Genomic DNA, 55,905 nt, shown 5'->3' on the forward strand with positions numbered 1-55,905 from the left:
CGGGGCGGGCGAGGATCCTCCGGCGGCCTCTGACACGATGGCCGGGCGGCGAAGGGAGAAGCCACATGGCCGAAGAGCTCACGGCGCTCGACGTGCGGCACGACGAGGAGAAGAAGCGGTACGAGGCATGGTCCGGCGAGACGCTCGCCGGGGTCGCTTACTACCGCGAGCGGGCCGACCGGACGATCTTCACCCACACCGAGGTCGAGGCGGCCTTCGAGGGCAAGGGCGTCGGCAAGGCCCTGGCCGCCGCCGCACTCGACGACACCGTACGCCGCGGCCGTGTGATCGTTCCGCTGTGCCCGTTCATCGCCGCCTACCTGCGCAAGCATCCTGAGTACGACGAGCACGTCCGCTGGCCCGAGGGCAACGGATGAGCGATCTGGATGCCCGGCCGGCGATCATCCAGGCACGGCCGGCGGCCGGTGACGGCGCGGTGCTGGAGCTCTACGAGTCCCGGCAGGTGCCGCTCGGGGGCGTCCGCGGCATGCGGGTGGACCGGCTGCTGCCGCACCGGTCGCTGCCCACCGTCGGCGGCTGGTGCTTCCTCGACCGGTTCGGCCCGCAGCGCACCGACATGCGGGTGCTGCCCCACCCGCACACCGGCCTGCAGACGGTCACCTGGCCCCTGCGAGGCGAGATCCGGCACCGCGACAGCCTGGGCAACGACGTGCTTCTGCGGCCGGGGCAGCTGAACCTCATGACCGCGGGCCACGGCGTGTCGCACTCGGAGTTCTCCGTCGGGGACGCGCCGCTGCTGGACGCCCTCCAGCTCTGGCTGGCGCTGCCCGCCGGCCGTGCGGCCGGCGACGCGGGGTTCGAGCAGCACACCGAGCTGCCCGTCCATGAGGACGGCGGGCTGCGCGCGACCGTCTTCGCCGGCGGGCTCGGCGACACGGTGTCGCCCGCCACCGTGTACACCCCGCTGGCCGGCGCCGACCTGGAACTCGCCCCCGGGACCGCCGCGAGCGTGCCGCTGCGCCCCGACTTCGAACACGCCCTGCTGGTCCTGTCCGGCGAACTGGAGGTCGCCGGCACGCGGCTCGCCGCGGGGCCGCTGCTGTACCTCGGCACCGGACGCGACGAGGTGACCGTGTCGGCCGCCGCCGAGGCGCGTGCCGTCCTGCTCGGCGGCGAGCCGTTCCCCGACGAGCTGGTGATGTGGTGGAACTTCGTCGGGCGCAGCCACGAGGAGATCGCCGCGGCCCGCGCCGGCTGGGAGGAGGGCGACCGGTTCGGCACGGTCCCCGGGCACGGCGGCGAGCGCATCCCCGCGCCCGCGCTGCCCGGCGTACGCCTGCGGCCCCGGAGCCGTCGCTCCCGTTGACCTCGATCGCGGCCGGCGTCTCCGCCTCGCCGCGGAGGAAAATGGGTTGAAACGGATGATCACTTTGCGGCGTCATAGTCACGGCACACCGCGAGATTCGGAGAGGAGATGGTGATGCCGTACACGATGCGAGGCGGTCACGTCCCGATCCGGATCTGGACCGATCCCGCCGAGGTCGAGCCGGGCGCGCTCGACCAGCTCCGCAACGTCGCGAACCTGCCCTGGGTGCACGGCGTGGCGGTCATGCCGGACGTGCACTACGGCAAGGGCGCGACGGTCGGCTCGGTCATCGCGATGCGCGACGCGGTGGCCCCGGCGGCGGTCGGGGTGGACATCGGCTGCGGGATGACCGCGGTCAAGTCCAGCCTCACCGTCGAGGACCTGCCCGACGACCTGAGCCGCCTGCGGGCCAAGATCGAGAAGGCCGTGCCGGTCGGGCGCGGCGCGCACAGGACGGCCGTGGACCCCTCGGCCGTGCCGGGGCTGAAGGAACGCGGCTGGTACGAGTTCTGGCAGGCCTACGACGAGCTGGCGCCGGTCGCCCGGTCCCGCCGGGGCCGCGCGACGTCCCAGCTGGGCACGCTCGGGTCGGGCAACCACTTCCTGGAGGTGTGCGCGGACGACGAGGGCGCGGTGTGGGTCGTGCTCCACTCGGGGTCGCGCAACATCGGCAAGGAGCTGGCCGAACACCACATCGAGGCCGCGATGCGGCTGCCGCACAACCAGGACCTGCCGGACCGCGACCTGGCGGTGTTCCTTAGCGGGACGCGCAAGATGGAGGAGTACCGCCGGGACCTGTTCTGGGCGCAGGACTACGCGCGGCGCAACCGCGCCGTGATGATGGCGCTGACCCAGAACGTCATCACGCGTTACTTCGCCGGCAAGCGGGTCCGCTGGGACGACGTCATCTCCTGCCACCACAACTACGTGGCGGAGGAGACCTACGACGGTGTCGAGCTGCTCGTCACCCGCAAGGGCGCGATCCGCGCGGGAGACGGCGATCTGGGCATCATCCCGGGCTCGATGGCGACGGGCACCTACATCGTCCGCGGTCTGGGCAACGAGAAGGCCTTCAACTCCGCGTCGCACGGCGCGGGCCGCAGGATGAGCCGTAACCGGGCCAAGAAGTCCTTCACGGTCGACGACCTGATCGAGCAGACGCGGGGCGTCGAGTGCCGCAAGGATTCGGGTGTCATCGACGAGATCCCCGGCGCGTACAAGGACATCGAGTCGGTGATCGAGGCGCAGACCGACCTCGTGGAGGTCGTGGCCCACCTGCGCCAGCTCGTCTGCGTCAAGGGCTGACCTGGGAGGCAGAGCATATGACTCAGGTGATCGTTGTCAACGGCGGTTCCAGCTCGGGGAAGTCCGGGATCGTTCGGTGTCTGCAGGCGGTCCTGCCGGATCCATGGCTGGCCCTCGGCACGGACACCCTGGTCGCGGCGATGCCGGCGTCCATGCGGGCGTCGGACGGCGGGATCGAGTTCGCTCCGGACGGAGGAGTGGTCGTCGGTCCGGAGTTCCGAACGCTGGAAGCGGCATGGATCGCGGGAGTCGCCGCGATGGCCCGTGCGGGCGCCCGGGTCATCGTCGATGAGGTCTTCCTCGGCGGAGCGTACTCACAGCAGCGATGGCAGAAGGCCTTGGGCGACCTGCGGGTGCTGTGGGTCGGCGTCAGGTGCGACGCCGCGGTGGCCGCAGGCCGTGAGGTCGCACGAGGCGATCGGACCATCGGGATGGCCGCGGCCCAGGCGGAAGTGGTCCACCGGGGGGTGACCTATGACCTGGAGGTGGACACCACGCATGCGGAGGCGATGGAGTGCGCGCGGACCATCGCCGCACATGCCAAGTGATCGACGGCCCGGCCGAGCCTGACCGGAGCTCGTGATTCCCGCTGATCACGAAGATCGTGCACCGCGTCTGACTCATGAGCTGATCGGCGGCGCCCCGCCCCGGGGCGCCGCCGCCGTCGTTCAACCGCCGACGTGGCGTGTGGCGAACGCGGTGACGTCGGCCAGGACCTCGTCCTTGTTCGTCTCGTTGAAGACCTCGTGCCGGGCGCCGGGGTAAAGGATCTCGGTCAGGTCCTCGCCGCGGATCTGCTCGATGCCGATGCGTGTCTCGCGCAGCGGTACCAGCTCGTCGGCCTCTCCGTGCACCCACAGGGTCGGCAGGGCACCGAGCCGCCCGCCGTACGCGATCGCCGACAGGCAGCGGTCGAACGCCGTCACCGTCGTGGGTTTGAACGGGCCGTGCCACACGAGCGGGTCGGCGGCGTACGCCGCGCCGACCGCCGGGTCACGGGACAGCGTCGCCGTGTCGATCGGGTCGTCGGGGATCTCCTCCACGCCGCGCAGCGCCGTGATCGGCCCCCACGGTCCCAGGACCGGCCCGGACAGCACGAGGGCGGCCAGCCCGTCGCCGTGGTGCTGCGCGTAGCGGGCCGCGATCATGCCGCCCATGGAGTGCCCGATCAGCACGACGGGCAGCCCGGGGTGGCGCTCGCGCGCGTGTTCCTCGACGGTGTGCAGGTCGGCGACGACCTCCTCGAAGTCGTGGACCAGGACCCGCTCGCCGTCCGACTTGCCGTGGCCGAGATGGTCCGGCCCGTACACCACCGCGCCGTGCCGCAGCAGCGTGTCCGCGACATACTCGTACCGCCCGATGTGCTCCCCGTAGCCGTGCGCCAGGAGCGCCACCCACCGCGGGGAGTCGGCGGGCCACTCGCGGGCGGTGATGCGTTCGCGTGCACCGGTGAAGTCCCATTCCATGTCCGCCATGATCGTTGTCCCGGCCGGGGAACACCAGACCCGCGATCGTGGTTCCGGTACGGCATAGGCTGGGGGAATCGGCGGCTATTCAAGGGGGAACGTTCCTTGCTGGTGGACGGCTACGGCCGGGTCGCGACCGACCTGCGGGTCTCGCTCACCGACCGCTGTAATCTCCGTTGCACTTACTGCATGCCCCCCGAGGGCCTCGAATGGCTGCCCAGGCCCGAGCTCCTCACCGACGACGAGGTGGTCCGCCTCGTCCGCATCGGCGTGGAGCGGCTCGGCATCACCGAGGTCCGCTACACCGGTGGCGAACCACTCCTGCGGCGGGGCCTGGTCGACATCGTCGCGCGGACGTCCGCCCTGGGCGCGGAGATCTCGCTGACCACCAACGGCATCGGGCTGACCCGGCTGGCCGCCCCGCTCGCCGAGGCCGGCCTCCACCGCGTCAACGTCTCCCTCGACACCCTCGACCGCGACACCTTCAAACGGCTCGCCCACCGCGACCGGCTGCCGGACGTGCTCGACGGGATGGCCGCGGCCGCGCGCGCCGGCCTGTGCCCGGTCAAGGTCAACGCCGTGCTCATGCGCGACGTCAACGACGCGGACGCCGTGCCGCTGCTGCGGTTCTGCCTCGAACAGGGCTACGAGCTGCGCTTCATCGAGCAGATGCCCCTCGACGCCCAGCACGGCTGGCGGCGCGAGGGCATGATCACGGCCGATGAGATCCTCGAGCGCCTCTCGGCCGCCTTCGACCTGACGCCCGAGCCCGGCGAGGCACGCGGCAGCGCGCCCGCCGAGCGGTTCCTCATCGACGGCGGCCCGGCGACGGTCGGCGTCATCGGCTCGGTGACCCGCCCGTTCTGCGGGGCGTGCGACCGGGTGCGCCTCACCGCGGACGGCCAGATCCGCAACTGCCTGTTCGCCCGCGAGGAGTCCGACCTGCGCGACGCGATGCGCGCCGGCGCCTCCGACGAAGAGCTGGAGTCGCGCTGGCGCGCCGCGGTGGCGGCGAAGCGGCCCGGCCACGGCATCGATGATCCGAGTTTCCTGCAGCCGGCGCGTCCGATGTCCGCCATCGGCGGGTAGAAAGGATCCCGTGACCGAGCGAAGCGAGGGAACCGGCAAGCACAGCACCTTGGGTCGCGGCGCCGACGAAGGAGGTGCCGTGACCGAGCGCAGCGAGGGAACCGGTGAGCACAGGACCTTGGTCGCGGGGCCGATGAGGGAGGTGCCGTGACCGAGAGGCCGCACGAACATCGGGTCGAGATCACGGTCCCGCCGGATCATGAGGTCGGAGCGCACGCGAGTTTCGCCTCCGTCTGGCGTACCCAGGACTCCTTCGTGATCGACTTCTCCACCGAGGTGCGCCCGTCCGAGGTGGCCGAGGACCCCGACAGCGGCACCCGTTACCTCCACGTGCCGGCGCGCGTGGTCGCCCGCGTCCGCATCCCGCCCAGCCAGGTCTGGGAACTGATGAAGTCACTGGAGCAGAACCTCAGCGCGTACGAGCGGGAGAACGCCAAGAGCGCCCATGACGATCAGTGAGCCGGAGCCGTTCGACGCCGTGGTGCTCGCCGGTGGGGGAGCGCGGCGGCTCTCCGGAGCCGACAAACCCGGCGTGGTGGTCGGGGGACGCCCGCTGGTCGCGTGGGTCGGGGCGGCGGTGGCCTGCGCGGAGCGGATCGTCCTGGTCGGCCCGGCCCGGCCCGAGCTGCCGGAGGCGATCGTCGTCCGCGAGGATCCTCCGGGCGGCGGACCGGTCCCCGCGCTGCGCGCCGGGCTGACGCGGGTACGGGCGCCGTGGACGGCCGTCCTCGCCGCCGACCTGCCCTTCCTGCGGCCCGCGCACGTGGCCGGGCTGCGGCGGGAGGCGGCCGGCCGTACCGGGGCCGTGCTGGTCGACGCGGACGGCCGGCCGCAGTGGCTCGCCGGCGTCTGGCGGACCGCGGACCTGGCCGCGGCCCTCGCCGGCTACCGCGAGGCGTCGCTGCGCGGTCTGATGGATCCCCTGACGCCCCGTCTCGTACGGGCGCCCGAGGGTGAGTCGCCCTGGTATGACTGCGACACACCGTCGGACATCGCGACGGCGTCCCGGATGATCGGAGAGAACCGTGCTTGACGATTGGATCCGAGCGGCGTGCGCCGAGCTCGGGCTCGACCCGGCCGACATGCATCGCGACCTGATCCTCGACGTGGCCCGCGACGTCGCCCACGGCGTCGCGCGACCCGCCGCCCCGCTGACCGCCTACCTCATGGGCCTCGCCGTCGGCCGCGGCACTCCCGTACGCGACGCCGCCGCCCGGCTCACAGAGATGGCCGAGAGCTGGCCGGGCAATCCCGACTAGTTCCAATGCCGTTCGGTTAGCGGTTTGGGTTGTTGAGCAAGCCGGTGGTCGCGATCTGGATGGTTGTTTTGTGGGTGCGGTGGTCGAGGTCGCGGCCTACGGCGCGGTACTTGGAGTTGATGGCTCGTTTCTTCACGCGTGGTCGGGTGCGGTCGCGGCGGGCTGGTAGGAGCGTGTTGAGTATGGCGGTTCCGATGCGGCCGATGAGGTCGATGTGGGTGTTGTTGATGATGTTGGTTGCCTGGATGATCTGGTCGCGGGCGGCGTTGAGCGCGATGGTGAAGCAGGTCCGGTCGGGGTCGATGTCGGGCCGGTGCAAGACCGCGTCGGTCATCGCGGTCCGTAGTACCTGGTAGGTGGTCAAAAGTGCCCAGGTCTCCTGGGCGATGGCGGCGGGGTGCCGGCCGCGTAGGACCCGACCGCCCAGGAGGGTTGATTTCAGTTCGCAGTAGCTCGTTTCGATCTCCCAGCGCTCGTGGTAGAGCCTGACCAGCGTGATCGCTGGTGCCTCGTCGGGATCGAGCAGGCTGGTGATGAGCCGATGGTCGGCGTGTGTGACGGTGCCCTCGGCGGTGGTGACGGTGATGGTGGCCTCGATGACGCGGACGGTGACCTGGCCTATACGGGACAGGAACGTCTGGTCAGATAGCCGGCGCAGGGCGGGGAGCTTTAGCGCGGTGGAGTGGGTGCTGGCGCGGATCAAGAAGTCCGCGCCGACGCCCGCGACCGTGGTGATGAACCCGGTGGCGGAGAAGCCGCGATCACCGAGCAACAGCATCCCTGGCCGCAGCGCACCGGCCTTGGCCAGGTCTTGGGCGTAGGTCAGCTCGCCGGTCCGATCGCTGCCGAAGACCGCGTCCAGGAGTGTGCGGGTCCCGCAGGCGACCAGGGTGACCAGACGCAGCGTCGGGTATCCGGCCGGCCCGTTGGGCCCGGCCTTGGCCTTGGGGAAGACCGCAAGGTTCGCAGGGGTGTCGGGGAGTGGGATCTGGGTGCCGTCGATCGCGACGACCAGTCTGCCCGCGAACCGCGCAGCCTGGGTTGCGGTCACGGCTGGGGGTCCTTTGAGCAAGTCGAACAGCGCTTTGAGCGGTGCCGGCCCGACCCGTCTCATCGCCGCGGTGATCGAGGAAGGCGCCGGGACGGGCAGACATCCCGGCAGCGAGGTGGTCAGCCTGGCCCACACCTGCGCCCAGCCCATCGAGGTGAACAACGCCCCCGCAAGCAGCAGGTAGACCACCACCCGCGACGGTAGCCGCCGCACCCGGCGCTGCAGACCACCGGCCTCGGCAAGGGCCTCGTCAACGAGGTCGAACGGAACGACCTGGGTCAACTCGCCCAGGTGCCCCACAGCGAACACGCCAGGAGCATGACAGATGACAGAATCGGACACGGCAGCCCTTGTGGAGGAACACGAGTCTTGGCGGACCCGGGAACCTCTACAAGGGCTGCACCCATGACACCAGCCGAAACGCCGCCCCTTGCGCCGATGGCCAGACTCCTAACCGAACGGCATTGCGACTAGTTCGGGCGCCGGGTGTAATCCCGCGGTGACGTGGTAGAGGGGCTGAGACAGGAACCACGATCCGGAGGCGGGCATGGCCGACTTTCTGACCGATATCGATACGCTCCGTAAGCGGGCGAGGGATGAGATCGAGAAGGGCGCGGTCACCGACGCGTACGGTGCCGACCTCCAGCGGGTCATCGAGGTGTGCAACGAGGCGCTGGCCACCGAGATCGTCTGCGTGCTGCGCTACAAGCGGCACTACTACACGGCGAGCGGCATCCACTCCGAGCCGGTGGCGGCCGAGTTCCTCGAGCACGCGGCCGACGAGCAGCGGCACGCCGACCTGCTGGCCGAGCGGATCACCCAGCTGGGCGGGTCCCCGGACTTCGACCCCGCACGGCTGTCGGCGCGGTCCCACACCCAGTACGACGGGAGCGAGAACCTCGTCGACATGATCAAGGAGGATCTGATCGCCGAGCGCATCGCGATCGCCTCCTACACCGAGATCGCCCAGTGGATCGGCGACGGCGACCCCACGACACGCCGTCTCTTCGAGGAGCTGCTGGCCGACGAGGAGGAGCACGCGGACGATCTGAAGTCCCTCCTCGAACGCCTCCCGAAGGACCTGGAGAACCAGCGGTCGTAGGGGCCACCCGGCATGGGCCGCCGCTCCCTTGGGGACGGCGGCCCCGGCGTCTCGGGGCCCGGTCGATCAGCGGGCGAGGACGAGGACGACCGTGAGCGTGAGGGCGAGCGGCAGGGCCGGGGCGGCCGGCCGGGCCCAGACGAGCAGAACGGCGTCGAGCCCGGCACCCGCGAGGGCGGCGGCCAGCACGGCGAACCTCCGCCGCATGGTCGCGGGCACGCCGCTCGTGGCGAGTTCCGTGGTGAGCGTGGTGAGGGTGCCGGTGAGGTAGGTCGTCGCGGCGCCGGTCAGGGGCAGGGTGTTGACGCCCGCGCTCTGCGCGCCCATGGCGAACGCGGCGAGCGCGAGCATCCCGCTCTGCGCGACCGGCCCGGGCCGCCCTCCGGTCGCCAGCCAGCCGCCCAGCACGGCCGCCTGCGCGACGGGCACCACGGTGAGCACCGCGCGCACCCGCGCCGGCCACTCCGCCGTCACGGGCCGTCGCGGCGTGGACGGCCGCCCGGCACGGCGCCCGGACGGCCCGGCGGACGGCACGTGCCGCCGTCGCGCGGCACGGCCGAGGTAGGTGTCGCCGGACGGGCGTCCACGTCCGTACCGGCGAGCGCCCCCGGCGGCCCGGCGCGTACGGGCGCGGCGGACCCGGTTCCGGCCGTACGAGCCGGTCGGTGCGAGTTCCCGGCCCCGTCGGCAGGAGGCCCGGGGGCGGTCCCCGATGTGGCGCGCACGGAGCCAGAGGGAGGCGGCGAGGACTCCCGCGACGTACGCCGTGATGGCGGCCACGGCCGCGACGGCCGCGTCGAGGCGCGCGTGCACGACCGAGACGCCGAGCAGGACGAGGTTTCCGGTCATGACGCTCGCGAACACCGCGCCGAGACCGGCGAAGCTGAAGGCGTCCACCGCGCCGGAGCCGAGCGCCAGCAGGACGACGGCCGCCGTGAGCCGGCGCGTCCGCGGTGTCCGCCGCTCGGTCACGGCGCCCCCCGACACCTTCGACGGCCCTGTCCAGCGCGGGTTATCCCCGGCGCGTGGCCTCACGACACGCGGGCCGCGGTGCCGTCCGTCCACCGCCGCCGGTCGTCCGGTCCGGGGTCAGCCCAGCTCGTCGACGGGCACGGTCTCGCGGAGGAAGCCCCGGCGGGACAGGAAGTCGCTCAGGTGCTCGCGGTGCTCGTCGCAGGCGAGCCAGACCTTGCGCCGGTCCGGTTCGTGGATCTTCGGGTTGTTCCAGCGCAGGGCCCAGCGTGCGTCGGCACGGCAGCCCTTGGCCGAGCACACGAGCGGCTCATCGGTCGTCACCGCCCCAGTCTGACGGATCTTCGCATCCGCGGGACGCCGAGGTCCGGAGCGACCGCCATCCGACCGGCCGGGCGTCCACGTCACCGGACGGGCTCATCGGTGTCGGCCGCCGGCCAGGGCGCCGGGCGGGTGCTCCCGTCATGTCACCGGGCGGGCTCACCGGTGTCGAGCAACGGCCGCAGACCGTCGACGGTCAGGGCGAAGGTCGCCGCGCCGCTCTCCCGCCCGACCGTCAGCACGCCCACGACCTCGCCGAGCGCGTTCAGCAGCGGCCCGCCGCTGCCGGCGGGGCCGATCCGCAGCCCGGTCCGGAAGAGCCGCAACCCTTGCTCGGGGAAGGACTCGAACCCGTCGACGACGCCGTCGAGCAGGGCGGGCGGACCGTCGCCGGCCGGTCCGGGAGCCCAGACGCGGTCGCCGATGCGTACGAGCTCGCCGTGCCCGAGCCGGAGCGGGCTCGGGGCGACCGGCTCGTCCAGGTGCAGTACCGCCACGTCCAGGTGGGGCGAGCCGGGCAGCCCGATGCGCCGGACCGTGCTCGGGCCGGCCTCCGTGCCGACCCGGACCCGCGCCGGCTCGGCGAGACCGTGCTCGGCCGCCGGGTCGTCGAGCCAGTGCCGGTTCGTGACCACCAGCCGGTCACCGAGCAGGAATCCGCTGCCCGTGACGGTGCCGGCGCCGCCGGCTCGCGTCACCGTGACGCGCACGAACGCCCGTCCGGCACGGGCGAGGAACGCGTCGGTCCCGTCGCCGTCCAGCACGGCGCATCCCAGCCGCCCGGCCGCCGCGAGCAGCGCCGCGCGGTAGCCGCCGGCGTCGCCCACCTCCGCCAGGCAGCGCAGCCTCCGCTCGACGTCCTCGGGGTCCTCCGGCGGGTGGGGCAGCTCCTCCAGCGCCGCGAGGGCACGTGCGTAGGCGCCGGTGTCGTGCAGGTTCCGGAAGCGGTGCAGCGGATCGGTCTCGGTGCCGGCCACCTTCTTCAGGACGGCGTTCCAGCGCGTCACCCGCGCGACGTGCTCGGCCAGCCGGTCGAGTCCCTCGCGCAGCCGGCGCTCCAGGTGCCGTGCCTCGTCCAGGTCGCCGTCCGCGGCCGGCCGCCGCAGATGGTCGCGTGCCGCCGCGGCCAGGTCGCGCAGCGGGCCGCCGGCCAGCATCAGCTCGGTGCCGGCGTCGTTGGAGTCGTTGAAGATCTCCAGCATCACCCGCTGGGTCGCCTCGTCCAGGGGCGCGGACTGCGGCCGGTACGCGGCGAGCCGGCTCTGGAACTCCCGCCACAGCGCGTCGGGGTCGGCGAGCTCGGCCTCGTCGGCGAGCTCGGACAGCGCCCGGCGGACCTGTTCGGCCTCGATCTGCCGCTCGCGCCGCCGGGTCATCGCGTCGAGCTCCCTGGGCGACAGCAGCGTCGTGTCGGAGATCCGGATCGAGTTCGAGTTGCCCGTGTTCGTGTCCCGCGCCGTGACCTCCAGCACGCAGCTCTCGTCGATGGCGAACGTCACTTCGATCTCCGGGGTGCCCTTCGGCGTCGGCGGGATCCCGACGAGACGGAACTCGCCCACCTTCGCCTCGGCGGACAGGCTCCCGTTGAAGATCTCGACCTCGACCTCGGTCTGGTTGTCCCGCGTCGTCGTGTAGGTCTGTGCCGCCCGGGTGGGGATGGTCGTGTTGGCCGCGATCACTTCGGAGAACTCCGGGCGGTCGTCGTCGCCCCTGGCCTTGATGCCCATCGGCAGCGGGGTCACGTCGAGGAGCAGCAGGTCGCCGAGCTTCCCGTCGAGCACCGCGGCCTGGAGCGCCGCGCCGCAGGCCACGGCCGAACGCGGATCCTGGATCACCGTCCTCTGCCGGCCGAACACCTGCTCGACCAGCGCGCGTACCGGCGGCGACAGCATGGGCCCGCCGACCAGCACCAGGTGGTCCGGGGCTCCGTTGCTCTCCGCCGCGAACGTCGCGCACAGGTCGCGCAGGGTCTCCAGCGGCCGTTCCAGCAGCCGGGTCAGCTCCTCCCGGCTCAGCTCCACGGTCACGTCGCGGCCGTCCACGAAGTGCATGAGCGAGTAGTGCGCCTGCTCCTGACCCGACAGGGCGATCTTGAGGTACTCGGCGGCGACCTCCAGCCGCCGGCGCGCGAGGCCGGACGCCGGCACCGTGACGCCCTGCCCCTTCAGCTTCTCCGCCAGGTCGCGGCTGATGACGCCGTCGAAGTCGTTGCCGCCGTAGGCGTTGTCGCCCATGGTCCGGCGCACCCCGTGGACACCGTCGGCGACCTCCAGGAGGCTCACGTCCAGGGTGCCGGCGCCGAGATCGACCACGGCCACGGTGCCGTCGAGACGGCGTTCGCGGGCCGCCATCATGCAGGCGGCGGTCGGCTCGTGGATGAGCCGTACCGGCTCCACGCCCGCGATCTCGCACGCGTGCCGCGTGGCGTGCTTCTGGTTGTTACGGAAGTACGCGGGGATCGTCAGGATCGCGCGTGGGCGGGCCAGCCGAAGGTCGTGGTTTTCCCGCAGCCAGTCCAGCCAGGCGTCGCGCACCTCGCCCAGCTCGGCCCTTGCCAGGTCGGCGACGCGTTCGCGCACGCGTTCGGCGAGCAGGTCCTCCACCATGCCGCGGGCGTGGTGGATCAGGCGCGCCGCCACCTCCTCCGGCCGGTACGTGCGGTCGCGGATGCGGAAGACCGCCTTGCCGCCCATCTTGCGCTTGGCGGAGCCGATGTGGCCGAGCAGACGGCCCGCGAAGATCTCCTCGCCCGCCAGCCCGATCAGTTCGTTGCCGTCCTCGTCCAGGCTCAGGGTCGACGGGAACTGTTCGTGGCCCTTCCACGGGCACAGCACCGGGCGGCCGAGCTCGGTGTCGTAGATGGCGGCCGCGCTGGTCGTGGTGCCCAGGTCCAGTCCCCAGATCCGGGCGAAGCGGCGGTCGATGTCGGCACGGGCCCGGTCCACCCACCCCGCCGCCCGTTCCTCGAACGGGCGGCGTCCGCGCAGGTCGAGGGCGTCCAGTGCGGCGGAGACCTCGGCGTGCAGGCCCGGGGACAGCACGCCCGCGTCGCGGACCTCACGCAGTTCGGCGGCGATCCGCCCGCCGGGCCCGGCGCGGCCGACCGCCCGGAGGCAGCGACGGGCCAGTTCCTCCAGGTCCCCGGTACGGCGGAGGCACTCGGCCAGCCGGGGGTCCTCGATCGCGTCCTCGCCCAGCCACTCCGACAGGCAGGCGGCGGCCGCCGCGAAGTCACCGGCGCGCATGAACAGCGCCGTGGCGGCGTCCGGCCGCCCGTCCTCCCGGTGCAGCCGGGCCGCCCCGACCAGGTCGCCGCCCGCCTCACGCGCCTCCGCGCGGGCGGCGCGGCTCTCGGGGGTGTCCTCGTCGCGCAGCACCCGGTCCGCCTCACCGAAGCGCTGCGCCCGCCGGTAGAGCCGGTAGGCCCGGTAGAGGTCGCCGGTCTCCTCGGCAAGGCGCGCGGCCTCGCCGTCCTCACCGGCGTGCTCCTCGAAGCGGCTCCACTCCGTCAGCACGGCGGAGTCGTCGCCGTCCGCCCGCACCGCCGCGCGGAAGTGCCGGCGCCCGGCGGCCAGGATCGCGGTCCGCAGCCCGGCCAGCTCCTCGCGGCGGTCGGCCACCGCCTCCGTGACCTCCGCGGCCCGGTCCAGATGGCCGATGAGCTCCTGGACCTGGCGCGCCGCGGCGAGGAACTCGTGCTCGTCCACCCGCTCGTCGAGCTCACGGCGGCACGCCCCGGCCAGCCGCGCCAGGTCGTCCGGGCGATCCGCGGGACAGGTGGCCAGGGCCTCGGCGGTCCTGCCGAGCCGTTCGAGGCACGCGCTCGCCCGGTCCGCCCGGCCGGCGTCCTGGAACACCGGCAGCGCGTCGGCGTACCGGCCGGCCGCGAACAGCAGGTCCGCCAGGTGCACGGAAAGCGTCCGGGCCGCCGCCTCGTCGCCGAGCGACAGCGCCAGCTCACGCCCGGCCTCGATGTCGGCGGGACGTTTCGACGCCAAACAGCACTCCAGTGCCTTCGCCCGCCGGGCGCTCGTGTCGGCGAGGCGTACGGCCTCCGCGCCGTGCCCGAGGAAGCAGTGCACCTCGAACGACTCCGGCAGCAGGCCTTCCGGCACCTGAGCCAGATAGGCCGACCACAGCGGCGCGTCGCGGTCCAGCGGGACGCGGGTCAGGTGCCCGCGCAACGCCCGCCCGAGCGTCGCGGCCTCCAGCAGGCCCAGATCCTGCCAGCGCTGCAGGTGCGCGACCAGCCGGTCGGCGTCGCCCTCGCGACCGAGCACGCCGGCCAGCCGGTCGAGCGCCTCGGCCCGCAGGTCATCGATCCGCAGTCGCGTCGCCAGCTCGAACACGGTGCTCAGGGTGTCGCGGTCCTCGCGCCGCGCCAGTTCGCGGAGCGCCTGGCGGTCCTCCGGCTCGAACGCCGTGACGTACAGGTCGCCGGGAACGCGAGCGTCGTAGGACGTGAACAGGGCGACCGCGAGAGCCGGATCGGTGTCGAGCGCCAGTCCCACGGCGCGTGCGTACGCCCGCGCGCCCTTGGCGGTCACCGCTCCGCGGAACTCCTTTTCGACGCGTTCGACCGCGCGGCGGAGACGGCGCGGCGCCCCGGCGAGGGACTCGCCTGAAATCGGCATCCTCGGGTCCTTCCTCCTGCTGGACGCCATTATGGCGACAAGCGAATCCACCCGGCGGCCGATCATGCGCCGTGGTGCGGTCATCCGGCTCGTCCGCACCCGACTTTCGACGTCTCCCCACCGTCGGGTGGAGGACGAAACATAGCCGGGTGGCGGCTCATATCAACCGAAGGATGGATCCGTCCGGGGTGCCACGGCGATTACCGTGATCAGCCTTACGTACCGCCATCAACACGCACTGCCATCAACCAACGCGGGATCTGGGAAATGATCGAGGCAAAGAACCTCACCAAGCGTTACGGCGACAAGATCGCCGTCAATGACCTGTCCTTCAGAGTCGAACCCGGCCGGGTGACCGGCTTCCTCGGCCCGAACGGCGCCGGCAAGTCGACCACCATGCGTCTCATCCTCGGGTTGGACCGTCCTCACGGGGGCGACGCGACGATCAACGGTAAGCACTACCGTGACCTGCCCCGCCCGCTGCAGACGGTCGGGGCTCTGCTGGAGGCCCGCGCCGTCCACACGGGCCGCAGCGCGTACAACCACCTGCTCGCCCTGGCGCAGACGCAGGGCGTCGGCAAGAAGCGGATCGACGAGGTCATCCACCTGGTGGGCCTGACCGACGTGGCGCACCGGCGCGCGGGCGGGTTCTCGCTGGGCATGGGGCAGCGGCTGGGCATCGCCGCGGCGCTGCTGGCCGACCCGTCCGTGCTCATCCTGGACGAGCCGGTCAACGGCCTCGACCCGGAGGGCATCGTCTGGATCCGTACGCTGATGAAGCGGCTCGCCGCCGAGGGCCGCACCGTCTTCGTGTCGAGCCACCTGATGAACGAGATGGCGGTCACCGCCGACCACCTCATCGTCATCGGCCGGGGCCGGCTCATCGCCGACTGCTCCACCGAGGAGTTCATCGAGCGCAGCACCGAGGAGGTCGTCGTCGTCCGCGCTCCCGACATCGAGGGCATCGCGGCGGCGGTCGAGCGCGAGGGCGGCAAGACGACCCGTGGCGAGGACGGCCTGCTGTCCGTCACCCACATGCAGGCCGCTCGTGTCGGCGAGCTCGCCGCGGCCGGCGGTTTCGTGCTGCACGAGCTCACGCCCAGGCGCGGGTCGCTCGAGGAGGCGTTCATGGAGCTCACGCGGGAGAGCGTGGAGTACGGAGGCGCGACGGCCGCGCCGCCGGTCCCGCAGCCCGTACCCGAGCCGCAGGCCATGCCGGAGCCGCAGGGAGAGACGCGATGACGACCGCCGCCCACGCCGTGGGGACCAACCCCGAGATCCGTAAGCCGGGTTTCGGCCGTCTGCTGCTCTCGGAGTGGACCAAGATCCGTTCGGTGCGGTCGACCGTGTGGTCGCTCGTGCTGCTCGTGCTCCTCGATCTGGGCTTCACCGCCCTGCTCTGCGGCCTGACTGCGGCACAGTGGAGCAAGACCGACGCCTCCGCGCAGCTGGCGATCAAGGCCGATCCCACGAGCACGATCCTCGGCAGCGGATTCTTTCTCAGCCAGCTGACTGTCTGCGTCCTGGGAGTCATGGTGATCGGCTCGGAGTACTCCACCGGGATGATCCGGGCGAGCCTCCTCGCGGTGCCGCGCAGGGTGCCGATGCTCGCGGCCAAGGCCGTCGTGTTCACCGTGTTGATCTTCGTGCTGGGCACGGCGGTCTCGTTCGGGTCGTTCTTCATCGGCCAGCCGATCCTGCACAGCAAGGCACCGGTCTCGCTCGGCGACCCGGGCGTGCTGCGCGCCGTGATCGGCGGTGGGCTCTACCTGGCCATGCTCGGCCTGTTCGCGCTCGCGCTGGGCGCCATCATCCGCCACACGGCGGCCGGCATCACCGGCGTCATCGGGTTCGTCCTCGTGCTCGCCCCGCTGGCCGCGCTACTGCCGGGAAGCCTTGGCAAGCACGTCCACGCCTACCTGCCCTCCGAGGCGGGTCAGCTCATCGCGAAGGCGCACCAGGCCGACCACGACCTTCTCACGCCCTGGCAGGGCTACGGGGTCTTCGCGATCTGGACCGTGGCGCTGCTGGTGATCGCGGCGGTGCAGCTGCGGAGCCGCGACGCCTGACGGACCGCCCCGGAACCCCGCGCATGGGGTGCCGGGGCGGTCCTCGACCGGCACAAGACGCCATCGCGGGCCCGGCCGACCGGCCGGGCCCGCGATGTTCTCGCATGTCGTGAGAGGTTTTCTTGAGTGATTCAAGAAATGGCAACGCCGGGAGGATACGGGGGCAATCCTCCCGGCGTCGCAATCATCGGTGTTCCGACGGGGGCCCGGAACACCGGCACGGGCGCCCCGACGGGGGACCAGAGCGCCGGTACAAATCGTACACCGAACCCCCCCTGAGTTAGTCAAGACATTGTCACGAGCCGATTTGATCCCGAGGACCGGAAATCCGCTTTTGGTCCTTGGACTCCGGTTCATATGGGGCAAATCGGGCAGCGCTGTCCGGCTCGCGGCCGCCGTTGGCGAAGATCACCGCGACGTACGGGAGGACCACCGCGCCGACCAGCGCGACCACCGCCAGCCAGCGTCCCGCGCCGTGCAGGGTCACGGCGAACACGATGCTCAGGACGAAGCAGAGGGCACGGATGCCCATCGTGAGCAGGTAGCGGCGCTCGCGGTATCCGATGTCCTCCGACATCGGCCGCCGGGCGTCAGTGACCGTGTAGACGGCGTCGTGCCCACGCCGCCGGAAGATGCCCTTCACACCTCCCACGTTATTCGCCCCCTGCGCCGGAATGGCAGCGGCCCCGGCCCGCATCGCCCCCGGCCTGCCGGGGGCCATGTGACAGGCGGGGAGACGGGCGCCCGGGTCAGGTGCCCGCGGTGGGGGAGGCGCACAGGCCGCGGCCGATGGCGGCGGTGGTCGTCACGCCGGCCAGGCCCATCGCGTGTGCCAGTTCCTCCGAGAGACTCGTCAGGCCGTCCGCCACCGCGTCCTCACCGCCGGTCGCGAGGTGCCACAGCACCGGCCGTCCGACGAACACCGCCCGTGCGCCGAGCGCCAGCGCGCGCAGTACGTCGGTCCCCGTACGGATCCCTCCGTCGGCATAGACCTCGACGCGGTCGCCCACCGCGTCGGCCACCTCCGGCAGCGCCACGGCGGTCGCCACCGCCCCGTCCAGCTGCCGCCCGCCGTGGTTGGACACCCACACCCCGGCCGCTCCGGCGGCGGCGCAGTCACGCGCGTCGTCGCCGCGCAGCACACCCTTCACCACCACGGGCAGCCCGGAGATCTCGGCCAGCCACGCGATGTCGTCGTAGGTGACGTCGGCGGCCTGCTCGGCCAGGGCCCGGTCGAAGCCGTCACCGAGGTTCACCCCGAAGATCTCATCGGGGATCAGGGCCGGATCGCGGTCGCGCCGCCGGCGGCCCAGGTACGGCGTGTCGCCCGTCAGCGCCAGCGCGGACGCGCCCGCGGCGGCGCGCCGTACGAGATCGGCGGTGAGGCCGCGGTCGCGCAGGACGTACACCTGGAACCACCACGGGCCCGCCTCGGCCGCCACCTCCTCGATCCGCCGCGAACTGCGCGAGGACACCGTCAGCAGCGCGCCGGCCCGCCGGGCCCCACGCGCCGTGGCGACCTCCCCGCCGGGATGGGCGAGGACCTGGTACCCCATCGGCGCCACGCACACCGGAGCGGGCAGCTCGCGGCCGAGCACCCGCACGCGGGTGTCGACGGAGGAGACGTCGCGCAGCACGTGCGGGCGCAGCGCGACGCGCCGCCAGGCGGCCGTGTTGGCCGCGAGGGTGCTCTCATCGCCCGAGCCGCCCGCGAAGAAGTCGAACACGGCCGGATCCAGCGCCCGCCGCGCGCGGTCCTGGAGGTCGCGGTAGCCGGAGTGAGGGACGGACACCGGTCACCGGCGCCCACGGGACGCCGCATGGCCACGAGGACACGCGGGAAGAAGCACGATCACGCGATCATTATCACGGCACGGGAGGCGCCATGACCGAGGGGATCGAGGACACGCCCCTGTGGTCACTCCCCCCGGCGGAGGAGGAATCATGACCGAGCGCACCTATCGGGTGACCGAGATCGTCGGGACCTCGCCGGAGAGCGTGGACGCGGCCGTCCGCAACGCCATCCGGCGTGCCGGCCAGACGCTGCGTCACCTGGACTGGTTCGAGGTGACGGAGGTACGAGGCCAGATCGTCGACGGCGAGGTCGCGCACTACCAGGTGGGACTCAAGGTCGGCTTCCGGCTCGAGGACGCCTGACCCGTACGCGGGCGGAAGACAGGGCACACCCGGAGACGCCGCGCCCCGGCGATCCGCTATCGGGGCGCGGCGTGCGGGTGAGGCTCAGTTCGCCTTGCTCACCGTCGACATGTTGAAGTCGGCCACGCGCAGGGGCGGCATCGCCGTGCGGGTGAAGTAGTCCGACCACTCGCGGCTCAGGGCGCGTTCGGTACGGCCCGCCTCGGCGACCCGGGACAGCAGGCCGACCGGGCTCTCGTTGAAGCGGAAGTTGTTCACCTCGCCGACGACCTCGCCGTCCTCCACGAGGTAGACGCCGTCGCGCGTGAGGCCGGTCAGCAGCAGCGACTGCGGGTCGACCTCCCGGATGTACCACAGGCAGGTGAGCAGCAGCCCGCGGCGGGTGCTCGCGACCATGTCGTCCAGCGACGCCGTGGAGCCGGGGACCTCCATGAGGAGGTTGTCGACGCCGGGCGTGAGAGGCAGGCCGGTCAGCTCGGCGGACTGACGTGTCTGCAGCAGCGCGGCCAGCCTTCCCTCGGAGATCCAGTCGACCGGGTTCAGCGCCAGGCCGTTGTCGAAGACCGAGGACTCGCGGCCGGAGGCGTGCGCGACCACGAACGGCGTGCACTCCAGACCCGGCGCCGACGGGTCGCTGTAGAGGCGCACCGGCAGGTCCGACAGCGTGTCGCCGACCCGTGTCCCGCCGCCGGGGCGGCTGAAGACGGTACGGCCGTCCTGCGCGTCGCGGGCGCCCGCCGACCAGTACATGTACGTCATCAGGTCCGAGACCGGCCCCGGAGGCAGCAGCGTCTCGTAGCGCCCCGCCGGCAGCTCGACCCGGCGCTCGCCCCACTTCAGCCGCGCGCTCAGGCCGGCGGCCATGCCCGCCACGTCCACGTCGCGGAAGTCCGCGGTGCCCGTGCCCGCCCACGCCGACCGCGCCATGTCCGAGGTCTTGGCGTTCAGCTCGACCTTGCCCGTCGGCTCGTCGAAGCGCAGCCGCAGCCCCGCGGACGTGCCCAGGAAGGTGGAGCTCATCTCGTGCGTGGCGAAGCCGTACAGCAGCCGCTCGTCGTCCTGGGCCGCGGCGAACGCCTCGCCGAGCGCCGGCGCGAACCCCTCGAACACCCCGACCGAGGTCTCGGCCGGCGGGTCGTCCCACGCGCCGCCCGAGCCCGCCCGCGCGGCGTCGATCAACGGAGCGGCGTCCTCCGCCGGGCCGCTCTCCTCGGCCGAGCGCTCCGCCGCGCGTACGAGGTCCTCGACCTGGTCCGGCGTGACGCCGGCCCGCGAGACCATGCCGGTCGACTCGCCCGCGATCGCGATGACCGTGAGCCGGCGGGACCGGGTGACGCCGTTCGTGGTGAGCGTGTTGCCGGCCCAGCGCAGGTTGGCGCCGCTGGACTCGTCGGCGATCACGATGCAGCCGTCGGTGCGGGAGAACCCCAGCGCCCGCTCGACGGTCTCCTGAGGAGTGCTCACTGGCCGGCCTCCTTGACCGCGTTGAGGATGTTGACGCCGCGGAACAGGGCGGACGGCGCGCCGTGGCTCACCGGCGCGACCTGGCCCGGCTGGCCCTTGCCGCAGTTGAACGCCCCGCCGAGGACGTAGGTCTGCGGACCGCCCACGGCCTCCATGGAGTTCCAGAAGTCGGTGGTCACCGCCTGGTACGCCGCGTCGCGGAGCTGGCCCGCCAGCCGGCCGTTCTCGATCCGGTAGAACCGCTGGCCGGTGAACTGGAAGTTGTAGCGCTGCATGTCGATCGACCAGCTCTTGTCGCCGACGATATAGATGCCGCGGTCGACCCCGGAGATCAGCTCCTCGGTGGAGGGCCCGTCCGGCGCCGGCCGCAGCGAGACGTTCGCCATGCGCTGCAGCGGCATGCTGGAGGGGGAGTCGGCGAACGCGCAGCCGTTCGAGCGCTCCCGCCCGGTCAGGTGCGCGATGCGCCGGTCGGTCTGGTAGCCGACGAACCGCCCGTCGCGGACGATGTCCCAGCTCTGCGTCTCGACGCCCTCGTCGTCGTAGCCGATGGTCGACAGGCCGTGCTCGGCCGTACGGTCGCCCACGATGTTCATCACCTTGGAGCCGTACTGCAGGCTGCCGAGCTTGTCCGGCGTCGCGAACGAGGTGCCCGCGTACGCCGCCTCGTAGCCCAGCGCGCGGTCCAGCTCGGTGGCGTGCCCGATCGACTCGTGGATGGTCAGCCACAGGTTGGACGGGTCGATGACGAGGTCGTACACGCCCGCCTCGACCGACGGCGCGGCCAGCTTCTCGGCGAGGTACTCCGGGATGCGGGCCAGCTCGTCGTCCCAGTCCCAGGCCGTACCGGTGAGGTATTCGTAGCCGCGCCCGGCGGGCGGGGCCAGGCTGCGCATCGTGTCGAAGCCGCTCTCGTGGAGGCCGACGGCGGTCACCACGGGCGCGAGGCGCACGCGCTGCTGGGTGGTCACCGTGCCCGCGGCGTCGGCGTAGAACTTGTTCTCCTTCACCTGGAGCAGTGAGGCGTCGGAGTGGGCGACCCGGTCGTCGTCGAGCAGCCGGCGGCTCCAGTCGGTCAGCAGCGCCACCTTGTCGGCGATCGGCACGGTGAACGGGTCGACCTCGTAGGAGGAGACCCAGACCCGCTCGCCGTGCACCGGCTCGGGGGCGAGCTCGATGCGCTCGCGGTTGATGGCCGCGGCGACCTTGGCGACCTCCACCGCCTGCTCGGCCACGCGGACCGCCGCGTCCGGTGTCAGGTCGATGCCCGCGGCGAAGCCCCAGGTGCCGTCCTTGACGACGCGCACGGCGAAACCGAGGTCGTCGGCGTCGGCCGCGGTCTCCAGGCGGGCGTCGGACAGGCGCAACGTCTGGCGCCGGATGCGTTCGAGACGGAAGTCGGCGTGCTCGGCGCCGAGATCGCGGGCACGCGAGAGCGCGGCGTCGGCGAGCGCGCGCAACGGTAGGGCGGTGAACTCCTGATCGATCTGTCGCACTGCTGCAACCTATCGCGTCCTACAAAGAGGGGCAGGTCACCCTTGGCGGTGCCGTGCTCGTGCTACCCGTGGGTAGCGGAATAGGCTCGCCAGGATCCCGACTGGAGGTTTTCCGAATGACTCGCTCAGTCCTCGTCACCGGTGGCAACCGGGGAATCGGGCTGGCCATCGCTCACGAGCTCAAGGGCTCGGGAGACGCCGTCGCCGTGACCTACCGTTCCGGCGAGCCGCCCGAAGACCTGTTCGGCGTGCGCTGCGACATCACCAGCGCCGAGGACGTCGACGCGGCGTTCGGCAAGGTCGAGGCGGAGCAGGGACCCGTCGAGGTGCTGGTGGCCAACGCCGGCATCACCCGCGACAACCTGCTCGCGCTGATGAGCGAGGAGGAGTTCTCCTCCGTGCTCGACACCAACCTGACCGGGGCGTACCGCGTCGCCAAGCGCGCGGTGCGCGGAATGATGCGCAAGCGCAGGGGCCGCATCATCCTGGTCTCGTCGGTGGTCGGGCTGCTCGGCTCCGGAGGCCAGACGAACTACGCCGCCTCCAAGGCCGGGCTGATCGGCTTCGCCCGGTCCCTCGCCCGCGAACTGGGCTCGCGCGGCATCACCGTCAACGTCGTCGCACCCGGATTCGTCGCCACCGACATGACGGCGGCCCTGGGCGAGGACCGGCAGGCCGAGATCAAGAAGCAGATTCCGCTGGGCCGGATCGCCGAGCCGTCGGAGATCGCCAAGGCGGTACGGTTCCTGGCCGGCGACGACGCCGCCTACATCACCGGGGCGGTCATCCCGGTCGACGGCGGCCTTGGAATGGGGCACTGAATGGGCATTCTCGACGGTAAGCGCATCCTCGTCACGGGCGTCCTGACCGACGCCTCCATCGGCTTCCACATCGCGCGCCTGGCACAGCAGGAGGGCGCGACGGTCGTGCTGACCGGCTTCGGCCGCATGTCTCTCGTCGAGCGCATCGCCAAGCGCCTCCCCGAGCCCGCGCCGGTGATCGAGCTCGACGTCACCAACGACGAGCACCTCGCCGGCCTGGCCGGCCAGGTGAGCGCGCACGTCGACGGCCTCGACGGCGTCGCGCACTCGATCGCCTTCGCGCCGCAGACCGCGATGGGCGGCAACTTCATGAACACCGCGTGGGGCGACGTGGCCACCGCGGTGCAGATCTCGGCGTACTCCCTCAAGTCGCTCACCGCCGCCTGCCTGCCGCTGATGAAGACCGGCGGCTCGGTGGTCGGCCTCGACTTCGACGCCGGTCAGGCCTGGCCGGTCTACGACTGGATGGGCGTGGCGAAGGCCGGCCTGGAGTCGACCTCGCGCTACCTCGCCAAGTACCTGGGCCCGGACAACGTACGGGTCAACCTCGTGGCGGCGGGCCCGCTCAAGACGATGGCGGCCAAGAGCATCCCGGGCTTCGAGGAGTTCACCGACGTCTGGCCGGAGCGCGCGCCGCTCGGCTGGGACGTCGCCGACCCCGAGCCCACCGCCAAGGCGTGCGTGGCGCTGCTGTCGGACTGGTTCCCGGCGACGACCGGAGAGATCGTGCACGTCGACGGCGGAGTCCACGCCGTCGGCTGAGTGACCGCCCGGACCTCTGGCGCGCCGCCGTCGGAGTGGTCGTCCGGGATGGCCGGACAGATGCCGCACGCCGGCGGCTTCCACGCCGCCGGCCGGGCGAGCGCCCGGACTCCCGCCCGCCGCGCTGCGGGGCGGGGTCCGGGCGGTCGTCTGCTGGGCGCCGGCGTGCCGGGCCGGTTCCGCATCCGTTCGGGTCGCGTCAGCCGCGGCGTGTCGCCGGGCCGCCCGCCCGCCGGCGCCGGCAGCCTTCCTCCGCCACCGCGCGGCGGAACAGCAGGCTGAGGTTCAGTGCGGCCAGCGCACCGATGAGGCCGGACGCCGTCGCCACCAGCAAGGGCGGCAACGGCTCACCGTCCGGCGCCGACTCCGCGACCAGCAGGGCCGGTTCCGCGGCCAGGCGCTCGGCCTGCGGATTCGCCGTCGACCCTGGCGCCACGGCCGGATCCCGGTCGGGTACGTCGGGCAGCGCGGCCGCCGCCGAAGATTTTGGCGCGGACACGCCCGGACGCACATTGGCGGGCGGTGGGGGTACGTGCGGGATCGGGCCGGCGGTCGGTGCGGACACGCCCGGGTTCGTGTCGGCGGGCGGTGTGGGTTGGTCCGGGACCGGGTCGGCGGGCGGCGCGGGTATGTCCGGGCTTGTGTCGGTGGGCGGTCTGGACACGTCCGGGTTCGGCTCGGCGGGCGGCGTGGGCGCGGCCGGGCTCGCGTTGGCGGGCGGTGTGGGCAGGTTCATCAGGTGGCTCACCGTGCCGTGGTGATGCGAGCGCGGCGCGGGCCTGTTCGCGGACTTCGGCTTGTGCTTGTGCTTGTGCTTGTGCTCGGCGGCCGGTTCGGGGGAGTGCCTGCTCGACGGTCCCGCGGACGACTTGGGCGGCTTCGCCGCTATGCCCTTGCCCGCGCCGAGCAGGCCGCACAGCCGTTTGCCGAGCCTGCACGCGCCCACGCTCGCGGTGGCCGTCCCGGTCGCCGCGGACGCCGGCGAGGCCTCCGCGGCGAAGAAGACGAGCGCGCCGGCCGACAACGTCGCCGACGCCACCACGATGCGCCGCCGGTCTCGTCTCAGCGCCATATCGCTCCCCTTCGACGGGATCTGGTGAACGTCATGTCTCATCAGGATCCCAGGTGAGGCCTTACTTACTGCTCACTTACAGGTGAGTCAAGGCGCTGGTGTCGGCCTGGCGACCGACGACGACCCGGCAGGGCGCCGAACAGGACGACGGCGGGGCACGGGCCCTACAGGTCGGCGAGGTTCTCGCGGAGCAGGTCGGCGAGTCTCGTACGGCGCGCCGGCTCCTCGCGCTCGCGTACGGCGCGGGCCAGCTCGGGACCGGCCGCGTGCACGACCGACAGGTGGCGGCGTGCCCGGGTGAAGGCGCCGACGACCAGCGGCCGGGTCAGCGCGCCCGCGGCCTCGCCGGGCAGGACGGCGACGACGGCGGGCCACCGGGTGCCCTGCGCGCGGTGGACGGTCACCGCCCAGCCGTGCCGCAGCGACACGCCGGGCACCGACGCGGTACCGCCGGGGAAGGAGACCTCCACGGCGTCCTCGTCCGGCTTCGCCGCGACGACGGTGCCGAACTCGCCCGCGGCCGCCTGGGGCAGGTCCGTGACCGCCACCACACGGTCGCCGGCGTCGTACGGGCCCGGGCCGGGGTTGAGACGTGCCTTGAGCGCCTGGTTGAGGGCGTCCGCCCCCGCCTCGCCGCGGCGGGCGGGCGTGACCACCAGGACGTCCTCGGCCGGGATGCCGAGCGCGCGGGGGATCGAGTCGGTGACGAGCTGCACGGCGCGGTGGGCCGCCTCCCGCGCCTCCCCGGCCGGCACGATGACCACCTCGCGGTCGGCCGGGTCCACCGGCACGAGAGCCCCCTCACGGGCCGCGGCGGCCACCCGCCCGATCGCCCCGCCCGGCGAGGCGGGCAGCGCCACGACCGGCAGGGCGCCGCAGGCGATCGCGTCGCCGAGCACGCGGCCCGCGGCGAGCGGCGACGGCGCCGCCGGGTCGGCGGTGAGCACAAGGTGGGTGCCGTCCATGCACGCGTCGACCAGAGCCGCCGCGCGTTCGACGTCGAGGGTGTTCGCCTCGGCGACGACGACGATGTCGGCCTCGATCGGATGCTCGACGCCGCGCGCGTACCCGTCCGGGCCGGGTTCCAGCAGCCGGTGGACCCCCGAACGAGAACCGGCCGCGCCGCTCGCGTCGCCGGCGGCCCGGTCGGTCGCCGCGGTGACGACGACGCCGGGACGGCCCGCGAGCGCCCGTACGACCTCCTCGACGGCCTCGGGCGGCCCGGTGAGCACGCTGACGCCGTGCTCGAACACCTCCGCCGGCACGCCGTCGGCGGGCGGCAGCGGGTCGGCCATCGCGGTCAGCCGGGCGAGGCCCTCCGCGACCGCCTCCTCGGCCGCCGCGAGCGAGGCCAGGCCGAGCAGTTCGGTCTCCGACGCCTCGTCCATGACCGCGACGATCTCCCCGGCGCCGATGGCGGCGCGAACCGCCTCGACGGCGTCGCCGGGATCGTAGGTCTCCAGGGCGGACAGCAGCGACTTGGCCGGCGTCACGGTGTGACCGTCACCCGCCGCGCGCAGCAGCAGGTGGACGGCAAGCGCGCCGACGCGGCGCGGGTCGTGCGGCGCGGCCTCGGCGCCGAGGAGCCTGCGGGCGAAGAAGTCGGCCTGCTCGGGTCGTACGCCGGGCACGGCGAGCAGCCGCCAGGGGTTGTCCCGCAGCTCCCGTGCGGCGCCCGGTCCGAGGCACGCCGCCGCCTGGTGCGCGAGCCGCGCCGGAACCTCGGCCGACGCGAACAGCTCGAGCAGGTCCGCGGGTGGAGTGGAGGATGTCTCAGTCATCGACGGTCACCCTACGATGTCAGGCGCCCCGGCCGCTGCCGACCATGCCGCTCCGTACCGGAAGCCTGGGGTGACCACGCCGGATCAGTCGTCCTCGGAGGAGATGTCGTCCAGGGCGTCGCGGATCTCTCCGGGCAGCGTGATCTCCTCGGCCTCCAGCACGACGGAGAGCTGCCTCGCCGTACGCGCCCCGACGATCGGGGCCACCACGCCCGGCTGGTCGCGGACCCAGCTGAGCGCCACGGCGAGAGGCGACACGCCGAGCCCCTCGGCGGCCGTCGACACCGACTCGACGATCCGGGCGCAGCGGTCGTTCAGGTACGGCTGGACGAACTCGGCGTAGTGCGGGCTGGCCGCGCGGGAGTCGGCCGGGATGCCTGTGCGGTACTTGCCGGTCAGCACCCCGCGGCCCAGCGGCGAGTAGGGGAGCAGGCCCACCTCGAGCTGGAGCGACGCCGGCACGAGGTCATCCTCCACGTCACGCCGCAGCAGGGAGTACTCCGCCTGCGTGGAGACGATCGGCGTACGGCCCGGCCAGGCGCGCTGCCACGTCGCCGCGGCGGCGAGCTGCCAGGCGGCGTAGTTGGAGACCCCGGCGTACCGGGCGCGGCCGGAGGCGACGGCCTCGTCCAGCGCGGACAGTGTCTCCTCCATCGGCGTGCGCGGGTCGTACGCGTGGAGCTGCCACAGGTCGACGTGGTCCACGCGGAGGCGCTCGAGGGAGGCGTCCAGCGCGCGTAGCAGGTGACGGCGCGACGCGTCACGGGTCCCCTCGGCGGTCAGCACGGCCTTGGTCGCGATGACCAGGTCGTCACGGTCGACGACCTGGCCGACCAGCTCACCGATGACCCGCTCGCTGTCGCCGCCGCAGTAGACGTCGGCGGTGTCGAGGAGGCTGCCGCCCGCCTCGACGAAGGTCGTGAGCTGGTCGGCGGCGTCTTCGGCGCCGGTGTCGCCGCCCCACGTCATCGTGCCCAGGCCGAGGCGGGAAACGGACAGGCCGCTCCGGCCGAGGTGACGCTGCTCCATGCCTGGGGAGCGTATCGGGCGCGGAGTGGTTCGTCGGCACGTACCCGTACCGCTCGCTAGGCTGCCTGCGACATCGACTCATCGGTACGAGGAAGAGCCACCACCCGTGAACTTCGTCCAAGCCACCGTGCTCGGGATCGTCCAGGGACTCACCGAGTTTCTGCCGATCTCGAGTTCGGCCCACCTCCTGATCGTGCCCCGGCTGCTCGATTGGAAGGATCCGGGCGCGGCGTTCACCGCGGTGATCCAGCTCGGAACCATGCTCGCGGTGCTCATCTACTTCTGGCGCGACATCGTCCGGATCACCGTCACCTGGTTCCGCAGCCTGTTCAATCCGGACCTGCGTCACCACCTCGACGCCCGCATGGGCTGGTACGTCGGGCTCGGCACGATCCCCGTCTCGGTGGTCGGCCTGGCGTTCAACAGTGCCATCGAGGGTCCGGCCCGCAACCTGTGGATCAACGCGGGCAGCCTCATCGTCATGGGCCTGGTGCTCCTGATCGCCGAGTGGGCCGCCCGGCAGAAGCGCGAGATCGGCGACCTCAACATGCGCGACGGCCTCATCATCGGCGGCTTCCAGTGCCTCGCGCTGATCCCCGGATCGTCGCGGTCCGGCTCGACCATCACCGGCGGACTGTTCCTCGGCTACACGCGTGAGGCCGCGGCCCGCTACTCCTTCCTGCTGTCCATCCCGGCGGTGGTCCTGTCCGGCCTGTTCGAGCTGCGCAAGGTCGGCGACGGCTCGCTGCCCGTCGCGGGTACGGCCGTCGCCACCGTCGTGTCGTTCGTGGTCGGGTACGCCTCGATCGCGTGGCTGCTGAAGTTCCTCGTCCGCCACTCGACGCTGGTGTTCGTCTACTACCGGGTGGCGCTCGGCGGCATCCTCTTCGGCCTTCTCGCCGCCGGAGCCATCGCCGCCACGTGACCGGGTGGGCGGCGTACGGTCATGTCATGAGGGTCCTCTCGGTCAACGTCGGCACGCCGCACCCCAACCCCTGGAAGCGCCTGCCCGCCACCGGCATCGACAAGCGTCCCGTCGAGGGGCCGGTCGCCGTCACGGCGGCCGGGCCCAAGGGCACCGGCGAGGTCGGCCTCGCCGGTGACCGTGCCCACGACGTCAAGCACCACGGCGGCACCGACCAGGCCGTCTACGCCTACGCCCGCGAGGACCTCGACCGGTGGGCGGCCGAGCTGGACCGGCCGCTGCCGAACGGCGTCTTCGGGGAGAACCTCACCACCGAGGGACTGGACGTCAACGGCGCCCTGATCGGCGAACGCTGGCGGATCGGGCCCGACGTCGTCCTGGAGGTCTCCGCTCCGCGGACCCCGTGCGTGACCTTCGAGGGATGGCTGGGCGAGCCCGGCTGGATCGAACGGTTCATCGCCGCCGCGGTGCCCGGCCCGTACCTGCGGGTGATCGAACCCGGCGACGTCCGCGCCGGCGACCCGATCGCGATCGTGCACCGCCCGGACCACGACGTGTCCGTCGCGCTCGCCCTGCGGGCGCTGACGCGCGAACCCGAACTGCTCCCACGCCTGGCCCCCGCCGGCGACGCCCTCCACGCCGAGACGCGCGCCCTCCTCCGCCGCCGCACCCAGCCGAGCTAGGTGTGCCGACACGCCCTGGAACCGCCCTCTACAGCCAGCCGCTCTTGCGGAACCAGCGGTACAGGCCGACGCAGATGGCGACGATGACCAGCATCGCCGCCGGGTAGCCCCACCACTGGTGCAGCTCGGGCATGTGGTCGAAGTTCATGCCGTACACGCCGGTGACCATCGTCGGCACGGCGAGGATCGCCGCCCAGGCGGAGATCTTGCGCATGTCCTCGTTCTGCTGCATGCCGACCTGGGCGAGGTGCGCGTTCAGCACGTTCGTCAGCAGCTCGTTGTGCGAGTCGACCTGCTCGTCGACGCGCAGCAGGTGGTCGAGCACGTCGCGGAAGTACTCCAGCGTGCCCTCGGCGACGCTCACGCGGCCCTTCACGATCTCCTGGAGCACGGGGATCAGCGGGTCCTCGGCGCCGCGGAACTCCAGCACCTCGCGCTTGAGCTCGTAGATGTCCTCGGTGACCGTGGTGCGCTGCGGGGCGAAGACGCGGCGTTCGAGGTCGATGATGTCGGTCTCGACCTCGTGGGCGATCGAGCCGTACTGGTCCACGACCTCGTCGAGAACCGTGTAGAGCACCGCGCTGGGCCCGTGCCGGAGCAGGTCCGGGTCGCCCTCCAGCCGCCGGCGCACGGCCTTCAGCGGCGCGCCCTCGCCGTGCCGGACGGTGATCACGAAGTCCTTGCCGAGGAACAGCATGATCTCGCCGACCTCGATGTCGGAGGTCTCGTCGATGTAGCGCAGCGACTTGATGACCACGAACAGCACGTCGCCGTAGCGCTCGAGCTTGGGCCGCTGGTGCGCGTGGACCGCGTCCTCGATCGCGAGAGGGTGCAGCTGCAGTTCGCCGGCGACCTGGTCGAACTCCTCGGTGCTCGGCTCGTGCAGGCCGATCCACATGAAGCTGTCGCCGAGCTCCCGCGCGGCGTCGAGCGCGTCGCTGAGATCGCCGTCGACATCGTCGCGGACGCCCTTCCGATAGATGGCGCAATCCATGATCATGACGACATTGTCCCGGAGGTGGCACGGACGGGGGCGCCACATGACCTACCCGTGACCTTGGGTGTCAATCGCTGCGCCGGGTGCGGCTACAGTTCACGACGTGGCAACTCTCCTCTTGGTGCGTCACGGGCTGACCGAGCTGACGGGGCCGGTGCTCGCCGGCTGGACGCCCGAGGTGCACCTCAACGAGCGCGGCCGTGAGCAGGCCGCCGAGCTCGCGGCGCGTCTCGCCCCCCTGCCTCTCGACCTGGTCGTCGCCAGCCCCCTCGAGCGCTGCCAGGAGACCGCGCGAGCCCTCCTCGACGGACGCGACGGCCTCCAGATGCGCACCGACGACCGGTTCGGCGAGGTCAGGTACGGCGACTGGACCGGGCGGCGCCTCGAAGAACTGGCCAAGGAGGACCTGTGGAAGGTCGTCCAGGCCCATCCCAGCGCCGCGCGGTTCCCCGGCGGTGAGGCGCTGGCCGACGCCCAGCACCGCGCCGTGACCGCCGTGCGCGAGTGGAACGACACGCTCAAGCCGGACGCGATGTTCCTGGTCTGCAGCCACGGCGACATCATCAAGTCCATCGTGGCCGACGCCCTGGGCCTGCACCTGGACCAGTTCCAGCGTATCCAGGCCGATCCCGCGTCGCTGACCGTGATCCGTTACACGGAGACTCGCCCGTTCGTCCTCCGTCTGAACGACAACGGCGGGAAAGTCGACGATCTTCTTGCGAAGTCCGGCGAGGACAGTGACGCGCCCGTCGGTGGCGGAGCGTAGGGTCGTCCTCATGCCGGTCATCGCATACGACATGCCCGAAAGGTTTGTGGCGGGCACCGTTGGCCAGCCTGGCGACCGCACGTTCTTCCTGCAGGCTCGGGCGGGGCGCCGCGTCACGAGCGTCGGCCTGGAGAAGTTCCAGGTGACGCTGCTGGCAGAGCGCCTGGAGGAGCTGCTGGACGAGGTGCTGCGCCAGGGCGGCACGGCCGCGGTCCCCGCGGTCGCGCCGGTGGAGCTGCAGGACGACGAGCCGCTCGAACAGCCGATCGAGGAGGAGTTCCGCGTCGGCACGATGGCGCTGGCGTGGGATCCTGAAGATGAGCGCGTGGTCATCGAGGCGCAGGAGGTCACCGAGGGCGAGGAGGACGAGTCCGAGATCGGCAGCGAGGATCCCGCCGCCGTCGTGCTCCGGGTCCGCATCACCGCCGGCCAGGCCCGTGCCTTCGCCCAGCGCGCCCTGAAGATCGTCGCCGCCGGGCGGCCGCCCTGCCCGCTGTGCGGGCTGCCACTGGACGCTCAGGGCCACGTTTGTCCACGACAGAACGGCCATCTTGGCTGAAATGTCGATCGCACGGACACTAGAGCCATGAGTCAGCCCTCCCGGTACGGCGTCGGCGGTGACGGCTCGGTCGGTCCGGCCGACGTCGAGACCGCCATCCGCCTGCTGCAACACGGCGAGATCACCGTCGAGGGACGGCTCGTCGCGGCGACCAACGCGACCCTGTACTGCGCCATCGAGTTCGAGGACCTGCGGGCGAACTGCGTCTACAAGCCCGTCTCCGGCGAACGCCCGCTGTGGGACTTCCCGGACGGCACCCTCGCCGGCCGTGAGGTCGCGGCCTACGTCATCTCCGAGCAGATGGGCTGGCGCATCGTGCCCCCGACCGTCCACCGCGACGGCCCGTTCGGCCCTGGCATGGTCCAGCTGTGGATCGACCACGACCCCGACGTCGACGTGCTGGCCCTCTCGCGCGGCGACGACCCGGCCGTACGCCGCATGGCGGTCTTCGACGCCGTCGTCAACAACGCCGACCGCAAGGTCGGGCATCTGCTGCCGACCGCGTCCGGCCACGTGTACGGCTGCGACCACGGCGTCTGCTTCTCCGACGAGTACAAGCTGCGCACCGTCCTGTGGCAGTGGCGCGGCAAGGACCTCACCGGAGAGGCGGTCGAGGCGTTGCAGCGGCTGCGCCACGCCTTCGCCCGCGACGGCCTCACCACGCGGCTGCGCGCGCTCCTGAGCGAGGAGGAGGTCGAGGCCACCGTCGGCCGCGTCGACCTCATGCTCAAACACCGCATCCACCCCTACCCTCCAGAGGACTGGCCCGCCATCCCCTGGCCGCCCGTCTAGATGTGCACGGCGATCGTCGGGTACGACCCGCGCGCACGAGTCCCGGTGTTCCTCGCCGGCGTACGTGACGAGATGCTCGACCGGGCGTGGACCCCGCCCGCCCGGCACTGGCCCGGCCGTCCGGGCCTGATCGGCGGCCGCGACGAGCTCGCCGGCGGCACCTGGCTGGCCGCCGATCCGGTGGCGCCGCGCGTGGCGTGCGTGCTCAACGGCCGGGGGCCCCTGGTGCCCGAGGAGCGCCGCCGTTCCCGTGGAGAGCTGCCCCTGCTGATCGCCGGGGGCGGTGAGCCGGACGGCGACCTGAGCCGGTACGACCCGTTCCATCTCATCGGCGCCGAGCCGGCGGGCGTACGCCTCTGGAGCTGGAACGGCGAGCGGCTGACCACTCGCGCGCTCGACCCCGGGGTGCACATCGTCGTCAACAGCGGCCTGGCCGAGCCGGGCACGCGATGCGACGACGACGGCCTGTCCGCCCGGGTGGCCCACTTCCGCCCGCTGTTCGAGGCGGCCCCCCGCGACCGCGCGAGCTGGCGCCGGCTGCTCGACGGCGACGGACTCGACCCCGCCGACCCCCGGGCGCTCATCGTCCGCCGGGTGTTCGGCGACGGCCGGGTCTGGGGCACGACCTCGATCTCGCTGACCACGCTCGGCGTGGACGCGATGACCGGCTACGACTTCACCGCGGCACCGGCCGATCCCGCGGCCTGGCGGCCCGTCCCGCTGTCCTGACCGCGCGCGGTACGCCCTTCGCCGCTCACGAGCCGGCGTCCGCCCAGCCGCGGGCGAGGAACGCGAAGGCGTCCGGCAGCACGCTCCGCACGTAGTCCCAGTCGTGCCCGCCCGGCCGTACGACGAAGGTCGCGGGCACGCCGGCGTCGTCCAGCAGCTTCTTGAAGCGCTGCGGCTCGCCGTCGACCACCGGGTTCGTCTCGTCCTCGGCGGCGGAGAGGAAGACGCGGACCCGGCGGGCGGCGGCGACGTGCTCGTCCGGCCGGTTCGCCGCGATCAGGTCGGCCCGGTCGCCGAACATGTGCGAGGGGTCGTCGACGTGGAAGTAGCCGGAGATCGAGGCGACCGAGCCGAAGACGTCGGGATGGCGCAGGGCGAGGTTCATCGAGCCGTAGCCGCCCATCGAGAAGCCGGCGATCGCCCGGTGCGCCGCGTCGCGCCGGTGCCTGCCCTCGACCGCCGGAACGACCTCGTCGAGGAGACGGTCCTCGATCCGGTCCGACCCGTCGGCGGCGTCCGCCCACTCGGTGTCGTCGTGGTGGCTGCCGTTGCCGTCGGGGACCGCGAGAACGAACGGCGTGCCGCCGTGCGCGACGTAGGAGCGGACTTGGTCGGCCAGCCCCTCGTGCCGCACGATCGACTCCGGGTCGCTCGGCACGCCGTGCAGGAAGTACAGCACCGGGAGCGTCCGCGTCTCCGGCACGTCCGGGCGCCAGACGTACACGCCGTAGACCTTGTGGTCGGCCGGGTCGGTGATGTCGATCCGGCTGAGCCCGGGGCGGGCCGGCGACGGTGTGTCGGTCTCCCGCGCCCCTCGGGTGTCGGCCGAAGATCCGTGGTGCGCGCCGACGTTGACCGAGGCGTACGCCGTGCCGAGCGCGACGACCAGCGTCGCCGCCCACAGCGAAAGGCCGGCGAGGCGCCGGCCACGATGCTGGGGTTTGCGGTGTCTGGACACGATGCAGGCGGAGTCCCGGCGATCAGTCATGACGGGGGGTGAGCGCCACCAGGCTCGCACACCCGCGCCGGGCCGGTCGGCCGCCGCCGCCCACCAGGACAAATCTTTACCCGCCCGGATCCCCGTCCGCTGCCACCATCCGTCGCGGATAGGCTGCGGGGTATGCGATCGTGGCCTGCCCCCGAGGTCCCCAGCCTGGCCGGACACGGCCTGCCGCTCGCGGAGCCTCTCCTGAAACTGCACGACTCGGCCGCGGGTGCTCTGCGCCCGGTCAATCCGGGCCCGGTCGCCCGGATGTACGTCTGCGGCATCACCCCCTATGACGCCACCCATCTCGGACATGCCGCCACCTATCTCGCATTCGACCTGGTCAACCGGGTCTGGCGCGATGCGGGCCACGAGGTGCACTACGTGCAGAACACCACCGACGTCGATGATCCTCTGCTGGAACGCGCCAACGACACCGGCGACGACTGGCGGGCCCTGGCCGCGCGGGAGATCGACCTCTACCGCGACGACATGACCGCGCTGCGCGTCCTGCCGCCGCGCGAGTACGCCGGCGCCGTGGAGTCGATCCCGCTGATCATCGAGTTCATCGAACGGCTGCGCTCGCGCGGCGCCGCGTACGACCTGGACGGCGACCTGTACTTTCCCGTCTCGGCCGATCCGGAGTTCGGCTCGGTGAGCGGCCTGACCACGGCGGACATGGTGCCGCTGTTCGCCGAACGCGGCGGCGACCCCGACCGCAGGGGCAAGAAGGACGCCCTCGACGCGCTGCTGTGGCAGGCCGCGCGGCCGGGCGAGCCGTCCTGGGACTCACCGTTCGGCCCGGGCCGTCCGGGCTGGCACGTGGAGTGCGCCGCCATCTCGGTGCACAACCTCGGCATGTCCTTCGACGTCGAGGGCGGCGGCTCCGACCTCGTCTTCCCGCACCACGAGATGGGCGCCTCGCACGCCGAGATCGCCACCGGCGAGCGCCCGCACGCCAAGGCGTACGTCCACGCGGGCATGGTGGCCCTCGACGGCGAGAAGATGTCCAAGTCGCGGGGGAACCTGGTGTTCGTCTCGGGCCTGCGCCGCGACGGCGCCGACCCGATGGCGATCCGGCTGGCGCTGCTGGCGCACCACTATCGCTCCGACTGGGAGTGGACCGCCGACGACCTGCCCGCCGCCGAGGCCCGGCTCGCCCGCTGGCGGGAGGCGGCGCGGCTGGCCGGTGGCCCGTCCGCGGCGTCCCTCGTCGCGGACGTCCGCCGTCACCTGGCCGACGACCTCGACGCCCCCTCGGCCCTCGGCGCGGTGGACCGCTGGGTGGACCACGCCCTGAGCGTCGTCGCCGAGGACCGTGAGGACGAGGGCACGGCGCCGGACCTGTTCCGCCTCGCCGTCGACGCGCTGCTGGGCATCGCCCTGTAGGGCCTGTCAGGGCCTGCCTCGAGGCCCCGCCGTCCGGCCGCGCGGAGCTCGCGACCGGCGGGGACTCCGGGCCGGCCCTGCCGGTCCGCGCGGGCCGTATGCCGGATACGCGTTATTTGTCCGGCCTGGACAACAGACGCGAAACAAATGGTGATCTGTCCTTGACATGCGGGTGTGCCCGGTGCCAATTTGAACGATCAAACCGGTGATCGCCGGGCACCTGCGCCAAGGGAGACTCCCCATGGGCCGTGGCGGAGACGCGATCGGTGTGACGATCTCCGAGGTCGCCGCGGCGGCCGGGGTCTCGCGCCAGACCGTCTCCAACGTGCTCAAAGCGCCCGAGCGGGTCGCGCCCGAGACGGCGGCACGGGTGCGGCGGGCCATCGACGAGCTCGGCTACCGGCCCAACCGGGCCGCCCAGAACCTCCGGCAGCGCGCGAGCCGGTGCATCGGGCTGAAGATGGTCTCCCCGGCCGGCGTCAGCGACCTGTTCGACCGGTTCCTGCACGCGCTCACCGAGGCCGCGGGCGCCGCCGGGTACCACGTGCTGCTCTTCGGCGCGGCCGGTGACGAGCTCGCCACGTCCGAGGACCTGATCCGCACCGGCACGGTCGACGCGCTGGTCCTGGTCGACGTCGAGGTGGGCGACCCCCGGCTGCCCTGGTTCTCCCGGCGCGGCATCCCCTTCGTCTGCTTCGGCCGTCCGCGCGGGCAGGGGCGCGGGCGGTTCTGGTGGGCCGACGTGGACGGCGCGTACGGCGTCGCGTGTGCGGTGGACCACCTGGTCGCCCGGGGTCACCGTCGCGTCGCCTACCTCGGCTGGCCGCCGGGCAACGGTTTCGGCGACGACCGGCGCGCGGGCTGGCAGGAGGCGGTGCGGCGCCACGGCCTGGACGCCGGCGACCTCGTGGCGACCAGTGCCGAGGACGTCGCGGCGGCGACCGCGGCGGCACGGCGACTGCTGGGCCGGCCCGACCCGCCCACCGCCTTCGCCTGCGGCAGCGACACCTTCGCGGTCGGCGCGAGACTCGCCGGCGGTACCGGCCCGGACGGGTGGCCGAACCTGGAGGTCGTCGGCTTCGACGACTCCCCGGCCGTGATGTTGATGTCGCCGCCGATGTCGAGTGTCCGCCAGCCGCTCGACGAGGTCGCGCGGCGTGTCGTCGGACTCCTCATCGACCGGCTGGGTGGGGCCGAGACCCCACGGGAGGGGGTGATGCTGCGTCCAGATCTCGTCATACGGGAGTGGCGGGGGCCCGAGCCCGTGCACTGAGTGTGATTCCCAGAACGAGGAGTGAAAGTGGCATCGATCTCGACCATCGCGCGCGGGGTGGTGGCCGTCGTCGCGACGGTGACGCTCGCGGCGGCCTGCGGCAGCGGCTCGAAGACGAAGAGCGCGCCCACGAGCCAGGCGCTCACCGGGCGCGGTCCCATCACGCTGGCCCAGGGCAAGGACACCTCGGGCAACGTCCAGCACCTGATCGACGTGTGGAACAAGGCGCACCCCCAGGAGACGGTCCGGCTCATCGAGCTGCCGGAGAGCGCCGACCAGCAGCGCCAGCAGATGGTGCAGAACGCCCAGACCAAGTCCGACGCGTACACGGTGCTCAATCTCGACGTGGTGAACACGGCGGAGTTCGCGGCCAACCGGTGGGTCACGGCACTGCCGAAGGACCAGTTCGACCTGTCGAAGTTCCTGCCCGCGGCGGTGCGGACCGGTGAGTACCGCGGCGCCCTGTACGCCGCGCCGTGGAAGACCGACGCGGGCCTGCTCTACTACCGCAAGGATCTGCTGCAGAAGGCGGGGATCAGCGCACCGCCGAAGACCTGGGCCGAGATGCAGACCGACTGCGGCAAGATCAAGGGCGTCGGCTGTTACTCCGGGCAGTTCGACAAGTACGAGGGCCTGACCTGCAACTTCTCCGAGGCAGTGGACAGCGCCGGCGGCGAGGTCGTGGATGATTCGGGCAAGCCGAACGTCAACACGCCGCAGGCCAAGCAGGGCCTGGACTTCCTCGTCCAGGGCTTCAAGAGCGGGATGATCCCCAAGGAGGCCATCACCTACGAGGAGGAGGACGCCCGCCGCGCCTTCGAGGCCGGCAAGCTCGTCTTCCTGCGCCAGTGGCCGTACCAGTGGGCGCTGTCGAACAAGGCGGCGAAGGTCAAGGGCAAGTTCGACGTGGCCCCGCTGCCGGGCCTGAGCGGTCCCGGTTCGCCGACCCTGGGCGGGCACAACCTGGCGATCTCCTCCTTCGCCAAGAACAAGGCCACCGCGCTGGACTTCATCAAGTACCTCACCAGCCCGGACACCGAGCGGGCCAACCTGCTCGCCAGCTCCGAGGCCCCGACGCTCGCCGCGCTGTACGACGAGCCCGCGCTGAAGAAGAAGTTCCCCTACCTGCCGACGCTCAAGGCCTCCCTCCTCAACGCCAAGCCCCGGCCGCAGGCGGTGCGCTACAACGACGTGACGACCGCCATCCAGGAGTCGGTCTACGCGGCGCTGACCGGAAAGAGCACCACCGACCAGGCGCTCGCCGAACTGCAGTCCAAGCTCGGGCCGCTGACCCAGCAGTAGCGGCGCACCGTGGCGGGACGCGAGAGCGTCCCGCCACGGGCTTCCGGAGGAGGATTCATGACGACCACAACCACCGCCGGGCCGGCCGCGGCCCGCAGGAGACGGCGGGGCGACGTGCAGGGGTCCGGGCGCCTGGCCGCCACGCTGCTGTCGCCGACGTTCATCGTCCTCGCGCTCGTCGTCGGCTATCCGGTCATCGCGGCGTTCCGCGAGTCGCTGTACCAACGCGGCCAGGGCCTGGACGCGCAGGGCTTCGTCGTCCAGGGCGACAAGTTCGTCGGCCTGCGCAACTACACGGACATCTTCACCGGCCCGAACTCCGGCGCGTTCTGGAACGCGCTGGGGAACACCACCTTCTTCACCGTCGTGACCGTCGCGCTGGAGACCGTGCTGGGCGTGGCGATGGCGCTCGTCATGCACCGCGCCTTCCGCGGGCGCGGATTCGTCCGCGCCAGCATCCTCGTGCCGTGGGCGATCCCGACCGTGGTGTCGGCGCTGCTGTGGCGCTGGGTGTTCCAGGCGGACGGCGTCGCCAACGCGGTCATCGGCAAGCAGGTGCTGTGGACCACCGAGGGGTTCCACGCCAAGATCGCCGTCATCATCGCCGACACGTGGAAGACGGCGCCGTTCGTCGGCCTGCTGGTGCTCGCCGGGCTCCAGGTGATCCCGCGCGAGGTGCACGAGGCGGCGCGCGTGGACGGCGCCGGCGCCTGGGCCGGGTTCTGGCGGATCACGCTGCCGATGGTCAAGCCCGTGCTGCTCGTCGCCGTGCTGTTCCGGCTGCTGGACGTGCTGCGGTTGTTCGACCTGCCGGCCGTGCTGATCGGCCTGCACAAGGACTCCGTCGAGACGCTGACCATGATCGCCTACGACGAGGCGACCAACCTGCGGTACGGCCCCGCGGCCGCGTACGCCACGGTCCTGTTCGTCTACGTCGCGGTCGTCGCGTACGCCTTCGTCAAGCTGCTCGGCGCCGACATCATCGGCGACATGCGGCAGGCGCGGACCGCCGAGCCCACGAGCGGGAAGAAGAAGCCGCTGACCTCGGCGCGGAAGGTGACCACATGACCGAGCGGAGCGAGGCGATCAAGCACGGCAGCCCGGTCATCGCGCCGTTCTCGCGGGGTGGGGCGGAGGAGGTCCGGTGACCGCCGCCGTCTCGGCCGAGCCGCGGGACCGCCGGGGGACCGGCCGGGCGCGCGCCGGCCGGATCCTCACCTATGCCGGCATCGCCGCCGTCGTGGTCTACTGCCTGGCGCCGTTCTACTGGATGACGGTGTCGGCGTTCCGCCGGCCGGAGGACCAGTTCGACAACGCGCCCCTGCCCAGCCCGTGGTCGGTGACGAACTTCACCGCGGTGTTCAAACCGGGCGTCGGCTTCGGCCGGTCGCTGCTGAACAGCCTCGTCGTCGCGGGCGTCACCACGGTGGTCACCCTCCTCGTCGGCACGGTCACCGCCTACGCGCTGGCCCGGCTGACCTTCCGGTTCAAGAACGCGGTGCTCGCCATGATCATCGCCACGTCGATGTTCCCGAGCATCTCGCTGATCATCCCGCTGCTGAAGCTGTTCAGCGACATCGGGTGGATCAACACCTACCAGGCGATGATCGTGCCGTCGCTGTCGTTCGCGCTGCCCCTGTCGGTGTGGAACCTCACGGCGTTCTTCCGCCAGATGCCGTTCGAGCTGGAGCAGGCCGCGATGGTCGACGGCTGCACGCGAGGCGCGGCGTTCCGCAAGATCATTGTGCCGCTGGCCGCGCCGGGCGTGTTCACCACCGCGATCATCACGTTCATCGGTGCCTGGAACGAGTACATCATCGCGCTGAGCATGGTGAACAAGAAGGAGATGCAGACCGCCACCGTGTCGATCTCCAAGTTCACCGGGGCGTACGGTTTCGACCAGCCGTTCGGCACGCAGATGGCGGCCGGCGTGATCGTCACGGTCCCGCTCGTCATCGTCGTGCTGATCTTCCAGCGGCGCATCATCGCCGGTCTCACCGCGGGCGGTGTGAAGTGAACATCCCCCACCCCTGAAAGGACGACGTGCGAACGACGGACTCCGCGCCCTGGTGGCGCAGCGCTGTCATCTACCAGATCTACATCCGCAGCTTCGCCGACGGGAACGGCGACGGCGTCGGTGACATCGCCGGCATCCGGTCCCGGCTGCCGTACCTGCGCGACCTCGGCGTCGACGCCGTGTGGATCACGCCGTGGTACCCCTCGCCCATGGTCGACGCGGGGTACGACGTCGCCGACTACACCGGGATCGACCCGGCGTTCGGCACGATCGCCGACGCCGAGGCCTTCATCGCCGAGGCGCACGACCACGGGCTGCGCGTGATCCTCGACATCGTCCCCAACCACAGCTCCGACCGGCACGCCTGGTTCGAGGCCGCGCTGGCGGCCGGGCCGGGCAGCCCCGAACGCGACCGCTACGTCTTCCGCCCCGGCAAGGGGGAGAACGGCGAACTGCCGCCGAACGACTGGCGCGCCGCGTTCGGTGGCAGCGCCTGGACCCGCGTGCCCGACGGCGAGTGGTACCTCCACCTGTTCGCCGAGGCGCAGCCGGACCTCAACTGGGAGAACACCGAGGTCCGCCGCGACTTCGAGAAGATCCTCGCGTTCTGGTTCGACCGCGGCGTCGACGGGTTCCGCATCGACGTCGCCCACGGCCTGATCAAGCAGGAGGGCCTGCCCGACGCCGGCGAGTCCGTCGACGTGCTGGAGCCGACCAAGCGCGAGGACCATCCGCACTGGGACCGCGACGGCGTGCACGAGATCTTCCGCGACTGGCGAAAGGTGGCCGACCGCTACGACGGCGAGCGGGCCTTCGTCGCCGAGGCGTGGGTGAGCGGCCCGGCGCGGCTCGCCCGCTACGTGCGCCCCGGCGAGCTGCAGACCGCGTTCAACTTCGACTACCTGCGCGCGCCGTGGGACGCCGCGCGGCTCCGTGCGGTGATCGACAGCAGCCTGGACGCCCTCGGCGCCGTCGGCGCGCCCGCCACCTGGGTGCTGTCCAACCACGACGTCGTCCGGCACGTCACGCGGTACGGACGGCCGCACACCGAGGGGCGCGGCCCGCGCGCCGACGCGTCCGAGCCGCTCGACCTGGCCCTCGGCGTGCGCCGCGCCCGCGCGGCGGCGCTGCTCATGCTCGCGCTGCCCGGCGGCGCCTACGTCTACCAGGGAGAGGAACTCGGGCTCGCCGAGGTCGAGGACATCCCGGAGGAGTCCCTGCAGGACCCCGTGTGGAAACGTTCCGGGCACACCGCGCGCGGACGGGACGGCTGCCGTGTGCCGCTCCCGTGGTCCGGTGACACGCCGCCCTACGGCTTCAGCCCGGACGGCGTGACGACCTGGCTCCCGCAGCCGGCGTCCTGGCCGGGCCTCACCGTCGAGGCGGAGTCCGCCGACCCGGACTCGATGCTCGCGCTCTACCGCGCCGCGCTGCGGTTGCGGCGGGAGCACCCGGCGCTCGGCGAGGGCACGCTGCGCTGGCACGAGACCCCGGACGGCGTCCTGCTGTTCTCCCGCACGCCGGGCTTCGCCTGCGCGGTCAACCTGTCCGGCGAGCCGTACCCGCTGCCCGCCCATCACGGCGTCCTGCTCGCCAGCGGTCCGATCGAGGGAGGTGCGCTGCCCCACGACACCGCCGTCTGGCTCGCCGTCGACGACTGAGAGACGGCACGGCGGCCGACCGTCCTGTACCTCGGGGGAGATCTCTTTTCGGAGGCATTCCCATGCGAAGACGTGCCGTCGCGTTCACGGCCACGTTCGTCCTGGTGGCCGGCGCCGCGCACGCGGCGCCGGCGCGGGCACGGGCGGCCGGCCCGCCGAAGTCCGCCGAACTGTCCACGACGACCCGGTTGCCCGACCGGCGCGCGGTCGTCATCGGTGACCGCTTCTACTCGGTCTCCACCGAAGACGGCCTCTACCCGGCGACCGGCTGGCACACGATGGGGGAGATGGGCGGGTTCTGGACACCGCCGCTGAAGCTCCTCGACGGCGTGTGGTTCGGCCTGGGCGGACGGTGGCTGGGCGGCGCCCAGGCCAAGGCGGAGCGCTTCACCGCCGGCCAGGGCTACACCCGGATCGCCTACGAGACCGGCGACGTACGGGTCGAGCGGACCGACGTCGCGCCCGGCGGCGTGCGCGCCGGGCTCATCGGCCTGCGGCTCACCGCGCCGACGGCCCGTACCGTGCGCCTGGACGTGGACGCGCACTCGGAGCTGATGACGGCCTACCCGTGGGGCTCCACCACGCCGGACCAGAAGGCGGCCAACCTGCCCGACACCGGCGCGTACGAGGGTGGCGCGCTGGTGTTCCGCGAGCAGGGCACGCCGAAGGTCGCGAACGCCGCGCCGCACGACTTCGCGGCCATGGTCGCCGCGGACCGCACGCCGGTCGCCCATCAGCTCGGTGCCGGGCACCGCGGGCCGCAGGATCCGCCGGTGATCTGCCCCTCGACCGGCACCACGCCGGACAGATGCGACGACACCGACTTCGGCAAGGGCACCGGCGGGCGGTTGTCCTACGACGTGAAGCTGCCGAAGGGGCGTTCGACGACGGTGTGGCTGGCCATCGCCGGGTCCGACCACGGCACCGGAGAGGCGCGCGCGGCGCTCGGCACGGCGCTGCGCGACCCGGCCGGGCTGCTCGCCCGCAAGGTCGCCGCACGCCGGGCGGTCGCCGCGAACACCGTGGTCGACCTGCCCGGCGACCGGCTGCTGCAACAGAGCGTCGAGTGGAGCAAGCAGAACCTGGCCGACTCCGTACAGCAGGCCGACGACCTGCACCTGCGGGTGACCAAGGAGGGCAAGGAGTACCCGGCGCCGAAGGGCACGCTCGCCAAGGCGCGCTGGATCGGCGCGGGCTGGCCGGACTACCCGTGGATCTTCGGCACGGACGGGGAGTTCACCTCGTTCGCGGCCGTCGCCGCGGGTGACTTCGACGCCGTCGAGAACCACCTGCGGACGCTCCGCGACGTCAGCGACATCGTCAACGACAAGAGCGGCAAGGTCGTGCACGAGGTGGTCTCCGACGGGTCGGTGTACTTCGGCTCCAATGACTCGGCCGGCAACACCGACGAGACCGCGAAGTACCCCAGCGCGGCCGCGCTCGTGTGGCGCTGGACCGGCGACCGCCGGTTCCTGGACGACGTCTATGACTTCTCCAAGCGGAACATGCACTACATCGTGGACAGGCTCGACGCCGACAAGGACGGCTGGCCCGAGGGCCTCGGCAACGTCGAGCGGCCCGGCATGGGCGTGGAGAAGCTCGACAACGCGGTCTACACCGTGCGCGGCCTGTACGACCTGGCCGACATGGCGCGGGCGAAGGGCGACACCGCGACCGCGACCTGGGCCACCGCGCACGGGGACGACCTGGTGAAGCGGTTCGACCAGGCGTGGTGGTACGGCGGCGACACGCACCAGTTCGCCGACTCCCTCGACGACCCGGCGAACCCGGCGAACGACAACACGAAGATCTTCCAGCGGCACTGGATCGGCCTGACCCCGCTGGACGCTCTCCTCGTACGGCCCGGGCAGGCCACGCGCCCGCCGGCCACCGACGCCCACGCCCGCGAGGTGCTCGACCAGCGAGAACGCCCCTGCTACACCGGCGACAACGGGCTCTACCACACCGGAACGGGTCCGACCTCCGCCGAGGGCGGCAACAAGGGCCCGGCGTGCGACAGCGCGGTGTCGAGCGTGCAGAGCGACCGTGAGGCCTTCACCATCAACACCGGCATCATGGCGGTCGCCGAGGGCAACTACGGGCGGCTCGCGCAGCAGCAGCGTTACACCGACGACAACGCGCGGCAGCAGCTCGACCCGTCGCTGTACGAGATGCCCGGCGCGATGCCGGAGATCGTGCCGAGCCCGGACTTCGACCCGCCGAACATCGACCGGCCGGAGACGGGACGTTCCATGGTCCTGCAGGCGTGGGGCGCGTACGGCAACCTGTGGCCGGTCGTGAGCCAGCAGCTCGGCGTCGCCCCGGACCTGGGCCGAGGCCGGCTGGAGGTCGTCCCCCAGGTCCCGCCGGGCCGGCCGAGCGTGGCCGGGCGGAACATCCGTCTCGGCGCGGGCTCGGCCGACGTCTTCGCGTCGGCGTCCGCGGCGTCGTTGCGCACGGTCGTGACCGTACGGGCGCCGGGGACACGCCTGCTCATCGGCCAGGTGCTGCCCTCCGGAGCCGCGGTCGCCTCGGTGACGCTGAACGGCCGGTCGGTGCCGTATGAGGTGCGGCGGACGGCGCGCGGCGGTGAGGTCGTGGCCGACGCGGGCTCACGCGGAGGCCGGTCCACCCTGGTGGTCACCCTGCGCTGACGGGGTGCTCGCCCGGCCTCCCTCATCCGGGGAGCGCCGGGCGAGCACCCGCGCGAACCCGTCGATCAGGGCGTCCAGCGCGAAGGCGAACCGCGCCTCGTGGTCGGCCGGGGTGCCCAGGCCGTCGCGGACGGCCTCGGCGAGGTGGGGGAGGGCGGCCGGGTCCGGCCCGGCGAGCGCGGGCGGCGCGGCGCCCGGCGGGTCCACCTCGGCCAGGCAGTGGCCGGTGGTGAACGTCGCGACCGTGTTCACCACGTGGAAGGCCTCGCGCGTGCCGAAGCCGGCGGCGCGCAGGATCGCCACCGCCGTCTCCAGCTCCCGCAGCGCGGAGGGCGTGGTCACCGGCCGGGTCGCGACCAGCGGTACCACGCCGGGGTGCGCGAGCAGCTCGCGGCGGAACCCGGCGGCGAATCCGCGCAGCATCGCCTGCCAGCCGGCCGCCGCGTCGACGGTGAACGCACGGGTGGCGGTGCGCTCGACCAGGCCGGACAGGAGGGCGTCCTTGTTCGGCACGTAGTGGTAGAGGGTCATCGCCTCGACGCCGAGCGCGGCGCCCAGCTTCCGCATGGACAGCCCGTCCACACCGACCTGGTCCACCAGCTCCAGCGCGGCGTCCAGCACCTTCTCCCGGGACAGCCCGGCCCGCTCGTGCCTGGTCGCCATCGTCCGCTCCTTGACTCTCTTACACCGTAAGAGCATCATAGCTTCGTCTTACGATGTAAGAGAGGAATTGGCGTGGACAACAAGACCGTCGTACGGGACTTCTTCGCGGCCATCAGCGAGCGCCGGGCCGATGACCTCCCGGCCTTCATGGCGTCCGGCGTCATCGACCACAACAAGATGATCCATGGCGAGCCCGACGAGCCCGGTGCGGCCTTCGAGGGCATCCGGATGCAGCTCGCGGCGTTCGACCCGCTGCGGCTGCGCGTGGAGGAGCTGGTCGCCGAGGGGGACCGCGTGGTCGCCCGCCTCACCATGTCCGGCACGCACACCGGCACCCACGTCCGCATGCCGGAGCCGACCGGGCGCAGCTTCGAGAACGAGGCCATCTTCCTGTTCACCCTCGGCGACGGAAAGATCACCGAGATCCGTGGCGTCAGCGACCGTCTGGGCCTGTTCCTCCAGCTCGGCTGGGACTGGCCGGCCATCGACTAGCGGACCGGCGCCTCTCCCGGCGGTCCGTCAGGGGCCCGTGCGGTCGTGCGTGCGTTCGGCGACGAGTGCCGCGAAGCCGTCGAGCACGCACCGCAGGCCGAACGCGTACGCGTGGTCGGGATCGTACGCCGCCTGGTGCGCCTCGCCCGCCGCGCTGCCGACGCGTGTGGCGAGCGGGTAACGCTCCGGGTCGAAGACGCGGGCGAGGAGGGGGGCGTTGGCCGCCCACCACTCCGCGTCCGACATGGCGCTGTCGCGGGCGGCCGCCTCCTTGTCGAGGGCGGTGCGGGCCGTCGACTGGACGAACGCGAGGAGGTGGGTGAGCGCGGCGTCCATCTCCACGTCGTCGAGGCCGAGCCCGTCGAACGCGCCGAGCTCGTGCTCGTACTTGGCCATCGTCCCGGGCCCCAGCGGCGGGCGGGTGACGGACAGGGCGGTCATCCAGGGATGCCGGCGGAAGAGCGCGCGGTTCTCGTGGGCGACGGCCTCGACGCGCGCCCGCCACGGGGTGCCGGCCGGGTGCTCGGTGCGGGGCATCCGCCGGTAGGCGGCGTCGACCATGAGGTCGAGCAGCTCGGCCTTGCCCGGGATGTAGGTGTAGAGCGTCATCGGCACGACGCCGAGCCCCTGGGCGACCCGGCGCATCGTCACGGCGTCCAGGCCCTCGGCGTCGGCGATGTCGATCGCGGCCCGGACGACGGCGTCGATGCTGAGCCGCGGCTTCGGCCCGCGCCCGGCCGTCTCCCGGCCCGCGTCGCGCCACAGCAGCTCGAGAGTGCGCGCCGGGTCGCCCGCGCCGCCGCGGTCCTTCGCGTTCGCCATGGACCACATCCTGCCGTCGCCTCCCGCGCCGCGCGAACCGCGATCGCGTGCAGACGGCGTGTCACCTCGGCCCGGTCCGCACCGGCGTCGCCGACGTCTTCGAGCCCGTCACCGGCCTGTACGGACGCTGCGAGTGCCGGCGGCGCGGAACGCCGTCATCATGGAGCGGACCCCCGCGAAACGGAGCAGATCGTGTCCGTCCCCGCCTCCCGTCCCACCGGCGCGCCCGGCCCTGCGCTGCACGAGCACCTGACCTGCGTCGCCGCCCCCGCGACCTGGCTGTCCCCGCCCGACGGCCGGCTCGCCGGCGGCCCCGGCGGCCTGTACGTCGCCGACCGCCGCGTGCTGTCGCGGCTCGTGCTGACCCTCGACGGCACCGAGCCCGAGCCCCGCGGCGCCGAGACGCTCGGCGCCGATCGCGTGCGCTTCACCGGCGCCTGCGGCGCCCTGACGGTCGAACGCGTCCGCGCCGTACGGCACGACGGCGGCACCGAGCGGATCACCGTGCGCAACGGCGGCGATGCCGCCACGGTCACGCTCGCCGTGGCGGCGGCCACCGACCTCGCCCAGATCAGCGACGTCAAGGCCGGCGACCCGCCCCCGCCGGAGACGCCGCTGCACGACGGCGCCGTCGTGACCGGCCCCGACGGCTACGAGGTGCGGCTGGAGGGCCGTACGGAGGCGGCCCTCGTGCTGGAGCCCGGCGGCGCGTTCACCACGACCCTCACCGTACGGGCCGTGCCGCCACCGGTGCCGGGGTTCCGCCCCACGCCGCCGGACGGCCCGCCGCCGTGGGCGCGGACGCCCCTGACCGTGCGTTCGGCCGACCCGCGGCTGGACGCCCTGGTCGCCCAGGGGGTCGCCGACCTCGGCGCCCTGCTCCTCGCCGACGAGGGCGACCTGTACTGCGCGGCCGGCAGCCCCTGGTACCTCACGCTGTTCGGCCGCGACGCCCTGTGGGCCGCCCGGCTCGCGCTCCCGCTCGGCCATGAACTGGCCGCCGGCACCCTGCGGACGCTGGCCCGCCACCAGGGCGCCGGCCACGACCCGGTCACCGAGGAGGAGCCCGGCAAGATCCCGCACGAGCTGCGCCCCGCGTACGCGCCCGGGCGGCTGCCGCCGGTCTACTACGGCTCGGTCGACGCGACGGCCCTGTTCGTGGTGACGCTCGCCGAGGCGTCGCGCTGGGGGATGCCCGCGCAGGAGGTCGAGGCGCTGCTGCCGGCCGCCGAGCGCGCGCTGGCCTGGCTCGGCACCTTCGAGGAGTTCGTCTCCTACCGCGGCTCGGCCGAACGGCTGCCCAACCAGGGCTGGAAGGACTCCAGCGACGGCATCCAGCACCTGGACGGCACGTCCGCGACCCCGCCGATCGCCCTGTCGGAGGTGCAGGCGTACGCCTACCAGGCGGCCGTGCTCGGCGCGGACCTGCTCGAGGCGTACGGCCGCGACGGCGACCGGCACCGGCGCTGGGCGCGGGGACTGGCCGCCCGGTTCCGCGCCCGGTTCTGGCTGGAGGACGGCTACCCGGCGATCGCCCTCGACGGGACGGGCGCGCCGGTCGACGGCCTGGCCTCCAACGCCGGCCACCTGCTCGGCACCGGCCTGCTCGACCGCGGGGAGGAGGCCCGCGTCGCGCGGCGGCTCGGAGAACTGAACTCCGGCTGGGGCCTGCGGACGCTCACCGGCGACGCCGCCGGGTTCGACCCGCTGTCGTACCACCGCGGGTCGGTCTGGCCGCACGACACGGCGATCGCGATGCTCGGCCTGAGCCGTTCGGGCCATCGGGAGCAGGCCGCGGAGCTGGCGCGCGGGCTGATCGCCGCGGCGCCCGCGTTCGGCCACCGGCTCCCGGAGCTGTTCGGCGGCCAGGCCCGTCGCGACGGCGCGGCGCCGGTGCCGTACCCTACGGCCTGCCGCCCGCAGGCATGGAGCGCCGCGGTGTCCGCGGCGCTGGTCACGGTGCTGTTCGGCCTCCAGCCGGACGGGCCGGGCCAGGTGACGGCCGCGCCGCTGCCGGGCTTCGGCCCGATGACGGTCACCGGCGTACGGGCGGGGACGGAGACGCTGACCTTCACGACCGGGGGCTGAGACCCCGTCCGGGCGCTCTCGCCGGCCGGCGTGTTCGTCGTGTCACGATCGGAGGTAGTGCAGGACCGCCAGCACCCGGCGATTGTCGCCCTGCGAGGGCGGGAGGTCGAGCTTGGTGAAGATGCCGGCCACGTGCTTTTCCACCGACCCGGTGGAGATGCACAGGCTCGCGGCGATGCCGGCGTTGGAGCGGCCCTCGGCCATCAGGGCGAGCACTTCACGCTCGCGCAGGGTCAGCATGCCCAGGCCGGGCCGGCGGCCGGTGCGGAGGAGCAGGCCGACGACCTCGGGATCGAGCGCGGTGCCGCCTGCGGCGACGCGAACCAGTGCGTCGGTGAACTCGGCCACGTCGGCGACCCGGTCCTTCAGCAGGTAGCCCATCTTCGCGGCACCGCCCTCGAGCAGCCGGGCGGCGTACCTGGGCTCGATGTACTGGGAGAAGACCAGCACCCCGGTCGCCGGATGGTCGCGACGGATGTCGATGGCCGCGCGCAGCCCTTCGTCGGTGTGGGTGGGCGGCATCCGGATGTCCACCACCGCGACGTCGGGACCGTGCTCGGCCACCGCGGTGAGCAGCGCCTCGCCGTCGGCCACGGCGGCGCACACCCGATGGCCACGGTCGGCGAGCAGCCGGATGAGGCCCTCCCGCATCATCGCGGCGTCTTCGGCGATCACGACACGCATGCCCTGGATGCTTTCACGCGTGCGGCGGCAGCCGGATGCTGACGCGGGTCGGCCCGCCGGGCGGGCTGGCGATGTCCATCTGGCCGTCGACGGTGCCGACCCGGTGAGCGAGCCCGGACAGGCCGGTGCCGCGGGCCGGGTCGGCCCCGCCGACGCCGTCGTCGGTCACGACGAGCAGCAGGCACCCGTTCGGCTCGGCCACGTGGATCGTGATCGTGTTGGCGTGGCTGTGCTTGACGGCGTTCGCGAGCAGCTCGGCCGCGCAGAAGTAGGCGATCGTCTCGATCGCGGGCGTGGGCCGGCTGGGGATCTCGGTGGTCACCTCCACCGGGATGGCACTGCCGACGGCGAGGGTGGCCAGCGCATCGGACAGACCGGTGTCGAGTATCGGCGGGTGGATGCCCCTGGCCAGGTCGCGCAGCTCGCCGAGGGCGTCTTTGGCCCCCTGGTGGGCGGCCTCGACCAGCTCGCGGATCTGGGCGAGTTGGCCGAGGCCGTCGTCGCCGAGCTTCTCCTTGGCCAGGCCGAGGTTCATCGCGAGCGCGGCCAGCCGGGCCTGCGCGCCGTCGTGCAGGTCGCGTTCGAGCCGGCGTAGCAGCGCGGCGGAGTCGTCCACCGCCTGGGCCCGGGTCTGCTCCAGGTCGCGGACCCGCTGCATGAGCCTGCCGGGGCCGAGCAGATTGCGGATCAGCCACCGGTCCGCCAGCACGACCGCCCTGGTCACCCAGGGCGCGACCAACAGCGACGCCGCGCCCGCCGCGAAGACGAGGAGCGTCCCAGGGTAGGTGGTGATGTGGAACGGGTGGCTCCGAAGCGGAGTGAGGAACGGAACCGGACTCAGGTGGACGTCGGGCGGGTGGTTGCGGAACAACCCCCACCAGAATGGGTAGCTCAGGTTGACCAACCCGGTGCCCCAGTATTCGACGGCGTACAGGCCCAGCACCGCGACCGGCACTCTCAGCAGCAGGTACGCCACGGCGCGCCAGCCGGCGCCGTCGCGGAGCCTCGCGTCCAGCCGGCCGAGAACGCCCTGGCCGGGACGGAACGACGGCGGCTCCGCGACGCGCTCGCCGAGCAGCCGAGCGGTCAGACGGCGATGGAACGAGCCGAGCCGCCGCGCGAGGCGGGGTGCCAGAACGAGCAGCACCAGCGCACCGGCGGCCAGGCCGGCGAACGAGACGTTCTCCGGCTTGGCCGGGCCGGGCCCGAGGAATCCCATGACGATGAGGAACGCGAGGGCGCCGACCGGCACGGCGATGCCGGTCGGCGCCGCGACGACGAGGTACAACAGCTCGGCCCGAGCACGGCGGGTGAACGGCTCCGTCGCGATCGCGGTGAGCGTTCTCCGGACACTCGGCGGGTCCGTGGCCATCGCGCTCATCCGTTCATTGTCCGCTCAGGCGTCCCGGCGGACCAGCAGCCATGCCCCGGCCCCCAGCACGACGGCGGCGTACAGGCAGAGCATGGCGAGCCCGGACCACGGCGACAGGATGTGATGGTGCGCGTCGCCCTGCGGCTTGACCGCGCTGAGCGAGGCCCCCACGATCGAGATCGGAACATACCCGATCACCGGCCGGGCGATCGTGACGATGAACTGCGCCACCACGAACACCCCGCCGACGAGTACGGCGATGGCGGCGGCGGTGTGCCGGACGATGGCGCCGATACCGAGACCGAGCAGCCCGATCAGGCACAGTCCCACACCGGTCAGCACGACCGCTCGCAGCACCCCCGGCTGGCCGAGTGAAGGGGGCGGCACCCTGGCGGGCAGGGCGGCCCCGCCGGCCAGGAAGGCGAGGAACGCCCCGGCCTCTCCGAGCACCAGCACCGAGGCCCCGTACACCGCCGTCTTCGCGGCGAGCAGCAGCCGCCGGTCGGGTACCGCGGCCAGTGTCGACCTGATCGCGCCGGAGGAGTACTCACCGGTCATGACGACCACACCCAGGACGCCGATCGTGAGCATCCCGGGGATCACGCCGGCGAGCGCGTTGTTCGTCAGGTCGCCGGAGGCGTTCTTGGTGCCGGCTCCCACGACGACGGCCATGCCGACCGCGCCGGCGAAGGTGATCGCCAGGGTCCACCACGTCGAGCGCAGGCTCCACAACTTGACCCATTCCATCCGCGCCGCATGCCGGAAGCGGTAGTGCCCGGCCGGTGTCCGTGACTCCCACGTGGCGGTGGTCATGACATCCCTCCTCGTCTCGGTGCTTCGAGATCGCTGCCCCGGGCCGCCGGGTCACCTCGATACTCGGCGCTGTCACGTGTCAGCGCGAAGAACGCGTCCTCCAGCGAGACCGACCGGGCGGACAGCTCGGCGACCGACGTGTCCGCGAGCAGCCGCCCTCGGCCGATCACTACGAGATGCTCGGCGGTCAGCGCGATCTCGCTGATCAGATGGCTGGAGACGAAGACCGTACGGCCTTCGGCGGCCAGCGCCTTCATCAGGTCGCGTATCCAGCGGATCCCCTCGGGGTCCAGCCCGTTGACCGGTTCGTCGAACAGCAGTACGCCCGGGTCGCCGAGCAGCGCCGCGGCGACGCCGAGCCGCTGGGCCATGCCGAGGGAGAACGCCCCCGCTCTTCTCCGCCCGACGTCGGCGAGCCCGACGGCACCGAGGACCTCCTCCACCCGGCGGTCCGGGATACCGTTACCCGCCGCCAGCGCCCTCAGATGGGATCGGGCGGACCGGCCGGGATGAAACGCCCTGGCTTCGAGCAGGGCCCCGACCTCCCGCAGCGGCCAGCCCAGCTCGCGGTACCGGCGCCCGCCGATCAGCGCGTCTCCGGAGTCCGGCTCGTCCAGGCCGAGGATCATGCGCATCGTGGTGGACTTCCCCGAACCGTTCGGGCCGAGAAATCCGGTCACGACGCCGGGCCGCACCTCGAAGTCCAGCCGGTCGACGGCGACGGTGGATCCATAGTGTTTGGTCAGACCACGAGCTTCGATCACAAAACCTCCCCATGTCGGGACATGGGGGCAACGCTACGAACCCAGGACGCCGCGGAGAACGAGGCAATCGCCCGACTTCATCCGGGGGATTTCCCCCACCGCACACGATCACCAGGCTTCCCGAAGGAGGGCGTGGTGCGGAGGATCAGCCGGGGTCGCCACCGCCGCGGCGGCGCAGGTAGCGTTCGAACTCGCGGGCGATCGCGTCGCCGCTGGCCTCGGGCAGTTCGGTGGCGTCCTTCTGCTCCTCCAGCGCCCGGACGTACTCGGCCACCTCGGTGTCCTGCTCGGCCAGTTCGTTCACGCCGCGTTCCCAGGCGCGGGCCTGCTCGGGAAGGTCGCCCATGGGCACCGACACGTCGAGGAGGTCCTCCACCCAGCGCAGCAGGGCCAGCGTGGCCTTGGGGGAGGGCGGCTGGGCGACGTAGTGGGGCACGGCCGCCCACAGCGACACCGTCTCCAGCCCGGCCGTGGCGAAGGCGTCCTGCAGCACGCCGAGCACGCCGGTGGGGCCCTCGTAGCGGGCCGGCTCGAGCTGCAGGCGGCTGGTCAGGCCGGTGTCGCTGGAGGCCGCGGTCACCGGCACGGGCCGGGTGTGCGGCGCGTCGGCCAGCAGCGCGCCGAGCAGCACGGCCGTCTCGACGCCGAGCTCCAGCATGATCCCGACGATGTCCTGGCAGAACGACCGCCAGCGCATGTTCGGCTCGATGCCGTGGACGAGCACCACGTCGCGGTCGGAGCCGGGCAGCTTGGCCACGGACATCCGCGTCGTCGGCCAGCTGATGCGCCGGGTCTTGCCGTCGACCAGCTCGACGGTGGGCCGCGTCACCTGGAAGTCGTAATAGTCGTCCGGGTCCAGTGCGGCCAGCGGGGTGGCACCCCAGCTCTCCTCGAGATGCTGGATCACACCGCTCGCCGCTTCACCGGCGTCGTTCCACCCCTCGAAGGCGGCGATCACCACCGGCTCGACGAGCTCGGGCACATCGTCGAGCTCGACCACGCGCTGCCTCCTCATCGGTGCGTCCGTTACACGACATCTCAAGCCTATGTCCTGTAAGCCGCTCGATGCCCACCCGAGATCACCCGGGTGGGCCCGGAGGCGTCACTTGCCGTCGGTCGTACGGACGATCAGCACGTCACAGCGGGCCCGGTGGGACAGGTTGGCCGGGACGGAACCCAGGAGACGGCCGGCGAGGCTGTTGAGCCCCCGGTTGCCGACGACGAGCAGGTCGACGCCGCGCTCGTCGGCCAGCTCCAGCAGGGTGTCGACGGCGTCACCGGCCACGGCGACCTCCTCGACGTCCCGGGCGCCGGCGGCGATGGCCCGGTCGCGCGCCGCCCGCAGGGCGTCGTCGGCGGGGGTGGACCCCTCGACCTTGTAGGCCAGGTCGCCGAGCTGGTCGCCGGCGCGGGCGCGTTCGCGGTCCGGCATCGGGTGGTAGGCGCAGACCATGATCAGTTTCGCGCCGGCATCGGCCGCGACGCGCCCCGCGGCCTCGACGGCGAGAAACGATGAGGGGGAACCGTCGGTACCGACGAGAACCTTGCGGTACGAAGCCACGGATGCTCCTTAGGGCCGCCGTTGTCTGCCTTGTTGGAGATTGTGTCAGTAGGACAACGCCTCAGGGGTCCAACGGTGACGCGGCGACCGTGAGGTCGATCACCGCCGCGCGTCCCGGCGGCGCGCGGCGGAGCGTGCCATCACGCGAGCCTGCCCGCCGACGAGCGAGAACGCGGTCGTAGAGTCGGCCCCATGACGAAGATCTCTGATACGGAACTCGACGTCTTCCCGCTCTGCCTGGGCGGCAATGTCTTCGGCTGGACCGCGGACGAGGACGCGTCCTTCGCGGTGCTCGACGCGTACGTGGCGGCGGGCGGCAACTTCATCGACACGGCCGACCTGTACGCCGGCGGCGAGTCCGAGAAGATCATCGGCAGGTGGCTGGCCCGGCGGGGCCGCCGCGACGACATCGTGATCGCCACCAAGGTGGGGATGACGGGGGAGCGGGCGAACCTCAAGCCCGCGACGATCCGCGCCGCCGCCGAGGACTCGCTGCGGAGCCTGGGCGTCGACCACATCGACCTGTACTACGCGCACCGCGACGACCTCGGCACGCCGATCGAGGAGACCCTGACCGCGTTCGACGAGCTGGTGCGCGAGGGCAAGGTCCGCTACATCGCGGCCTCCAACTACGAGGCGCCGCGCCTCGCCGCCGCTCTGAAGATCTCCGACACCGAGGGCCTGGCCCGCTACGTGGCCCTGCAGCCGCACTACAACCTCATGGAGCGCGGCTTCGAGGAGGACCTGGCCGGCCTGTGCGCGCAGGAGAACCTCGGCGTGATTCCCTACTTCGGCCTCGCCCGCGGGTTCCTCACCGGCAAGTACCGGCCGGGCGGCCCGGAGGGCGACAGCCCGCGCGCCGAACGCGCCCGCGAGTACCTGAACGACCGCGGCGTCGCCGTGCTCGGCGCCCTCGACGAGATCGCCGCCGCCCACGACACGAGCCTGGGTGCGGTGGCCCTCGCGTGGCTGCTGGCCCAGCCGACCGTGGTGGCGCCGATCGCCAGCGCGCGCAACACCGAGCAGCTCGCCGCGCTGCTGCCCATCGCCGACCTGACGCTCTCCGCCGACGAGCTGGAGCGTCTGGCCGGCGTCTCCGCCCGACCTCGCCAAGAGCACATCTGAGAGGGCGCCCGGAACCCCGTGCCCCGCTCGCGCCGGGCGAGGGTCCCGGGCGGCCTCCTGCGGCCTCGCGTGCCCGCCGGACGGCTGGCGTGAGAGGCCAGGCGCCTCGCATAGGCTCGGTGCTCCCGATCCCCCGGCGCGCCGAGGAGGCGATGCAGGTGCTTGAGGCGGTCCTGTTCGACATGGACGGGCTGCTCGTGGACTCCGAACGACTCTGGTACGAGAGCGAGGCCGAGGTCATGGCCGACCTGGGCGCTCCGTGGGGTCCGGAGGACCAGGAGTCGCTGGTCGGTGGCTCGATCGCCCGCACCGTCGCCTACATGCTGGCGCGCACCGGCCCGGTCGCCGACCCCGAGGACCTCGGCCGCCGGCTGCTGGCCGGCATGGCCGAGCGGCTGCGCGCGAACGTCCCGATGATGCCGGGCGCCAAGGAACTGCTCGATGAGGTCCGCGAGGCGGGCGTCCCCTCCGCCCTGGTCTCCTCCACCCACCGCGCGCTGATGGAGTACGCCCTGGACGGCATCGGCCGCGACCGCCTGACCGTCACGGTCGCGGGCGACGAGGTCGCCCACACCAAGCCCCACCCCGAGCCGTACCTCACCGCGGCGCGGATCCTGGACGTCGACCCGCGCCGCTGCGTCGCGCTGGAGGACTCCCCGAGCGGCGTCGACAGCGCCACCGCGGCCGGCTGCCACGTCGTCGCCGTGCCCAGCGTGGTCGCGATCCCCGAGGCTCCCGGCCGTACGGTCGTGTCCTCACTGCGCGAGGTCGACCTGCCCCGCCTGCGTTCCCTCGTCGGCTAGAGGCTCCGGGCCGTCCCGAGGGTGACGGGGAGGGTGCGGAGCCCCCGGTTGCGGAAGGAGTTCCGCCAGCGCAGGTCGTCCTCGGCGACGGCGAGCGCGAGGTGCGGGAAGCGCCGCAGGAGTGCGCCCACGCCGACCTCGACCTCCATCCGCGCCAGCGACGCGCCGAGACAGTAGTGGGGACCGTGCCCGAATCCGAGGTGCGGGTTGTCGGCGCGGCCCAGGTCGAGGCGGTCCGCGTCGGGGTAGCGGTCCGGGTCGTGGTGGGCCGACACCAGGGAGAGCATGACCGTCTCTCCCGCCGGGATCGTCACCCCGCCGAGTTCGATGTCCGTCACGGGGAACCGCCGGATCGCCAGCTGCGGCGGCGGATCGAACCGCAACAGCTCGTCCACCGCCGCCGGGGTCGGCTCCGCGCGTGCCCGGGCCAGGGCCTCCGGCCGGGTCAGCAGCGCGACGAGGCCGTTGCCCAGCAGGTGCATCGTGTTCTCATAGCCGGCGAACAGGACCAGGAACGCGGCGGAGGTCAGTTCGTTCTCGCTGAGCCGGTCCTCCTCGTCGCGGAGCTGGACCAGCGTGCTGAGCATGTCCTCGCCCGGCGCGGCGCGCTTGGCCGCGATCAGGTCGACGATGAAGCGGTACAGCGAGCTCAGCGCGTCGCGTGCCTGCCGCGGGGTCTCCGGGGCGAGCAGGCCGTCGGTCCAGGAGCGGAATTCCCGCCGGTCCGCCGCGTCGACCCCGAGGAGCTCGCAGATCACGGTGATCGGCAGTGGTGCGCAGTAGGCGGGGAGCAGGTCGACCTCGTCGCG

Annotated in this window: 56 protein-coding genes (2 of these 56 running past the window's edge); 33 read left to right on the forward strand and 23 right to left on the reverse strand. The window is 72.5% G+C overall.

All coding sequences use genetic code 11. The features are described from left to right. The 5 genes from selB to cpt all read left to right on the forward strand — a co-directional run. On the forward strand, nt 1-33 hold the final stretch of the coding sequence (selB, locus tag OG417_RS28040; protein WP_329234494.1) for a selenocysteine-specific translation elongation factor. 1,719 nt of this gene lie to the left of the window's left edge; only the last 33 of its 1,752 coding nucleotides appear in the window; its start codon lies off the left edge, out of view; the stop codon is at nt 31-33. A 32-nt stretch (nt 34-65) separates the two neighbouring features. Beyond that, complete coding sequence (locus tag OG417_RS28045; protein WP_329234496.1) at nt 66-377, forward strand: GNAT family N-acetyltransferase; 312 nt, start codon at nt 66-68, stop codon at nt 375-377. Beyond that, complete coding sequence (locus OG417_RS28050; protein ID WP_329234500.1) at nt 374-1,327, forward strand: pirin family protein; 954 nt, start codon at nt 374-376, stop codon at nt 1,325-1,327. Before OG417_RS28045 ends, OG417_RS28050 begins: the two co-directional genes overlap by 4 nt. 114 nt (nt 1,328-1,441) lie before the next feature. Further along, complete coding sequence (locus tag OG417_RS28055) at nt 1,442-2,632, forward strand: RtcB family protein (RefSeq protein ID WP_329234503.1); 1,191 nt, start codon at nt 1,442-1,444, stop codon at nt 2,630-2,632. A 17-nt stretch (nt 2,633-2,649) separates the two neighbouring features. Then, nucleotides 2,650-3,180 carry a chloramphenicol phosphotransferase CPT gene (gene cpt / locus OG417_RS28060; RefSeq protein WP_329234505.1) on the forward strand — a complete coding sequence of 177 codons (531 nt, stop codon included), beginning with the start codon at nt 2,650-2,652 and terminating at the stop codon, nt 3,178-3,180. 120 nt (nt 3,181-3,300) lie between these two features. On the opposite strand, the gene OG417_RS28065 is transcribed toward cpt, so the two are convergent. Further along, on the reverse strand, nt 3,301-4,110 hold the full coding sequence (locus OG417_RS28065) for a lysophospholipase (RefSeq protein ID WP_442875767.1): 810 nt from the start codon (nt 4,108-4,110) through the stop codon (nt 3,301-3,303). A gap of 93 nt (nt 4,111-4,203) precedes the next feature. Here OG417_RS28065 and moaA point away from each other — a divergent pair, with 93 nt between their 5' ends. From moaA to OG417_RS28090, 5 genes are read left to right on the forward strand one after another with little or no spacing between them, the layout of a single operon-like run. Then, nucleotides 4,204-5,187, forward strand: coding sequence for a GTP 3',8-cyclase MoaA (gene moaA / locus OG417_RS28070; protein WP_329234513.1), 984 nt, complete (start codon nt 4,204-4,206; stop codon nt 5,185-5,187). A 10-nt stretch (nt 5,188-5,197) separates the two neighbouring features. Then, nucleotides 5,198-5,338 carry a hypothetical protein gene (locus OG417_RS28075; protein ID WP_329234515.1) on the forward strand — a complete coding sequence of 47 codons (141 nt, stop codon included), beginning with the start codon at nt 5,198-5,200 and terminating at the stop codon, nt 5,336-5,338. After that, on the forward strand, nt 5,335-5,646 hold the full coding sequence (locus OG417_RS28080) for a DUF3467 domain-containing protein (RefSeq protein ID WP_329234517.1): 312 nt from the start codon (nt 5,335-5,337) through the stop codon (nt 5,644-5,646). Before OG417_RS28075 ends, OG417_RS28080 begins: the two co-directional genes overlap by 4 nt. Next, nucleotides 5,633-6,220, forward strand: coding sequence for a molybdenum cofactor guanylyltransferase (gene mobA / locus OG417_RS28085; RefSeq protein ID WP_329234520.1), 588 nt, complete (start codon nt 5,633-5,635; stop codon nt 6,218-6,220). The genes OG417_RS28080 and mobA overlap by 14 nt, the downstream gene beginning before the upstream one ends. Next, a complete protein-coding gene (locus OG417_RS28090; RefSeq protein WP_329234523.1) occupies nt 6,213-6,446 on the forward strand; it encodes a DUF6457 domain-containing protein in 234 nt (77 codons plus the stop codon). The genes mobA and OG417_RS28090 overlap by 8 nt, the downstream gene beginning before the upstream one ends. 16 nt (nt 6,447-6,462) lie before the next feature. Here the strand turns inward: OG417_RS28090 and OG417_RS28095 are convergent, their stop codons facing one another. Beyond that, complete coding sequence (locus OG417_RS28095) at nt 6,463-7,806, reverse strand: IS4 family transposase (protein ID WP_329234527.1); 1,344 nt, start codon at nt 7,804-7,806, stop codon at nt 6,463-6,465. Between the two features lie 238 nt (nt 7,807-8,044). Between OG417_RS28095 and OG417_RS28100 the strand changes: the two genes are divergently transcribed. Further along, nucleotides 8,045-8,599, forward strand: a complete 555-nt coding sequence (locus OG417_RS28100; RefSeq protein ID WP_329234530.1) for a ferritin-like domain-containing protein — start codon at nt 8,045-8,047, stop codon at nt 8,597-8,599. A 66-nt stretch (nt 8,600-8,665) separates the two neighbouring features. Here the strand turns inward: OG417_RS28100 and OG417_RS28105 are convergent, their stop codons facing one another. The 3 genes from OG417_RS28105 to OG417_RS28115 all read right to left on the reverse strand — a co-directional run bounded on the left by OG417_RS28105 (nt 8,666) and on the right by OG417_RS28115 (nt 14,526). After that, nucleotides 8,666-9,571, reverse strand: a complete 906-nt coding sequence (locus tag OG417_RS28105) for a DUF1275 family protein (protein WP_329234533.1) — start codon at nt 9,569-9,571, stop codon at nt 8,666-8,668. A 117-nt stretch (nt 9,572-9,688) separates the two neighbouring features. Continuing rightward, nucleotides 9,689-9,895, reverse strand: a complete 207-nt coding sequence (locus OG417_RS28110) for a hypothetical protein (RefSeq protein WP_329234536.1) — start codon at nt 9,893-9,895, stop codon at nt 9,689-9,691. Nucleotides 9,896-10,038: 143 nt separating this feature from the next. Beyond that, the gene (locus tag OG417_RS28115) at nt 10,039-14,526 is read right to left on the reverse strand and encodes an Hsp70 family protein (protein WP_329234539.1); all 4,488 of its coding nucleotides are present in this window, start codon (nt 14,524-14,526) and stop codon (nt 10,039-10,041) included. Between the two features lie 267 nt (nt 14,527-14,793). On the opposite strand from OG417_RS28115, the gene OG417_RS28120 reads away from it, so the two are divergent. Further along, nucleotides 14,794-15,768 (forward strand): ABC transporter ATP-binding protein, encoded by a 975-nt coding sequence (locus tag OG417_RS28120; protein ID WP_329234542.1) that lies wholly within the window; start codon nt 14,794-14,796, stop codon nt 15,766-15,768. Continuing rightward, nucleotides 15,765-16,595, forward strand: a complete 831-nt coding sequence (locus OG417_RS28125; RefSeq protein ID WP_329234545.1) for an ABC transporter permease — start codon at nt 15,765-15,767, stop codon at nt 16,593-16,595. Before OG417_RS28120 ends, OG417_RS28125 begins: the two co-directional genes overlap by 4 nt. 295 nt (nt 16,596-16,890) lie before the next feature. Here the strand turns inward: OG417_RS28125 and OG417_RS28130 are convergent, their stop codons facing one another. Then, nucleotides 16,891-17,238, reverse strand: coding sequence for a DUF3099 domain-containing protein (locus tag OG417_RS28130; RefSeq protein ID WP_329234548.1), 348 nt, complete (start codon nt 17,236-17,238; stop codon nt 16,891-16,893). Between the two features lie 106 nt (nt 17,239-17,344). Then, entirely contained in the window at nt 17,345-18,388 is a 1,044-nt protein-coding gene (locus tag OG417_RS28135; protein WP_329234550.1) for an alpha-hydroxy acid oxidase, read from the reverse strand. A gap of 151 nt (nt 18,389-18,539) precedes the next feature. On the opposite strand from OG417_RS28135, the gene OG417_RS28140 reads away from it, so the two are divergent. After that, nucleotides 18,540-18,752 carry a dodecin gene (locus tag OG417_RS28140; RefSeq protein ID WP_329234554.1) on the forward strand — a complete coding sequence of 71 codons (213 nt, stop codon included), beginning with the start codon at nt 18,540-18,542 and terminating at the stop codon, nt 18,750-18,752. An 84-nt stretch (nt 18,753-18,836) separates the two neighbouring features. Here OG417_RS28140 and OG417_RS28145 read toward each other — a convergent pair whose 3' ends face one another. After that, on the reverse strand, nt 18,837-20,216 hold the full coding sequence (locus OG417_RS28145; RefSeq protein WP_329234557.1) for a metallopeptidase TldD-related protein: 1,380 nt from the start codon (nt 20,214-20,216) through the stop codon (nt 18,837-18,839). Then, nucleotides 20,213-21,712, reverse strand: a complete 1,500-nt coding sequence (locus OG417_RS28150; RefSeq protein ID WP_329234560.1) for a TldD/PmbA family protein — start codon at nt 21,710-21,712, stop codon at nt 20,213-20,215. The genes OG417_RS28145 and OG417_RS28150 overlap by 4 nt, the downstream gene beginning before the upstream one ends. A 116-nt stretch (nt 21,713-21,828) precedes the next feature. Here OG417_RS28150 and fabG point away from each other — a divergent pair, with 116 nt between their 5' ends. Both fabG and fabI read left to right on the forward strand, forming a co-directional pair. Beyond that, the gene (fabG, locus tag OG417_RS28155) at nt 21,829-22,533 is read left to right on the forward strand and encodes a 3-oxoacyl-ACP reductase FabG (RefSeq protein ID WP_329234562.1); all 705 of its coding nucleotides are present in this window, start codon (nt 21,829-21,831) and stop codon (nt 22,531-22,533) included. After that, complete coding sequence (gene fabI, locus OG417_RS28160) at nt 22,534-23,295, forward strand: enoyl-ACP reductase FabI (protein WP_329234565.1); 762 nt, start codon at nt 22,534-22,536, stop codon at nt 23,293-23,295. It abuts the gene before it with no gap. Nucleotides 23,296-23,494: 199 nt separating this feature from the next. On the opposite strand, the gene OG417_RS28165 is transcribed toward fabI, so the two are convergent. The 3 genes from OG417_RS28165 to OG417_RS28175 form a co-directional block, all read right to left on the reverse strand. Then, complete coding sequence (locus OG417_RS28165; RefSeq protein WP_329234568.1) at nt 23,495-24,367, reverse strand: hypothetical protein; 873 nt, start codon at nt 24,365-24,367, stop codon at nt 23,495-23,497. A 164-nt stretch (nt 24,368-24,531) separates the two neighbouring features. Next, nucleotides 24,532-26,148, reverse strand: a complete 1,617-nt coding sequence (locus OG417_RS28170; RefSeq protein ID WP_329234571.1) for an ATP-dependent RecD-like DNA helicase — start codon at nt 26,146-26,148, stop codon at nt 24,532-24,534. 84 nt (nt 26,149-26,232) lie between these two features. Next, nucleotides 26,233-27,177, reverse strand: a complete 945-nt coding sequence (locus tag OG417_RS28175; RefSeq protein WP_329234575.1) for an aldo/keto reductase — start codon at nt 27,175-27,177, stop codon at nt 26,233-26,235. Nucleotides 27,178-27,283: 106 nt separating this feature from the next. Between OG417_RS28175 and OG417_RS28180 the strand changes: the two genes are divergently transcribed. After that, nucleotides 27,284-28,102 carry an undecaprenyl-diphosphate phosphatase gene (locus OG417_RS28180; protein ID WP_329234576.1) on the forward strand — a complete coding sequence of 273 codons (819 nt, stop codon included), beginning with the start codon at nt 27,284-27,286 and terminating at the stop codon, nt 28,100-28,102. Between the two features lie 26 nt (nt 28,103-28,128). Further along, nucleotides 28,129-28,785, forward strand: a complete 657-nt coding sequence (locus OG417_RS28185) for an MOSC domain-containing protein (protein WP_329234579.1) — start codon at nt 28,129-28,131, stop codon at nt 28,783-28,785. 28 nt (nt 28,786-28,813) lie between these two features. Here OG417_RS28185 and corA read toward each other — a convergent pair whose 3' ends face one another. Then, nucleotides 28,814-29,785, reverse strand: coding sequence for a magnesium/cobalt transporter CorA (corA, locus tag OG417_RS28190; protein WP_329234582.1), 972 nt, complete (start codon nt 29,783-29,785; stop codon nt 28,814-28,816). Between the two features lie 100 nt (nt 29,786-29,885). On the opposite strand from corA, the gene OG417_RS28195 reads away from it, so the two are divergent. From OG417_RS28195 to OG417_RS28210, 4 genes are read left to right on the forward strand one after another with little or no spacing between them, the layout of a single operon-like run. After that, a complete protein-coding gene (locus tag OG417_RS28195) occupies nt 29,886-30,548 on the forward strand; it encodes a histidine phosphatase family protein (RefSeq protein ID WP_329234585.1) in 663 nt (220 codons plus the stop codon). 10 nt (nt 30,549-30,558) lie between these two features. Continuing rightward, entirely contained in the window at nt 30,559-31,107 is a 549-nt protein-coding gene (locus OG417_RS28200; RefSeq protein WP_329234588.1) for a DUF3090 domain-containing protein, read from the forward strand. 27 nt (nt 31,108-31,134) lie between these two features. Further along, nucleotides 31,135-31,899: an SCO1664 family protein gene (locus tag OG417_RS28205; RefSeq protein ID WP_329234591.1), complete on the forward strand. Its 765-nt coding sequence runs from the start codon at nt 31,135-31,137 to the stop codon at nt 31,897-31,899. Beyond that, on the forward strand, nt 31,900-32,628 hold the full coding sequence (locus tag OG417_RS28210; protein ID WP_329234594.1) for an NRDE family protein: 729 nt from the start codon (nt 31,900-31,902) through the stop codon (nt 32,626-32,628). Between the two features lie 25 nt (nt 32,629-32,653). Here the strand turns inward: OG417_RS28210 and OG417_RS28215 are convergent, their stop codons facing one another. Beyond that, complete coding sequence (locus tag OG417_RS28215) at nt 32,654-33,616, reverse strand: alpha/beta hydrolase (protein WP_329234597.1); 963 nt, start codon at nt 33,614-33,616, stop codon at nt 32,654-32,656. Nucleotides 33,617-33,748: 132 nt separating this feature from the next. Between OG417_RS28215 and mshC the strand changes: the two genes are divergently transcribed. The 7 genes from mshC (at nt 33,749) to OG417_RS28250 (ending at nt 43,909) form a co-directional block, all read left to right on the forward strand. Further along, the gene (gene mshC, locus OG417_RS28220; RefSeq protein WP_329234600.1) at nt 33,749-35,002 is read left to right on the forward strand and encodes a cysteine--1-D-myo-inosityl 2-amino-2-deoxy-alpha-D-glucopyranoside ligase; all 1,254 of its coding nucleotides are present in this window, start codon (nt 33,749-33,751) and stop codon (nt 35,000-35,002) included. 241 nt (nt 35,003-35,243) lie between these two features. Then, nucleotides 35,244-36,275: a LacI family DNA-binding transcriptional regulator gene (locus tag OG417_RS28225; protein WP_329234604.1), complete on the forward strand. Its 1,032-nt coding sequence runs from the start codon at nt 35,244-35,246 to the stop codon at nt 36,273-36,275. Nucleotides 36,276-36,302: 27 nt separating this feature from the next. Then, nucleotides 36,303-37,577: an ABC transporter substrate-binding protein gene (locus OG417_RS28230; RefSeq protein ID WP_329234607.1), complete on the forward strand. Its 1,275-nt coding sequence runs from the start codon at nt 36,303-36,305 to the stop codon at nt 37,575-37,577. 57 nt (nt 37,578-37,634) lie between these two features. Then, complete coding sequence (locus OG417_RS28235) at nt 37,635-38,645, forward strand: carbohydrate ABC transporter permease (RefSeq protein ID WP_329234609.1); 1,011 nt, start codon at nt 37,635-37,637, stop codon at nt 38,643-38,645. Nucleotides 38,646-38,721: 76 nt separating this feature from the next. After that, nucleotides 38,722-39,594, forward strand: a complete 873-nt coding sequence (locus OG417_RS28240) for a carbohydrate ABC transporter permease (RefSeq protein WP_329234612.1) — start codon at nt 38,722-38,724, stop codon at nt 39,592-39,594. Between the two features lie 26 nt (nt 39,595-39,620). Then, nucleotides 39,621-41,255 (forward strand): glycoside hydrolase family 13 protein, encoded by a 1,635-nt coding sequence (locus OG417_RS28245; protein WP_329234617.1) that lies wholly within the window; start codon nt 39,621-39,623, stop codon nt 41,253-41,255. A gap of 62 nt (nt 41,256-41,317) precedes the next feature. After that, the gene (locus tag OG417_RS28250) at nt 41,318-43,909 is read left to right on the forward strand and encodes a hypothetical protein (RefSeq protein WP_329234620.1); all 2,592 of its coding nucleotides are present in this window, start codon (nt 41,318-41,320) and stop codon (nt 43,907-43,909) included. Here OG417_RS28250 and OG417_RS28255 read toward each other — a convergent pair. Beyond that, nucleotides 43,868-44,572 carry a TetR/AcrR family transcriptional regulator C-terminal domain-containing protein gene (locus tag OG417_RS28255; RefSeq protein WP_329234623.1) on the reverse strand — a complete coding sequence of 235 codons (705 nt, stop codon included), beginning with the start codon at nt 44,570-44,572 and terminating at the stop codon, nt 43,868-43,870. The genes OG417_RS28250 and OG417_RS28255 overlap by 42 nt on opposite strands. 72 nt (nt 44,573-44,644) lie before the next feature. Between OG417_RS28255 and OG417_RS28260 the strand changes: the two genes are divergently transcribed. Then, on the forward strand, nt 44,645-45,064 hold the full coding sequence (locus tag OG417_RS28260; protein WP_329234626.1) for an ester cyclase: 420 nt from the start codon (nt 44,645-44,647) through the stop codon (nt 45,062-45,064). Nucleotides 45,065-45,091: 27 nt separating this feature from the next. Here OG417_RS28260 and OG417_RS28265 read toward each other — a convergent pair whose 3' ends face one another. Next, nucleotides 45,092-45,886 (reverse strand): TetR/AcrR family transcriptional regulator, encoded by a 795-nt coding sequence (locus OG417_RS28265; RefSeq protein WP_329234629.1) that lies wholly within the window; start codon nt 45,884-45,886, stop codon nt 45,092-45,094. 192 nt (nt 45,887-46,078) lie between these two features. Between OG417_RS28265 and OG417_RS28270 the strand changes: the two genes are divergently transcribed. After that, complete coding sequence (locus OG417_RS28270; RefSeq protein ID WP_329234632.1) at nt 46,079-47,974, forward strand: glycogen debranching N-terminal domain-containing protein; 1,896 nt, start codon at nt 46,079-46,081, stop codon at nt 47,972-47,974. Nucleotides 47,975-48,016: 42 nt separating this feature from the next. Here OG417_RS28270 and OG417_RS28275 read toward each other — a convergent pair whose 3' ends face one another. The 6 genes from OG417_RS28275 to OG417_RS28300 all read right to left on the reverse strand — a co-directional run bounded on the left by OG417_RS28275 (nt 48,017) and on the right by OG417_RS28300 (nt 53,168). Then, nucleotides 48,017-48,658, reverse strand: coding sequence for a response regulator transcription factor (locus tag OG417_RS28275; protein WP_329234635.1), 642 nt, complete (start codon nt 48,656-48,658; stop codon nt 48,017-48,019). 13 nt (nt 48,659-48,671) lie between these two features. Beyond that, complete coding sequence (locus tag OG417_RS28280; RefSeq protein ID WP_329234639.1) at nt 48,672-50,039, reverse strand: sensor histidine kinase; 1,368 nt, start codon at nt 50,037-50,039, stop codon at nt 48,672-48,674. 15 nt (nt 50,040-50,054) lie between these two features. Then, a complete protein-coding gene (locus OG417_RS28285) occupies nt 50,055-50,843 on the reverse strand; it encodes a hypothetical protein (protein WP_329234642.1) in 789 nt (262 codons plus the stop codon). Further along, a complete protein-coding gene (locus OG417_RS28290) occupies nt 50,840-51,607 on the reverse strand; it encodes an ABC transporter ATP-binding protein (RefSeq protein WP_329234645.1) in 768 nt (255 codons plus the stop codon). Before OG417_RS28290 ends, OG417_RS28285 begins: the two co-directional genes overlap by 4 nt. Before the next feature lie 145 nt (nt 51,608-51,752). Continuing rightward, a complete protein-coding gene (locus tag OG417_RS28295) occupies nt 51,753-52,607 on the reverse strand; it encodes a PAC2 family protein (RefSeq protein WP_329234647.1) in 855 nt (284 codons plus the stop codon). Between the two features lie 102 nt (nt 52,608-52,709). Beyond that, nucleotides 52,710-53,168 (reverse strand): universal stress protein, encoded by a 459-nt coding sequence (locus tag OG417_RS28300; RefSeq protein ID WP_329234650.1) that lies wholly within the window; start codon nt 53,166-53,168, stop codon nt 52,710-52,712. A 192-nt stretch (nt 53,169-53,360) separates the two neighbouring features. Here OG417_RS28300 and OG417_RS28305 point away from each other — a divergent pair, with 192 nt between their 5' ends. Further along, nucleotides 53,361-54,293 (forward strand): aldo/keto reductase, encoded by a 933-nt coding sequence (locus OG417_RS28305; RefSeq protein WP_329234653.1) that lies wholly within the window; start codon nt 53,361-53,363, stop codon nt 54,291-54,293. Nucleotides 54,294-54,412: 119 nt separating this feature from the next. Continuing rightward, a complete protein-coding gene (locus OG417_RS28310; protein ID WP_329234656.1) occupies nt 54,413-55,096 on the forward strand; it encodes an HAD family hydrolase in 684 nt (227 codons plus the stop codon). Here the strand turns inward: OG417_RS28310 and OG417_RS28315 are convergent. Next, nucleotides 55,093-55,905, reverse strand: partial view of a cytochrome P450 family protein gene (locus OG417_RS28315; protein ID WP_329234660.1) — the 3' portion only. Its footprint extends 372 nt past the window's final position; the window shows 813 of its 1,185 coding nt (coding positions 373-1,185); its start codon lies off the right edge, out of view — the gene reads right to left on this strand; the stop codon is at nt 55,093-55,095. The genes OG417_RS28310 and OG417_RS28315 overlap by 4 nt on opposite strands.

It is taken from the genome of Actinoallomurus sp. NBC_01490, assembly GCF_036227085.1.
GTDB classification, from domain to species: domain Bacteria; phylum Actinomycetota; class Actinomycetes; order Streptosporangiales; family Streptosporangiaceae; genus Actinoallomurus; species Actinoallomurus oryzae.

Excerpts from the sequence above, each read along its gene's own strand:
- OG417_RS28265 (WP_329234629.1), bottom strand. The coding sequence starts at position 45,886 with ATGGCGAACGCGAAGGACCGCGGCGGCGCGGGCGACCCGGCGCGCACT.
- mobA (WP_329234520.1), top strand. The coding sequence starts at position 5,633 with ATGACGATCAGTGAGCCGGAGCCGTTCGACGCCGTGGTGCTCGCCGGT.
- OG417_RS28215 (WP_329234597.1), bottom strand. The coding sequence starts at position 33,616 with ATGACTGATCGCCGGGACTCCGCCTGCATCGTGTCCAGACACCGCAAA.
- fabI (WP_329234565.1), top strand. The coding sequence starts at position 22,534 with ATGGGCATTCTCGACGGTAAGCGCATCCTCGTCACGGGCGTCCTGACC.
- mshC (WP_329234600.1), top strand. The coding sequence starts at position 33,749 with ATGCGATCGTGGCCTGCCCCCGAGGTCCCCAGCCTGGCCGGACACGGC.
- OG417_RS28055 (WP_329234503.1), top strand. The coding sequence starts at position 1,442 with ATGCCGTACACGATGCGAGGCGGTCACGTCCCGATCCGGATCTGGACC.
- OG417_RS28200 (WP_329234588.1), top strand. The coding sequence starts at position 30,559 with ATGCCGGTCATCGCATACGACATGCCCGAAAGGTTTGTGGCGGGCACC.
- OG417_RS28115 (WP_329234539.1), bottom strand. The coding sequence starts at position 14,526 with ATGCCGATTTCAGGCGAGTCCCTCGCCGGGGCGCCGCGCCGTCTCCGC.
- OG417_RS28165 (WP_329234568.1), bottom strand. The coding sequence starts at position 24,367 with ATGGCGCTGAGACGAGACCGGCGGCGCATCGTGGTGGCGTCGGCGACG.
- OG417_RS28275 (WP_329234635.1), bottom strand. The coding sequence starts at position 48,658 with ATGCGTGTCGTGATCGCCGAAGACGCCGCGATGATGCGGGAGGGCCTC.
- OG417_RS28255 (WP_329234623.1), bottom strand. The coding sequence starts at position 44,572 with ATGGCGACCAGGCACGAGCGGGCCGGGCTGTCCCGGGAGAAGGTGCTG.
- OG417_RS28050 (WP_329234500.1), top strand. The coding sequence starts at position 374 with ATGAGCGATCTGGATGCCCGGCCGGCGATCATCCAGGCACGGCCGGCG.
- OG417_RS28140 (WP_329234554.1), top strand. The coding sequence starts at position 18,540 with ATGACCGAGCGCACCTATCGGGTGACCGAGATCGTCGGGACCTCGCCG.
- OG417_RS28100 (WP_329234530.1), top strand. The coding sequence starts at position 8,045 with ATGGCCGACTTTCTGACCGATATCGATACGCTCCGTAAGCGGGCGAGG.
- corA (WP_329234582.1), bottom strand. The coding sequence starts at position 29,785 with ATGATCATGGATTGCGCCATCTATCGGAAGGGCGTCCGCGACGATGTC.
- OG417_RS28250 (WP_329234620.1), top strand. The coding sequence starts at position 41,318 with ATGCGAAGACGTGCCGTCGCGTTCACGGCCACGTTCGTCCTGGTGGCC.
- OG417_RS28185 (WP_329234579.1), top strand. The coding sequence starts at position 28,129 with ATGAGGGTCCTCTCGGTCAACGTCGGCACGCCGCACCCCAACCCCTGG.
- OG417_RS28175 (WP_329234575.1), bottom strand. The coding sequence starts at position 27,177 with ATGGAGCAGCGTCACCTCGGCCGGAGCGGCCTGTCCGTTTCCCGCCTC.
- OG417_RS28280 (WP_329234639.1), bottom strand. The coding sequence starts at position 50,039 with ATGAGCGCGATGGCCACGGACCCGCCGAGTGTCCGGAGAACGCTCACC.
- OG417_RS28170 (WP_329234571.1), bottom strand. The coding sequence starts at position 26,148 with ATGACTGAGACATCCTCCACTCCACCCGCGGACCTGCTCGAGCTGTTC.
- OG417_RS28285 (WP_329234642.1), bottom strand. The coding sequence starts at position 50,843 with ATGACCACCGCCACGTGGGAGTCACGGACACCGGCCGGGCACTACCGC.
- OG417_RS28125 (WP_329234545.1), top strand. The coding sequence starts at position 15,765 with ATGACGACCGCCGCCCACGCCGTGGGGACCAACCCCGAGATCCGTAAG.
- OG417_RS28210 (WP_329234594.1), top strand. The coding sequence starts at position 31,900 with ATGTGCACGGCGATCGTCGGGTACGACCCGCGCGCACGAGTCCCGGTG.
- fabG (WP_329234562.1), top strand. The coding sequence starts at position 21,829 with ATGACTCGCTCAGTCCTCGTCACCGGTGGCAACCGGGGAATCGGGCTG.
- OG417_RS28120 (WP_329234542.1), top strand. The coding sequence starts at position 14,794 with ATGATCGAGGCAAAGAACCTCACCAAGCGTTACGGCGACAAGATCGCC.
- OG417_RS28225 (WP_329234604.1), top strand. The coding sequence starts at position 35,244 with ATGGGCCGTGGCGGAGACGCGATCGGTGTGACGATCTCCGAGGTCGCC.
- OG417_RS28305 (WP_329234653.1), top strand. The coding sequence starts at position 53,361 with ATGACGAAGATCTCTGATACGGAACTCGACGTCTTCCCGCTCTGCCTG.
- OG417_RS28205 (WP_329234591.1), top strand. The coding sequence starts at position 31,135 with ATGAGTCAGCCCTCCCGGTACGGCGTCGGCGGTGACGGCTCGGTCGGT.
- cpt (WP_329234505.1), top strand. The coding sequence starts at position 2,650 with ATGACTCAGGTGATCGTTGTCAACGGCGGTTCCAGCTCGGGGAAGTCC.
- OG417_RS28235 (WP_329234609.1), top strand. The coding sequence starts at position 37,635 with ATGACGACCACAACCACCGCCGGGCCGGCCGCGGCCCGCAGGAGACGG.
- OG417_RS28045 (WP_329234496.1), top strand. The coding sequence starts at position 66 with ATGGCCGAAGAGCTCACGGCGCTCGACGTGCGGCACGACGAGGAGAAG.